This is a genomic window from Streptomyces sp. NRRL F-2664, assembly GCF_000719345.1.
In the GTDB taxonomy this organism is placed as follows: Bacteria; Actinomycetota; Actinomycetes; order Streptomycetales; family Streptomycetaceae; genus Streptomyces.
Genome location: NZ_JOFX01000019.1, coordinates 56931 through 113216, shown reverse-complemented (window position 1 = coordinate 113216; position 56286 = coordinate 56931). Strand labels below are relative to the sequence as shown.

At 72.6% G+C, this 56286-nt stretch carries 56 protein-coding genes (2 of these 56 running past the window's edge); 32 read left to right on the top strand and 24 right to left on the bottom strand.

What is annotated here, in order from left to right; genetic code table 11:
* From IF89_RS0118315 to hypE, 13 genes are all read left to right on the top strand, one after another.
* Positions 1–1738, top strand: the 3' portion of a protein-coding gene (locus IF89_RS0118315; protein ID WP_030768729.1) for a nickel-dependent hydrogenase large subunit. Its footprint begins 47 nt before the window's first position; the window shows 1738 of its 1785 coding nt (coding positions 48–1785); the start codon falls outside the window, past its left edge; its stop codon occupies positions 1736–1738.
* Positions 1735–2262 carry a hypothetical protein gene (locus IF89_RS0118310; protein WP_030768727.1) on the top strand — a complete coding sequence of 176 codons (528 nt, stop codon included), beginning with the start codon at positions 1735–1737 and terminating at the stop codon, positions 2260–2262. The genes IF89_RS0118315 and IF89_RS0118310 overlap by 4 nt, the downstream gene beginning before the upstream one ends.
* Positions 2263–2282: 20 nt before the next feature.
* A complete protein-coding gene (locus IF89_RS0118305; RefSeq protein WP_234327798.1) occupies positions 2283–2957 on the top strand; it encodes a DUF5947 family protein in 675 nt (224 codons plus the stop codon).
* Positions 2954–3655 carry a DUF6084 family protein gene (locus IF89_RS0118300; RefSeq protein WP_030768723.1) on the top strand — a complete coding sequence of 234 codons (702 nt, stop codon included), beginning with the start codon at positions 2954–2956 and terminating at the stop codon, positions 3653–3655. Before IF89_RS0118305 ends, IF89_RS0118300 begins: the two co-directional genes overlap by 4 nt.
* Before the next feature lie 17 nt (positions 3656–3672).
* Positions 3673–5133 carry a hypothetical protein gene (locus tag IF89_RS0118295; protein ID WP_030768721.1) on the top strand — a complete coding sequence of 487 codons (1461 nt, stop codon included), beginning with the start codon at positions 3673–3675 and terminating at the stop codon, positions 5131–5133.
* A complete protein-coding gene (locus tag IF89_RS0118290; protein ID WP_051807227.1) occupies positions 5130–5732 on the top strand; it encodes a hydrogenase maturation protease in 603 nt (200 codons plus the stop codon). Before IF89_RS0118295 ends, IF89_RS0118290 begins: the two co-directional genes overlap by 4 nt.
* Complete coding sequence (locus IF89_RS49630) at positions 5729–5836, top strand: DUF6893 family small protein (RefSeq protein WP_420706932.1); 108 nt, start codon at positions 5729–5731, stop codon at positions 5834–5836. Before IF89_RS0118290 ends, IF89_RS49630 begins: the two co-directional genes overlap by 4 nt.
* Positions 5837–5951: 115 nt before the next feature.
* Entirely contained in the window at positions 5952–6347 is a 396-nt protein-coding gene (locus tag IF89_RS0118280) for a hydrogenase maturation nickel metallochaperone HypA (RefSeq protein ID WP_030768713.1), read from the top strand.
* 2 nt (positions 6348–6349) lie between these two features.
* Complete coding sequence (gene hypB / locus IF89_RS0118275) at positions 6350–7267, top strand: hydrogenase nickel incorporation protein HypB (RefSeq protein ID WP_051807225.1); 918 nt, start codon at positions 6350–6352, stop codon at positions 7265–7267.
* Complete coding sequence (gene hypF / locus IF89_RS0118270; RefSeq protein WP_051807223.1) at positions 7267–9687, top strand: carbamoyltransferase HypF; 2421 nt, start codon at positions 7267–7269, stop codon at positions 9685–9687. Before hypB ends, hypF begins: the two co-directional genes overlap by 1 nt.
* Positions 9656–10009, top strand: coding sequence for a HypC/HybG/HupF family hydrogenase formation chaperone (locus IF89_RS38085; RefSeq protein WP_051807221.1), 354 nt, complete (start codon positions 9656–9658; stop codon positions 10007–10009). The genes hypF and IF89_RS38085 overlap by 32 nt, the downstream gene beginning before the upstream one ends.
* Positions 10006–11148 (top strand): hydrogenase formation protein HypD, encoded by a 1143-nt coding sequence (gene hypD / locus IF89_RS0118260; RefSeq protein WP_030768698.1) that lies wholly within the window; start codon positions 10006–10008, stop codon positions 11146–11148. Before IF89_RS38085 ends, hypD begins: the two co-directional genes overlap by 4 nt.
* Entirely contained in the window at positions 11141–12208 is a 1068-nt protein-coding gene (gene hypE, locus IF89_RS0118255; protein ID WP_030768697.1) for a hydrogenase expression/formation protein HypE, read from the top strand. The genes hypD and hypE overlap by 8 nt, the downstream gene beginning before the upstream one ends.
* Before the next feature lie 67 nt (positions 12209–12275).
* Here the strand turns inward: hypE and IF89_RS47020 are convergent, their stop codons facing one another.
* The gene (locus IF89_RS47020; protein WP_063831318.1) at positions 12276–12881 is read right to left on the bottom strand and encodes a hypothetical protein; all 606 of its coding nucleotides are present in this window, start codon (positions 12879–12881) and stop codon (positions 12276–12278) included.
* A gap of 218 nt (positions 12882–13099) precedes the next feature.
* Between IF89_RS47020 and IF89_RS0118245 the strand changes: the two genes are divergently transcribed.
* Together IF89_RS0118245 and IF89_RS0118240 are read left to right on the top strand one after the other, a co-directional pair.
* Positions 13100–14218 (top strand): winged helix DNA-binding domain-containing protein, encoded by a 1119-nt coding sequence (locus IF89_RS0118245; protein ID WP_051807219.1) that lies wholly within the window; start codon positions 13100–13102, stop codon positions 14216–14218.
* A 135-nt stretch (positions 14219–14353) separates the two neighbouring features.
* The gene (locus IF89_RS0118240) at positions 14354–16066 is read left to right on the top strand and encodes an AMP-binding protein (protein ID WP_030768681.1); all 1713 of its coding nucleotides are present in this window, start codon (positions 14354–14356) and stop codon (positions 16064–16066) included.
* Positions 16067–16190: 124 nt separating this feature from the next.
* Here IF89_RS0118240 and IF89_RS0118235 read toward each other — a convergent pair whose 3' ends face one another.
* Together IF89_RS0118235 and IF89_RS0118230 are read right to left on the bottom strand one after the other, a co-directional pair.
* Entirely contained in the window at positions 16191–16679 is a 489-nt protein-coding gene (locus tag IF89_RS0118235; protein WP_030768679.1) for a glutathione peroxidase, read from the bottom strand.
* Between the two features lie 63 nt (positions 16680–16742).
* The gene (locus tag IF89_RS0118230; RefSeq protein ID WP_043194099.1) at positions 16743–17534 is read right to left on the bottom strand and encodes a hypothetical protein; all 792 of its coding nucleotides are present in this window, start codon (positions 17532–17534) and stop codon (positions 16743–16745) included.
* A 425-nt stretch (positions 17535–17959) separates the two neighbouring features.
* Between IF89_RS0118230 and gcl the strand changes: the two genes are divergently transcribed.
* On the top strand, positions 17960–19747 hold the full coding sequence (gcl, locus tag IF89_RS0118225; RefSeq protein ID WP_030768673.1) for a glyoxylate carboligase: 1788 nt from the start codon (positions 17960–17962) through the stop codon (positions 19745–19747).
* Between the two features lie 1468 nt (positions 19748–21215).
* Here the strand turns inward: gcl and IF89_RS0118220 are convergent.
* The 3 genes from IF89_RS0118220 to IF89_RS0118210 all read right to left on the bottom strand — a co-directional run bounded on the left by IF89_RS0118220 (position 21216) and on the right by IF89_RS0118210 (position 24712).
* Positions 21216–22673 (bottom strand): catalase, encoded by a 1458-nt coding sequence (locus tag IF89_RS0118220; RefSeq protein ID WP_030768670.1) that lies wholly within the window; start codon positions 22671–22673, stop codon positions 21216–21218.
* Between the two features lie 239 nt (positions 22674–22912).
* A complete protein-coding gene (locus tag IF89_RS0118215; protein WP_030768667.1) occupies positions 22913–23803 on the bottom strand; it encodes a 2-hydroxy-3-oxopropionate reductase in 891 nt (296 codons plus the stop codon).
* A gap of 75 nt (positions 23804–23878) precedes the next feature.
* Positions 23879–24712, bottom strand: a complete 834-nt coding sequence (locus IF89_RS0118210; protein ID WP_030768663.1) for a TIM barrel protein — start codon at positions 24710–24712, stop codon at positions 23879–23881.
* Positions 24713–24837: 125 nt separating this feature from the next.
* On the opposite strand from IF89_RS0118210, the gene IF89_RS0118205 reads away from it, so the two are divergent.
* The 7 genes from IF89_RS0118205 (at position 24838) to IF89_RS0118175 (ending at position 30764) form a co-directional block, all read left to right on the top strand.
* Positions 24838–25089, top strand: a complete 252-nt coding sequence (locus IF89_RS0118205; protein WP_076044676.1) for a thiamine-binding protein — start codon at positions 24838–24840, stop codon at positions 25087–25089.
* Positions 25086–25469, top strand: coding sequence for a helix-turn-helix domain-containing protein (locus IF89_RS0118200; protein ID WP_030768657.1), 384 nt, complete (start codon positions 25086–25088; stop codon positions 25467–25469). Before IF89_RS0118205 ends, IF89_RS0118200 begins: the two co-directional genes overlap by 4 nt.
* A 154-nt stretch (positions 25470–25623) precedes the next feature.
* Positions 25624–26130 (top strand): 2-oxo-4-hydroxy-4-carboxy-5-ureidoimidazoline decarboxylase, encoded by a 507-nt coding sequence (gene uraD / locus IF89_RS0118195; RefSeq protein ID WP_030768654.1) that lies wholly within the window; start codon positions 25624–25626, stop codon positions 26128–26130.
* An 8-nt stretch (positions 26131–26138) separates the two neighbouring features.
* Positions 26139–26555 carry a hydroxyisourate hydrolase gene (gene uraH / locus IF89_RS0118190; protein ID WP_030768651.1) on the top strand — a complete coding sequence of 139 codons (417 nt, stop codon included), beginning with the start codon at positions 26139–26141 and terminating at the stop codon, positions 26553–26555.
* A 1-nt stretch (position 26556) separates the two neighbouring features.
* The gene (gene pucL, locus IF89_RS0118185) at positions 26557–27480 is read left to right on the top strand and encodes a factor-independent urate hydroxylase (RefSeq protein ID WP_030768648.1); all 924 of its coding nucleotides are present in this window, start codon (positions 26557–26559) and stop codon (positions 27478–27480) included.
* A 190-nt stretch (positions 27481–27670) separates the two neighbouring features.
* Positions 27671–29071: an 8-oxoguanine deaminase gene (locus IF89_RS0118180; protein WP_030768645.1), complete on the top strand. Its 1401-nt coding sequence runs from the start codon at positions 27671–27673 to the stop codon at positions 29069–29071.
* 301 nt (positions 29072–29372) lie between these two features.
* Positions 29373–30764: a nucleobase:cation symporter-2 family protein gene (locus IF89_RS0118175; protein WP_078628381.1), complete on the top strand. Its 1392-nt coding sequence runs from the start codon at positions 29373–29375 to the stop codon at positions 30762–30764.
* A 120-nt stretch (positions 30765–30884) separates the two neighbouring features.
* Here IF89_RS0118175 and IF89_RS0118170 read toward each other — a convergent pair whose 3' ends face one another.
* The 5 genes from IF89_RS0118170 to IF89_RS0118150 form a co-directional block, all read right to left on the bottom strand.
* The gene (locus IF89_RS0118170) at positions 30885–31472 is read right to left on the bottom strand and encodes a 3'-5' exoribonuclease domain-containing protein (protein WP_030768640.1); all 588 of its coding nucleotides are present in this window, start codon (positions 31470–31472) and stop codon (positions 30885–30887) included.
* A 48-nt stretch (positions 31473–31520) separates the two neighbouring features.
* Positions 31521–32642, bottom strand: coding sequence for a GDSL-type esterase/lipase family protein (locus IF89_RS0118165; RefSeq protein WP_051807228.1), 1122 nt, complete (start codon positions 32640–32642; stop codon positions 31521–31523).
* 387 nt (positions 32643–33029) lie between these two features.
* Complete coding sequence (gene aceB, locus IF89_RS0118160; RefSeq protein ID WP_030768634.1) at positions 33030–34649, bottom strand: malate synthase A; 1620 nt, start codon at positions 34647–34649, stop codon at positions 33030–33032.
* A 251-nt stretch (positions 34650–34900) separates the two neighbouring features.
* A complete protein-coding gene (locus IF89_RS0118155) occupies positions 34901–35512 on the bottom strand; it encodes a nucleotidyltransferase family protein (protein ID WP_030768631.1) in 612 nt (203 codons plus the stop codon).
* The gene (locus tag IF89_RS0118150) at positions 35479–35661 is read right to left on the bottom strand and encodes a hypothetical protein (RefSeq protein ID WP_030768628.1); all 183 of its coding nucleotides are present in this window, start codon (positions 35659–35661) and stop codon (positions 35479–35481) included. Before IF89_RS0118150 ends, IF89_RS0118155 begins: the two co-directional genes overlap by 34 nt.
* Before the next feature lie 115 nt (positions 35662–35776).
* On the opposite strand from IF89_RS0118150, the gene IF89_RS47695 reads away from it, so the two are divergent.
* Together IF89_RS47695 and IF89_RS47690 are read left to right on the top strand one after the other, a co-directional pair.
* Positions 35777–36526, top strand: coding sequence for a GntR family transcriptional regulator (locus IF89_RS47695; RefSeq protein ID WP_234327797.1), 750 nt, complete (start codon positions 35777–35779; stop codon positions 36524–36526).
* On the top strand, positions 36415–37236 hold the full coding sequence (locus IF89_RS47690; protein ID WP_234327800.1) for a PLP-dependent aminotransferase family protein: 822 nt from the start codon (positions 36415–36417) through the stop codon (positions 37234–37236). The genes IF89_RS47695 and IF89_RS47690 overlap by 112 nt, the downstream gene beginning before the upstream one ends.
* Positions 37237–37246: 10 nt before the next feature.
* Here the strand turns inward: IF89_RS47690 and IF89_RS0118140 are convergent, their stop codons facing one another.
* The 3 genes from IF89_RS0118140 to IF89_RS0118130 all read right to left on the bottom strand — a co-directional run bounded on the left by IF89_RS0118140 (position 37247) and on the right by IF89_RS0118130 (position 41011).
* On the bottom strand, positions 37247–38968 hold the full coding sequence (locus IF89_RS0118140) for a PP2C family protein-serine/threonine phosphatase (RefSeq protein ID WP_030768626.1): 1722 nt from the start codon (positions 38966–38968) through the stop codon (positions 37247–37249).
* Positions 38969–39068: 100 nt separating this feature from the next.
* Entirely contained in the window at positions 39069–39698 is a 630-nt protein-coding gene (locus IF89_RS0118135; RefSeq protein WP_030768624.1) for a response regulator, read from the bottom strand.
* On the bottom strand, positions 39695–41011 hold the full coding sequence (locus IF89_RS0118130) for a sensor histidine kinase (RefSeq protein WP_051807216.1): 1317 nt from the start codon (positions 41009–41011) through the stop codon (positions 39695–39697). Before IF89_RS0118130 ends, IF89_RS0118135 begins: the two co-directional genes overlap by 4 nt.
* Before the next feature lie 133 nt (positions 41012–41144).
* Between IF89_RS0118130 and IF89_RS0118125 the strand changes: the two genes are divergently transcribed.
* Positions 41145–42230 (top strand): ABC transporter permease, encoded by a 1086-nt coding sequence (locus IF89_RS0118125; protein WP_030768619.1) that lies wholly within the window; start codon positions 41145–41147, stop codon positions 42228–42230.
* Positions 42227–42997: an ABC transporter ATP-binding protein gene (locus tag IF89_RS0118120; RefSeq protein ID WP_078628379.1), complete on the top strand. Its 771-nt coding sequence runs from the start codon at positions 42227–42229 to the stop codon at positions 42995–42997. Before IF89_RS0118125 ends, IF89_RS0118120 begins: the two co-directional genes overlap by 4 nt.
* Here IF89_RS0118120 and IF89_RS0118115 read toward each other — a convergent pair.
* Together IF89_RS0118115 and IF89_RS0118110 are read right to left on the bottom strand one after the other, a co-directional pair.
* On the bottom strand, positions 42952–44472 hold the full coding sequence (locus tag IF89_RS0118115) for a hypothetical protein (protein ID WP_051807214.1): 1521 nt from the start codon (positions 44470–44472) through the stop codon (positions 42952–42954). The two genes, IF89_RS0118120 and IF89_RS0118115, sit on opposite strands and share 46 nt — an antisense overlap.
* 199 nt (positions 44473–44671) lie before the next feature.
* Positions 44672–45475, bottom strand: coding sequence for an IclR family transcriptional regulator (locus IF89_RS0118110; protein WP_030768612.1), 804 nt, complete (start codon positions 45473–45475; stop codon positions 44672–44674).
* Positions 45476–45811: 336 nt separating this feature from the next.
* On the opposite strand from IF89_RS0118110, the gene allB reads away from it, so the two are divergent.
* Together allB and alc are read left to right on the top strand one after the other, a co-directional pair.
* Positions 45812–47146 (top strand): allantoinase AllB, encoded by a 1335-nt coding sequence (gene allB / locus IF89_RS0118105; RefSeq protein WP_420706933.1) that lies wholly within the window; start codon positions 45812–45814, stop codon positions 47144–47146.
* Positions 47147–47148: 2 nt separating this feature from the next.
* On the top strand, positions 47149–48282 hold the full coding sequence (gene alc, locus IF89_RS0118100) for an allantoicase (RefSeq protein WP_030768609.1): 1134 nt from the start codon (positions 47149–47151) through the stop codon (positions 48280–48282).
* Between the two features lie 170 nt (positions 48283–48452).
* Here the strand turns inward: alc and IF89_RS0118095 are convergent, their stop codons facing one another.
* From IF89_RS0118095 to IF89_RS38075, 4 genes are all read right to left on the bottom strand, one after another.
* On the bottom strand, positions 48453–48932 hold the full coding sequence (locus tag IF89_RS0118095) for a GNAT family N-acetyltransferase (RefSeq protein WP_030768606.1): 480 nt from the start codon (positions 48930–48932) through the stop codon (positions 48453–48455).
* 199 nt (positions 48933–49131) lie between these two features.
* Positions 49132–50352: an MFS transporter gene (locus IF89_RS0118090; RefSeq protein WP_030768603.1), complete on the bottom strand. Its 1221-nt coding sequence runs from the start codon at positions 50350–50352 to the stop codon at positions 49132–49134.
* Positions 50353–50357: 5 nt separating this feature from the next.
* Positions 50358–51719, bottom strand: coding sequence for an NAD(P)-binding domain-containing protein (locus IF89_RS0118085; protein ID WP_030768600.1), 1362 nt, complete (start codon positions 51717–51719; stop codon positions 50358–50360).
* Positions 51720–51787: 68 nt separating this feature from the next.
* On the bottom strand, positions 51788–51967 hold the full coding sequence (locus IF89_RS38075; RefSeq protein WP_043194085.1) for a hypothetical protein: 180 nt from the start codon (positions 51965–51967) through the stop codon (positions 51788–51790).
* Between the two features lie 301 nt (positions 51968–52268).
* On the opposite strand from IF89_RS38075, the gene IF89_RS0118075 reads away from it, so the two are divergent.
* Together IF89_RS0118075 and IF89_RS0118070 are read left to right on the top strand one after the other, a co-directional pair.
* On the top strand, positions 52269–52637 hold the full coding sequence (locus IF89_RS0118075; RefSeq protein ID WP_043194084.1) for an ArsR/SmtB family transcription factor: 369 nt from the start codon (positions 52269–52271) through the stop codon (positions 52635–52637).
* Entirely contained in the window at positions 52634–53131 is a 498-nt protein-coding gene (locus tag IF89_RS0118070; RefSeq protein ID WP_030768594.1) for a GNAT family N-acetyltransferase, read from the top strand. Before IF89_RS0118075 ends, IF89_RS0118070 begins: the two co-directional genes overlap by 4 nt.
* 81 nt (positions 53132–53212) lie before the next feature.
* Here the strand turns inward: IF89_RS0118070 and IF89_RS0118065 are convergent, their stop codons facing one another.
* From IF89_RS0118065 to IF89_RS0118050, 4 genes are read right to left on the bottom strand one after another with little or no spacing between them, the layout of a single operon-like run.
* The gene (locus IF89_RS0118065; RefSeq protein ID WP_030768591.1) at positions 53213–53764 is read right to left on the bottom strand and encodes a DinB family protein; all 552 of its coding nucleotides are present in this window, start codon (positions 53762–53764) and stop codon (positions 53213–53215) included.
* 52 nt (positions 53765–53816) lie between these two features.
* Positions 53817–54872, bottom strand: coding sequence for an ArsO family NAD(P)H-dependent flavin-containing monooxygenase (locus tag IF89_RS0118060; RefSeq protein WP_030768588.1), 1056 nt, complete (start codon positions 54870–54872; stop codon positions 53817–53819).
* A complete protein-coding gene (locus IF89_RS0118055; RefSeq protein ID WP_030768585.1) occupies positions 54869–55651 on the bottom strand; it encodes an aquaporin in 783 nt (260 codons plus the stop codon). Before IF89_RS0118055 ends, IF89_RS0118060 begins: the two co-directional genes overlap by 4 nt.
* A 41-nt stretch (positions 55652–55692) precedes the next feature.
* A complete protein-coding gene (locus IF89_RS0118050; RefSeq protein ID WP_030768582.1) occupies positions 55693–56007 on the bottom strand; it encodes an ArsR/SmtB family transcription factor in 315 nt (104 codons plus the stop codon).
* A gap of 103 nt (positions 56008–56110) precedes the next feature.
* Between IF89_RS0118050 and IF89_RS0118045 the strand changes: the two genes are divergently transcribed.
* Positions 56111–56286, top strand: partial view of an arsenate reductase ArsC gene (locus IF89_RS0118045; RefSeq protein WP_030768579.1) — the 5' portion only. Its footprint extends 244 nt past the window's final position; only the first 176 of its 420 coding nucleotides appear in the window; it begins with the start codon at positions 56111–56113; the stop codon falls past the right edge of the window.

Genomic DNA, 56286 nt, shown 5'->3' with positions numbered 1-56286 from the left:
GATGGCTTGGGATCCGATCACCCGCATCGTCGGCAGTCTCGGTATCCACACGAAGATCGACTTCAAGCAGAAGCGCGTCGCGGAGTGCTACAGCACCTCGTCGGTCTTCCGCGGCTACAGCGTCTTCATGCGCGGCAAGGACCCCCGCGACGCGCACTTCATCACCAGCCGCATCTGCGGGATCTGCGGTGACAACCACGCCACCTGCTCCGTGTACGCGCAGAACATGGCCTACGGCGTCAAGCCGCCGCACCTCGGTGAGTGGATCATCAACCTGGGCGAGTCCGCGGAGTACATGTTCGACCACAACATCTTCCAGGAGAACCTGGTCGGGGTGGACTACTGCGAGAAGATGGTCCGCGAGACCAACCCCGGCGTCCTGGAGCTGGCCGAGCGCACCGAGGCCCCGCACGCCGGCGACCACGGCTACCGCACCATCGCCGACATCATGCGCTCCCTCAACCCCATCGAGGGCGAGTTCTACCGCGAGGCCCTCCAGGTCAGCCGCTACACGCGCGAGATGTTCTGCCTGATGGAGGGGCGCCACGTGCACCCCTCCACGCTCTACCCGGGCGGCGTCGGCACCATCGCCTCCGTCCAGCTGTTCACGGACTACATGAGCCGCCTCATGCGGTACGTCGAGTTCATGAAGCGCGTCGTCCCGCTCCACGACGACCTCTTCGACTTCTTCTACGAGGCCCTGCCCGGGTACGAGGAGGTCGGCCGGCGCCGGGTGCTGCTGGGCTGCTGGGGCGCCCTCAACGACCCCGAGCACTGCGACTTCACCTACGCCAACATGACCGACTGGGGACGGAAGATGTTCGTCACCCCCGGCGTCGTCGTGGACGGCAAGCTCGTCACCAACGACCTCACGCAGATCAACCTCGGCATCCGCATCCTGCTCGGCAGCTCGTACTACGACGACTGGGAGGGCCAGGAGCAGTTCGTCACGCACGACCCGCTCGGCAACCCGGTCGACCCCCGCCACCCGTGGAACCAGCACACCATCCCGGCCCCGCAGAAGCGGAACTTCGAGGACAAGTACAGCTGGGTGATGTCGCCCCGCTGGTTCGACGGCAAGGACCACCTCGCCCTCGACACCGGGGGCGGCCCCATCGCCCGCCTGTGGTCCACGGCCCTCTCCGGCCTCGTCGACGTCGGCTACGTCCAGGCGACCGGGCACAGCGTCGTCATCAACCTGCCCCGCACGATGACCAAGCCCGAGACCCGCTTCGAGTGGAAGATCCCGAAGTGGAGCAACGCACTGGAACGCAACCGCGCCCGCACCTACTTCCAGGCGTACGCGGCCGGCATCGCCCTGCACTGCGCCGAGCAAGGCCTCGCCGAGGTCCGCGCGGGCCGCACCCAGACCTGGGAGAAGTTCGAGGTGCCGGACGAATCCATCGGCGCCGGCTTCACCGAGGCCGTGCGCGGCGTCCTCTCCCACCACATGGTCATCCGCGACGGCAAGATCGCCAACTACCACCCCTACCCGCCGACGCCGTGGAACGCGAGCACCCGCGACACCTTCGGCACACCCGGCCCGTACGAGGACGCCGTGCAGAACACCCCGATCTTCGAGGAGAACACCCCGGAGAACTTCAAGGGCATCGACATCATGCGCGCCGTGCGCAGCTTCGACCCCTGCCTGCCCTGCGGTGTCCACATGTACGTCGGCGGCGGCCGGACCGTGAAGACCATGCACGTCCCCACCGGCCTGAGCGGACTGGGCGGATGAGCGCGGCCGTCGACGCCCGGGAGGCGGGCCGCCGCGTGGAGGAGGTCCTCGACCGGCTGGCCGCCACCGGGAACCGCGAGGCGTGCGCGGCCGCCGAGGAACTGGTGCGGGCGCTCATGGAGTTCTACGGGGCCGGGCTCACCCGGTTCGCGGCGGAGATCGGGGAGGCGCCGCTGGCGGCCGCCGCCGCCGACGAGCTCGTGGCGAGCATGCTCTCCCTGCACGGCCTGCACCCGGAGGACGTGCACACCCGGATCGGCCGCGCCCTCGCCGGAGCGCCCGAACCGGTGGAACTGCTCGGCTTCGACGAGGGCACCGGTGTCCTGCGGCTGCGCCCGGCGGCCGCCCCCGCCGGCTGCGGCTGCGGATCCGGCGGCGCCGACTCCGCCCGGCGGTCCCTGGAGGACGCCCTGGCCTGCTTCGCCCCCGAGGTGACAAGCGTGGAGATGGAGCCCGCCCCGGACCGGCAGCCCCCGCTCCTGCAGATCGGCACCCGGCCGCACAGCCCGGCGCGGGTACCGTGACCGGGCCCGCTGTCCCACCCGTGACGGGGCCCGCCGTCCCCCACCTGACCGAGCCCGGGGCGCGTACGCAGGGCCTGCGGGGGCTGCGCCGGTTCACCGGGCCGCGCCCGCCGCGGCCCGAGACCTGCGAACTGTGCGGGGTGGCGGTGCCCGAGGGGCACCGCCACCTGGTGGAGACCGAGCAGCGGGCGCTGGTGTGCGCCTGCACCGCCTGCTCCCTGCTGTTCGACCGCCCCGGCGCCCGGACCGGCCGCTACCGGGCGGTCCCCGACCGCTATCTGTCCGACCCGGAGCACCAGCTCGACGAGGGTCTGTGGGAACGGCTCCGGATCCCTGTCGGCGTCGCCTTCTTCTTCCGCAACGCCGCCCTGGACCGCCTGGTCGCGCTCTATCCCAGCCCGGCCGGCGCGACGGAGAGCGAACTCGACCCGCAGACGTGGCAGCAGGTCCTGGACGGCGGCCCGCTGGCCGCCCTGCTCGAACCGGACACGGAAGCACTGCTCGTGCACCGCTGGGAGGGCCGCTCCGGCTGCTACCTGGTGCCCATCGACGCCTGCTACGCACTCGTGGGCCGGATGCGGAAGCTGTGGCAGGGCTTCGACGGCGGGGCCGAGGCACGCGCCGCGCTGGGCGCTTTCTTCGACGACGTCGAGCGGCGGGCCAGGCCCGTCGCAGCCATGGGAGACCGGTCATGACGGGCTTCGCCTTCTCCTGCACCGGGGTCCGCGCCGACCCGTACGCCGCCGGGCCCACCCTCGTCTTCCGGTTGCGGATCACCGCCGATCCCGGCACCCGTGTGCACGCCCTGGCACTGCGCTGCCAGATCCGTATCGAACCGGCCCGGCGCGGCTACGGCCCCGCCGAGGCGGACGGCCTCGCCGACCTCTTCGGCGAACGCTCCCGGTGGGGCACCACCCTCCAGCCGGTGCAGTTCGCCCAGGTGGCGGTCATGGTGCCCGGCTTCACCGGAGAGACCGAGACGGACCTGGCCGTGCCCTGCACCTACGACATGGACATCGCCGCGACCCGCTACTTCGAGGCCCTCCGGGACGGCGAAGCACCGCTGCTGCTGTTGTTCTCCGGCACCGCCTTCACCGGCGACGGCGGCTTCAACGTCGAGCCGGTGCCCTGGGACTGCGAAGCCGCCCACCGGATGCCCCTGGCCGTCTGGCGGGAAATGATCGAGCAGCACTTCCCCGGGTGCGGCTGGCTCCGGCTGCCCCGCGACACCATGGCCGAGCTGCTCGCCTACCGCTCCCGCCATGCGCTCGCCTCCTGGGAGGCGACCGTACGCGCCCTGCTGGACACGGCCGACCCGGCGCAGCCGCCCCCGCCCGGGGCACTCCGGCTCGGTGCGCTGCGCCCGCGCCCCACCGAGAGGACGGCCCCGTGACAGCGACCGACGACTCGGTGGCGACGACGGCCGGTGCACGGTCCACGGCCACCGCCGCGGACCCCCGCTTCGACGCGGCCCGGCAGGTGGCCGACGCCGTCCTGTTGGAGGGGTACGTGCTGTACCCCTACCGGGCGTCCGCCGCCAAGAACCGGATGCGCTGGCAGTTCGGGGTCCTCGTACCCCCTGCCTGGGGTCCCGCGCACGGCGAGCCCGCCTTCCAGCAGACCGAGATCCTGATGGAGCCCAGGGGCGACGCGACGCTCACCCTGGAGCTGCGCTTCCTGCACGCGCAGCGACGCACGGTGCAGCGGGCCCTGGAGGGCGGCGGGTTCACCGAGGTCGACGAGCTGCACCTGGCCGACCGGGTCCTCGTCCCCTGGGACGAGGGCACCGAGGAGCACGTCGAGCTGACGGTGCGGGTGGCGGAGTTGGCCGGGGACGGGGTCGTGGTCCCGTTCGCCCGCCCCGCACGCGACGACATCGAGCCCGTCCTCGACACCGACGGCCGGACGGCGGGCCGCCTGCTGCGGCGCACCGAGGAGGTCGAAGGCGTCCTGCGGCTGCGTGCTGTGGAACTGGACGGCGCTTACCGGGTGTTGCGGCTCACGGCCGTCGTGGAGAACACCAGCCCGTGGGCGCCCTCCGCCACCACGGGCGCCGGATCCGACGCCCCGGCCGCCGGGCGGGAGGCGGCCCTGCCCCGCTCGCTGGTCGCCGCCCACCTGCTGCTGGGCCTCGACTCCGGCTCCTTCCTGTCCATGACCGACCCGCCCGAGTGGGCCCGCGAGGCCGTTGCCGCCTGCGACAACCGCCACACCTGGCCGGTGCTCGCCGGCGCGGCGGGCCGCGCCGACGTGGTCCTGTCCTCGCCGATCATCCTGGAGGACCACCCGGCCATCGCCCCCGAGAGCGCCGGCGCCATGTACGACGCCACCGAGATCGACGAGATCCTGGCCCTGCGCACGGCGGCCCTGACCGACCGCGAGAAGCGCGAGGCGCGCGGCACCGACGCCCGGGCGGCCGCCGTCGTCGACCTCGCCGACTCGCTGCCGCCCGAGGTGCTGGAACGCCTCCACGGCGCCGTACGCTCCCTCCGCGAGGTCACCGGCCCCGAGGCTGCGGAGCCGATCGCCGAGATCCCGGACGGGGAAGCCGTGTTCCGGCCCGACACCCCCTGGTGGGACCCGGCCCGGGCGGACACCGCCGGACCGCCGTGCGACCGGGTCACCGTCGACGGCGTCGCGGTCGGCCCGGGCAGCCGAGTCCTGCTCCGGCCCGGACCGCGCCGCACCGACGCGCAGGACCTCTTCCTCCACGGCCGCGCCGCCCTGGTCGAGGCCGTGCTGCACGACGTCGACGGGGGAGTGCACCTCGCCGTCACGGTGGAGGACGACCCGGGCGCGGACATCCGCCGCGAACAGGGCCGCTTCCTCTACTTCCAGCCCGACGAGGTCACCCCGCTGGAGGACGCGTGAACCCCAGGAGCGTCCTGATCGCGGGCATCGGCAACGTCTTCCTCGGCGACGACGGCTTCGGCGTGGAGACCGTGCGGGCGCTGTCCGCGCACGAACTGCCGGACGGCGTCGAAGCGGTGGACTTCGGCGTGCGCGGGGTCCACCTCGCCTACCAGCTCCTCGACGGCTACGACACGCTCGTCCTGGTCGACGCCACCGCCCGCGGCGGCGCACCGGGCACGCTGTACCTCATCGAGGCGCAGGTGCGGGCGGAGGCCGGGGCGCCGTCCCCGGCCGAGGTCGGCACGGACGCCGGGGCCTCGGGCCCGCAGGCCGCAGGCCCCGGTGAAGGGCCCGTGCTCGACGGCCACCACATGTCACCCGACACCGTCCTCGCCCTCCTGGACACCCTGTGCGCCGGGACCGGCGCCACCCCGCCACGGCGGACGCTCGTCCTCGGCTGCGAACCGGCCTGCGTCGAGGAGGGCATCGGACTGAGCGCCCCCGTGGCCGCCGCCGTGCCGGAGGCCGTCCGCATGGCCCTGGATCTGCTGGACCCCCACCGTCCGGCCCCCGACGAGCACGGCGCACCCGGCCGCGAACTGAGGAGAACCCCATGAAGAAGGCCGTCATCGGCGGGGCCGCGGTTGCCGCCGTTCTCGCCGCCGTGGTGTTGCAGGTCCTCCCCGACATCCGGCGCTACCTCCACATCCGCCGGATGTGAACCCGGTGCGCCGCATCCCCCGCCGAACGGCGTACGGGGGGTGCGGCGCACCGGCGTGCCCGCCCGCCGCACCCCCGTCCCGCCGGTGTAATGAGCCCCGGCAGGACGGAGTCCGATGCACGAGATGTCGATCGCCATGGCCGTCGTGGGCCAGGTGGAGGAAGCCGCCGGGGCGGCCGGCGCGCGCGCCGTCACGTCCGTACGGCTGCGGGTGGGCGAGTTGGCGGGAGTGGTGCCCGACGCGCTGGCCTTCTGCTTCGAACTGGCCTGTGCCGGAACGGTGCTGGCCGGCGCGGAGCTCGTCACCGAATCCGTGGCGGCCCGCGCCCGCTGCGCGACCTGCCCCGGCACCTGGGCCGTGGGGATGCCCCCCGAACTGTGCTGCCCCCGCTGCGGGAGGGCCACGGACGTGGACCTGCTGTCCGGCCGCGAGCTGGAGATCCTCAGCGTCCGCTGGGAGGACGGCCCCGCCGGCACCCGTACCCGCGAACCCATTTCCGAGGAGGCCTGAACATGTGCCGAGTGGTCGATCTGCGGCAGGCGGTACTCGCCAAGAATGACGGCGCCGCCCGGGCCCTGCGCGACGGCCTCGCCGCCCGCGGTACGACAGTGGTCAACCTGCTCTCCAGCCCCGGCAGCGGGAAGACGGCGCTCCTGGAGCGCGAACTGCTCCTGGCGCGCGAGCGGTCGGTGCCCGTGGCCGCACTCACCGCGGACCTGGCCACCGAGAACGACGCGCGGCGGCTGGCACGCTCGGGGGTGCCGGTCAAGCAGGTCCTCACGGATGGGCTGTGCCACCTGGAGGCGGGGATGCTCGCACGGCACCTGGACGGCTGGCTGCCCGAGGACACCCGGCTGCTCTTCGTGGAGAACGTGGGCAACCTGGTCTGCCCGGCGAGCTACGACCTGGGGGAGTCCCTGCGGGTGGTGCTCGCCTCGGTGACCGAGGGCGAGGACAAGCCGCTGAAGTACCCGACCGCCTTCGGACTGGCGCAGCTGGTGGTCGTCACCAAGACCGACATCGCACAGGCCGTCGCATTCGACGAGGCGGCCTTCCGCGCCCACGTCGAACGGGTCAATCCCGGTGTCGAGATCGTCATGACGTCGGCCCGCGAGGGGCAGGGCCTGGGCCTCCTGCTGGACCGGGCGCTGGCGGCCGGGGCGGGAAGCGGGACGCACACCCCGGTGATGGCCCGCGGGCAGCAGACCCCCCGCCACGAAGCCGGCCACGCACACGGAGACGGCCACCTGCACGGGCACGGAAACGGCCACCTGCACGGGCACGAGGGCGACCCCGGGTCCGGCCACCACCACCACCAGCACGGGGCGGGCCCTGCCCACACCCATGGCCACACCCACGGCCGCACCCCCGACTCCGACCCCGGCTCCGGCGCCGACCACGAGCACCAGCCCGCCGCGCAGACCCGCTGATGGAGCCGGTGCAGCGCCGCCGGGTCACCGTGCGCGGCGTGGTCCAGGGCGTCGGATTCCGTCCGTACGTCTACACCCGCGCGACCGGACTCGGCCTCGCCGGGCACGTCACCAACACCCCCGAGGGCGTCGTCGCCGAGGTGGAGGGCGCTCCGGCGGCCGTCACACGGTTCTGCGAGCACCTTGCCGCGGACGCGCCGCCGCTGGCCGTCGTCGACGCCGTCGACCACCACGAGGTACCCGTGGCGGGCGGCGCCGGCTTCACCATCATCGCCTCCCGCACCGGCGGCCCCGCCCGCACGCTCGTCTCCCCGGACGTGGCCACCTGCGCCGACTGCCTGGCCGAACTCGCCGACCCCGCCGACCGCCGCCACCGACACCCGTTCATCACCTGCACCCACTGCGGGCCGCGGTTCACCATCGTCACCGGGCTGCCGTACGACCGCGCGCACACCACCATGGCCCGCTTCCCCCTGTGCCCCGACTGTGCCCGCGAGTACACGGATCCCACCGACCGCCGCTTCCACGCCCAGCCGGTCGCCTGCCCCGCCTGCGGCCCCCGGCTGGCCCTGCTCACCGGGCACCCGCCCCGTGAGGCCGCGGAAGGCGACGCCGACCCGATCGCCGGGGCCCGCCGGCTCCTGGCCGCCGGGGCGGTCCTCGCCGTGAAGGGCCTTGGCGGCTACCACCTCGCGTGCGACGCCACCCACCCCGGCGCCGTCGCCGAGCTGCGCCGCCGCAAGGCCCGCGGTGACAAGCCCTTCGCCCTCATGGCCCGCACCGTCGCCGACGCCGAGCGGCTCGCGCACGTCGGGCCCGAGGAACGCGCCCTGCTCCAGGGCGCCGTCCGGCCCATCGTGCTGCTGCGCCGCCGTGCCGCCGAGGACCGCGGGGGCGACCCCGGCCCCGTGCCCGCCGAGGGCGTGGCCCCGCGCTGTCCCGACCTCGGCGTGATGCTCCCGTACACCCCCGTCCACCACCTGCTCCTCGGGCTGCCCGGAGACCCGCCCGGTCCCCGGCTGCTCGTCATGACCAGCGGGAACCTCGCGGGCGAGCCCATCGTCACCGACGACGACGAGGCCCTGGAGCGGCTCGCCGGGCTCGCCGACGCCTGGCTCACCCACGACCGCCCCATCCACGTGCCGTGCGACGACTCCGTGGTGCGGGTCTGCGACGGCGAGACCCTGACCGTACGGCGCGCCCGCGGCTACGCGCCGCTCCCCGTGGCCCTGCCCGTGCCGGTCCCCGCGACCCTCGCGGTGGGCGGCGACCTGAAGAACACCTTCTGTCTCGGCGAGGGCCGCCGGGCCTGGCTGTCCGCCCACATCGGCGACATGGACGACCTCGCCACCCAGTACGCCCTGGAACGGGCCGAACGCCAACTGGAGTCCATCACCGGCGTCACCCCCGGGCTGCTGGCCGCGGACCGCCACCCGGGCTACCGTTCGGCCCAGTGGGCACGGCGCACCGCCGGATCCCGGCCGCTCGTGCGCGTACAGCACCATCACGCCCACATCGCCTCCGCCCTGGCGGAACACGGCCTGGACGGCACGCGCCCGGTCATCGGCGTCGCCTTCGACGGCACCGGCTACGGCGACGACGGCGCGGTGTGGGGCGGCGAGGTCCTCCTCGCCGACTACGCCGGATACACGCGCTTCGCCCACCTCGGCTACGTGCCGCTGCCCGGCGGTGACGCGGCCGTGCACCGCCCGTACCGGATGGCCCTGGCCCACCTGCGGGCGGCCGGCCTGCCCAGGACCCCGGACCTGCCCTGCACCGCCGCCTGCCCGCCGGACGAACTGCGCGTACTGGAAAAGCAGTTGGAGCGCGGACTGAACTGCGTCCCGACCTCCAGCATGGGGCGCCTCTTCGACGCCGTCTCCTCGCTGGCGGGCGTCTGCCACCACGCCGGCTACGAGGCGCAGGCCGCCGTCGAACTGGAGGCGGCGGCCCTCGGAGCGCGCGGCACCGCGCCCGACTACGCCTTCGCCCTGCGCGTACCGCCGTCCCACCCCGGGAGGGGTACGGCCGGCTCCGCCCCGGTGGTCGCCGACCCGGCCCCGCTGCTGGCGGCCGTCGCGGCCGACGTACGCGCGGGCACGGACCCGGCGCTGATCGCCGCCGGCTTCCATGCCGGGGTCACCGCCCTCGTCGCCGACCTCTGCGTCCTGGCACGTGAACGGCACGGCCTGGACACCGTCGCGCTGACCGGCGGCGTGTTCGCCAACACCCTGCTGTCCTCGGGGTGCGCGCGGACGCTGCGCGCGTGCGGGTTCACCGTCCTGCGCCACGGCCGGATCCCCCCGAACGACGGGGGGCTGTCCCTCGGCCAGCTCATGGTGGCGGCCGCCGCCACCCCCGAGCCCCACCCACAGCAAGGAGAAGCCCATGTGTCTGGCGGTACCCGGCAGAGTGCTTGACATCGGGGAGAAGGACGGCACCCGCATGGCTACCGTCGACTTCGGCGGCGTGCAGAAGGAGGTGTGCCTGGAGTACCTGCCCGACCTCCGGGTGGGCGAGTACGCCATCGTCCACGTCGGCTTCGCCCTCCAGCGCCTCGACGAGGAGTCCGCCCGCCAGACCCTGGCGCTCTTCGAGGAACTCGGCATGTTGCAGGAGGAGTTCGGGGACCCCTGGGAGCAGGCCGCCGCCCAGGCCGGGGCCGACGCCCCCTGGCCCTTCGCCGACGGACCGTCCGCGGGGGGCGCCGCCACCGCACCGCTGCGGGAGGGCCCGCAGTGAAGTACATCGACGAGTTCCAGGACCCGGCCCTCGCGCGCCGGCTCCTCGACGACATCCACGCCACCGTGACCCGGCCTTGGGCCCTGATGGAGGTGTGCGGGGGCCAGACCCATACGATCATCCGGCACGGCATCGACCAACTCCTGCCGGACATGGTCGAGTTGATCCACGGGCCGGGCTGTCCGGTGTGCGTCACCCCGCTGGAGGTCATCGACAAGGCACTGGAGATCGCCTCCCGCCCCGATGTGATCTTCTGCTCCTTCGGGGACATGCTCCGGGTGCCCGGCACCGGCCGCGACCTCTTCCAGGTGCGCAGCGAGGGCGGCGACGTACGCGTCGTCTACTCCCCGCTCGACGCCCTGCGCATCGCCCGGGAGAACCCGCAGCGCCAGGTCGTGTTCTTCGGCATCGGCTTCGAGACCACCGCTCCGCCCAACGCCATGACGGTGCACCAGGCGAAGCGGCACGGCATCGGCAATTTCAGCCTGCTCGTCTCCCACGTCCGGGTTCCCCCCGCGATCGAGGCGATCATGCGGTCGCCGAGCTGCCGCGTCCAGGGCTTCCTGGCCGCCGGGCACGTGTGCAGCGTCATGGGCGTGGGCGAGTACCCGGAGCTGGCCGCGCGCCACCGCGTCCCCATCGTCGTCACGGGCTTCGAGCCCCTCGACATCCTGGAGGGCGTACGCCGGGCCGTGCGGCAGCTGGAACGCGGTGAGCACACCGTCGACAACGCGTACGCGCGTGCCGTCCGCCCGGAGGGCAACCCGGCGGCCCTGGCCATGCTGGAGGACGTCTTCGAGGTCACCGACCGGGCCTGGCGCGGCATCGGCGTCATCCCGGGCAGCGGGTGGCGCCTGTCCGACCGCTACCGCGACTTCGACGCGGAACACCGCTTCGAGGTCACCGGCATCACCACCCGCGAGCCGGACCGGTGCCGCAGCGGCGAGGTGCTCCAAGGGCTGCTGAAACCGCACGAGTGCGAGGCCTTCGGCACCCTGTGCACCCCGCGCAGCCCGCTCGGCGCCACGATGGTCTCCAGCGAGGGCGCCTGCGCCGCGTACTACCTCTACCGGCGGCTGGAACTCAAGCCCGTGCCCGCTGCCGCGACCACCCCGCAGGAGGCGAGCCCCGTTGTCTGACACCGGTACCACCCTCGACATCACGGGCTGGACCTGTCCGGCGCCGCTGCGCGACCGCCCGCGGGTGGTGATGGGCCACGGAGGCGGTGGAGCCCTCTCGGCGGAGCTCGTCCAGCACCTCTTCGCACCGGCCTTCGGCGGTGACGTGCTGGCGCAGCTGGGGGACTCGGCCGCCGTCACCCTCGGGGGCGTACGGCTGGCCTTCTCCACGGACTCGTACGTGGTGCGGCCGCTGTTCTTCCCGGGCGGCGGCATCGGTGACCTCGCGGTCAACGGCACCGTCAACGACCTGGCCATGAGCGGGGCGAGCGCGGCGTACCTGTCGTGCGGCTTCATCCTGGAGGAGGGCGTGGAGATGTCCGTGGTGGCGCGGGTCGCCGAGACCATGGGCGCCGCCGCCCGGGCGGCCGGCGTGGAGATCGCGACCGGCGACACCAAGGTCGTCGAAGCGGGCCGCGGCGACGGGGTCTACATCAACACGGCGGGCATCGGGATCGTCCCCGACGGCGTGGACCTGCGCCCGCAGCGGGTCGTGCCCGGCGACGTCGTGATCGTCAGCGGCGAGATCGGCCTCCACGGAGTGGCGATCATGAGCGTCCGCGAGGGCCTGGAGTTCGGCGTGGACGTGCAGAGCGACTGCGCGGCCCTCGGCGGTCTCGTCCGGAGCATGCTCGCCGTCACCCCCGACCTGCACGTCCTGCGCGACCCCACCCGGGGCGGCCTCGCCGCCTCGCTGAACGAGATCGCGGCCGCCTCCGGCACCGGCGTGGTGATCCACGAACGCAGCGTCCCGGTCCCCGCGTCCGTCGCGAACGCGTGCGCCATCCTCGGTCTCGACCCGCTGTACGTCGCGAACGAGGGCAAGCTCGTCGCGTTCGTGCCGCGCGAGCACGCCGACGCCGTACTGGATGCCATGCGCGCCCACCCGCTGGGCCGCGGGGCGGTGGTGATCGGCGAGGCCGTCGACGCCCACCCGGGCCTGGTGGTGGCCCGCACCGCCCTCGGCGGCACGCGCGTGGTCGACCTGCCGGTCGGGGAGCAGCTGCCGCGCATCTGCTGACGCGCCCGCCCGCGCGGTCCGGGTGCCGCGCGGGCGACGGGGGAGACCGTCGTGAAACGGATGCCTGCTACCGCGGGGTGTCGTCGTCAGGACCGACCGGGCGACGGCGGTGCAGGAGCAGGTGCGGGCGCCGCACCCGGTCCGCATTGGCGCGCCGGGCCCGCTCGTCGTCGAGCGGCGGCTGTCCCGCGCCGCTGCCGGTCCGGGAGGAGATCCCCGGCTGTCTTCCGTGCTCGTCGGCCGTACCGCCCTCGTGCTGGAGCCGCGGCCGGTGCGGGGCCGAGCCGGTCGGCTTCGGAGCCCCTTCCTCCACTGCGGGCGCCGGGGGCATCACCGCCCGGACCGCACGCTCGGCGCGCTCCGGATCGGCGACGGAGACGGCCACCCGGCGGAAGGGCGCCCCGTCACCCAGCTCCAGGCAGAGCACGGTGCTCTCGGCCTTCACCGCGACGAAGTCCTCCCCGGCGGGCCGGCTGCGCACCCCCGAGCACCGTCCCGGGGACCACGTGCCGTGGCCGGGCCGGCCGCGCAGCACCCGCCACCAGCTCCTCTCGACACGCACGTCCCGCAGTGCCGCAACCGGTACCCGTACCTGCCGCCGCCGTGCGGCCAGCCCCTCGCGCAGCCCCAGGCGTACGACGACCTCGGCCCCCTCCACGCTCACCCGTGCCATGGCACTCACCGCCTTCCTACGGATGCGGCTCCCCCGGAACGCCGTCCGCATGCAGGTTTCGGCGCGGCGGCAGCGGCGGACGGCACCCGCGGCGGCCGGGATCGCGTCCGTCCGTACACGCGGCCGGCGGCGGGGGTCGTGGGCCCGCCGGCAGAGGGCCGACGTCCGATGTCGGGTTGCGGACAGAAGGTGTCCGCAAGGAGGGCTAGCTTGCTGTCATGGCCTCCAGGACGACACACCCCGTACTCGACACCCGCGCACTGAACCGTGCCACGCTCGCCCGCCAACTGCTGCTGAGCCGCGCCGAGATGTCCGCGCGGGACGCCGTCGCCCACCTCCTCGGGCTGCAGGCGCAGAACGTCAAGCCCCCGTACTTCCAGCTGTACGCCCGGCTCGCCGGATTCGAGCCCGCCGAGCTGGCCGGTCTCATGGAGTCCCGCGAGGTCGTACGCATGGTCACCATGCGGTCGACGATCCACACGCACACCGCGCACGACGCCCTCACCCTGCGCCCCCTCGTCCAGCCCGCCCGCGACCGCGAGGTCACCTACTTCCGCAAGGGTCTCGACGGCGTGGACCTGGACCGGCTGGCGCAGCCGGCCCGCGCCTTCGTCGAGGACACGCCGCGCACCATGGCCGAGATCCGCGAGGACCTGCTCCGGCAGTGGCCCGACGCCGACCCGCAGTCCCTGTCGGTCGCCGCGCGCTGCCTGCTGCCGCTGGTCCAGGTCACGCCCCGCGGGGTGTGGGGACGCAGCGGGCAGGTACGGCTCACCACCGTCGAGAACTGGCTCGGCGAGCCCGCCGGGACGGCGCAGCCCGTGGACGACGTGGTACTGCGTTACCTCGCGGCTTTCGGGCCCGCCTCCGTCAAGGACATGCAGACCTGGGCCGGGGTGACCCGGCTGCGCGAGGCCTTCGAACGGCTGCGGCCGCGGCTGGCCGTCTTCCGCGACGAGAACGGCGTGGAGCTGTTCGACCTGCCCGACGCGCCCCGCCCCGATGCCGGTACCCCCGCGCCGCCCCGCTTCCTTCCGGAGTTCGACAACCTCCTGCTGTCGCACGCCGACCGCACCCGCGTGGTCCCGCCCGAGGTCAAGGGGCGCAGCTGGACGGGGAACCAGGCCCACTGCACCCTGCTGGTGGACGGGTTCCTGGCGGGCCTGTGGAGGCTGGAGGGCGGGGTGCTCACCGTGGAGCTGTTCGACCGGGTGCCGAAGGCGGCGCAGGAGGAGATCGTCGCCGAAGGGGAGAAGCTGATCGCCGACATGGGCGGGCTGCCCGCCGGGAGCGACCGGCCCGCCCCGTCCGTGCGGTTCGCGCCGATCCGCCGCTGAGCCGCCTGCGCGCCGCTGAGCCGGCCGGCGCACCGCCACCCGTGCGGCGCACCCGCTGCGCACCCTCCGCAACGGTCGACTCACGGCTGACGCCGCCCTGGTGATCCCTCCACCGGACGGGGCACGATACCTGCCATGACGACCGAAAGTGCCCGGAACAGCGCCTCCGGCGACGCCGCCGACCCCACCGCCCAGTTCCTCGCCGCACGGGACTTCCTGTTGGAACGGCGAGGTGACTACGAAGCCGCGCACGCGGGATTCACCTGGCCCCGCCCGCACCGCTTCAACTGGGCCCTCGACTGGTTCGACCACATCGCCGCCGGCAACGACGCCGACGCCCTGCGCATCGTCGAGGAGGACGGCACCAGCGAGTCCCTCTCCTTCGCGCAGCTCGCCGTACGGTCCGACGCGACCGCCGGCTGGCTGCGCGGCCAAGGCGTCGAGGCCGGCGACCGCGTCCTCGTGATGCTGGGCAACCAGCGCGAGCTGTGGGAGGTGATGCTCGGGGCGATGAAGCTGCGCGCCGTCGTCATCCCCGCCACCCCCCTCCTCGGCCCGGCCGACCTGCGCGACCGGGTCGAGCGCGGCCACGTCCGGCACGTCGTCACGCGCGCCGAGGACACGGCCAAGTTCGACGAGGTGCCCGGCGACTACACCCGGATCGCCACCGGACAGCGGGTCCCCGCCGGCTGGCTGCGGCTCGCCGACGCCCCGGAAGCCGCCGGCGGCTTCGTCCCCGACGGGGAAACCCTCGCCACCGACCCCCTGATGCTCTACTTCACCTCCGGCACCACCGACCGCCCCAAGCTCGTGGAGCACACCCACGCCTCGTACCCCGTCGGGCACCTCTCCACCATGTACTGGCTCGGCCTGCGCCCCGGGGACGTGCACCTCAACATCGCCTCGCCCGGCTGGGCCAAGCACGCCTGGTCCAACATCTTCGCCCCCTGGAACGCCGGGGCCACCGTCTTCGTCCACAACTACACGCGCTTCGACGCGGAGCGCCTGATGGCCGAGATGGACCGGCACGGCGTGACCACTTTCTGCGCCCCGCCCACCGTGTGGCGGATGCTGATCCAGTCCGACCTCACCCGGCTGGCCAAGCCCCCGCGCGAGGCCGTCGCCGCCGGCGAACCGCTCAACCCCGAGGTCATCGAGAAGGTCCGCGAGGCCTGGGGCATCACCGTGCGCGACGGCTTCGGGCAGACCGAGACCACCCTCCAGGTCGGCAACTTCCCCGGGGTCCCCGTCAAGCCCGGCTCCATGGGCCGCCCCGCGCCCGGCTACGAGATCGTCCTGCTGGACCCGGTCACCGGCAAGGAGTCCCCCGACGAGGGCGAACTCTGCGTCGACCTGCGCGTCCGGCCCGCCGGGGTGATGACCGGCTACCGCGACGACCCGGAGCGCACCGCCGAGGCCATGGCGGACGGGCTCTACCGGACCGGCGACATCGCCGCACGGGACGCCGAGGGATACCTCACCTACGTCGGACGCTCCGACGACGTCTTCAAGGCCTCCGACTACAAGATCAGCCCGTTCGAGCTGGAGAGCGCCCTGCTGGAACACGAGGCGGTCGCCGAGGCCGCCGTCGTCCCCGCCCCGGACGCGCTGCGGCTGGCGGTCCCGAAGGCGTACGTCACCCTCGCCGGCGGGTGGGAGCCCGGTCCGGAGACCGCCCGGGTGCTGTTCGAACACTCCCGCGCCGTGCTGTCGCCGTACAAGCGGATCCGGTGCATCGAGTTCGCCGAGCTGCCGAAGACCGTCTCCGGCAAGATCCGGCGGGTGGAGCTGCGGGAGCTGACGGAGGCCGGCTCGGGCACGGAGTACCGCGAGGCCGACCTGGACTGAGCCGCCCGCCCGCCCGCCGGGCGCGGGAAGGACGGCGGTGCACTGCGTGGGCCGGCGGTGCGGTGCGGCGCCCGCCCGGCCCCGTACGGCCGCCGTGCGTCCGTACGCGCCCGTACCCGCGGTCCTACGCCGGCAGGTGTGCCTCGATCGCCGCGATGACCTCGGGCGCCTCCGGCTCGGTGCGCGGTCGGAAACGGGCCACGACCTCACCGGCGGGGGAGATCAGGAACTTCTCGAAGTTCCACTGGATGTCCCCCGCCTCGCCGTCCGCGTCGGGGGTCTTCACCAGCTCCCGGTACAGCGGGTGCCGGTTCTCGCCGTTCACCTCGGACTTCTCCAGCATCGGGAAGGTGACGCCGAAGCCGGCCGCGCAGAAGGTCTGGATGTCGTCGGCGTTGCCGGGCTCCTGCCCGCCGAACTGGTTGCAGGGCACGCCGATGACCGTGAACCCCTTCTCCTGGTAAGCGAACTGCAGACGCGCCAGTCCCGAGTACTGCGGGGTGAGCCCGCACTGCGACGCGGTGTTCACCACGAGGATCGCCTTGCCCTTGTGCGCCGCCAGACTGGTGGGCTCGTCGGACAGGGTGGTCAGCGGGATGTCGTACAGGCTCATCGAGCTCTCCTCACCAAGGCACGGATAACGCCCCGAGCCTAAGCGGTGTCCTGGCCATAGGGCTCAGGCGCCCGCGTCGACCAGCGCGTCCGCCGGGTCGTTGACCGGCTGGGGCATGCCGGTGAGGTCCAGGACGAACAGCGGTATCCCCAGTTCGTCGGCGCGGCCGCGGGCCTCCTGCGTGTACCCGGCGAGTGAGAAGTAGACGCTGGTCGCGGATGCCGTCAGCCCGTTGAGCCAGACGCACTCCACCGCCCGCAGCCCGGCGGGTGCGGTGGTCGGGTCCACCTGGGCCACCAGCCCCGGAGCCCGCAGGTCCACCGCCGCCGAGGGGATCGGGCGCCCGTCGGGCTGGCGTACGTCCTGGAAGCCGAGCCAGCGCAGATACAGCGCGGCCGTGGCCACGGCGTCCCGGGCCGTACGGATGGTCATCGGCCGGAAGGCGGGCCGGGGCACGGCCGCGGTCGGCGGCAGGGGTATGCCCGCCGGGTGCGCGGCGGCCGTCCCGCCGCCACCCTCGCGTCCGCTCCGCAGCCCGCCCCCGGGCCCGCCATCCTCAGCACCGTCATCGGCAGGGCGGCCGACTTCAGGGTCGGCACGCTCCGTCCCGGCACCCGCAGGCCCGCCACCCGCAGGCCCAGCTCCCGAGGCCCCGCGCGGACCTCGGCCGGCACGCCCGTCCGCCGGGACGCCCGCGCCGCCGCCCGGCCCCGGCACCGGCGCCGGCCCGGACGCGGCCTCCGGCCGCTCCGGCGGGTGCACCGGCAGCAGAACCACCGTCCCGCACGATCCGCACCCCAGCTCCGGGTGCGGCCACTCGCTCTCCCGCCCGCACGTCGTGCACCGCACCGCCACCCAGCTGTCCGACCAGGTGCGGTGGGTCAGGAGCACCGGAGGCGCCGACAGATCGAGCGGGGGACGGACCGGGCTTCCGCAGGCGCAGGGGAACACCGGTGCGGTGTAGCCGTTCTCGCGCAGGCATGCCGGGCAGCGCACCGGTACCGCTTCCGCCATGACCCCTGACCCCCTCCGTCGCTGTGCGTAGGTCCATGCTCCACCACCGGCGACCGCCGGAGCGAGCCTGCGCGCCATTTCCGCCCCGCGGGCACCGCCGGATCGGTGATTTGTACAAGTCGCCGAGCGAGATGCGGCTTTTGGTGGTTTCCGGGGCCCCTCACCGCCTTGACGTCGCAGAAGACGCCGCTTAGCTTGTTCCGTATAGCAGAACAAAACTTCCGGATGACGGAAAAGCCTGACCGCCAGACCCGCAGGAGACCCTGATGCCTCGTATGACAGCCGCCGCTGCTGCAGTTGAGATCCTCAAGCTCGAGGGTGTCGAACAAGCGTTCGGTGTTCCCGGTGCTGCGATCAACCCCTTCTACCGCGAGCTGAAGAACGTGGGCGGCATCAACCACACGCTCGCCCGCCACGTCGAGGGCGCCTCGCACATGGCGGAGGGGTACACGCGCGCCAAGGCGGGCAACATCGGCGTCTGCATCGGCACGTCGGGCCCGGCCGGCACCGACATGATCACCGGCCTGTACTCCGCCATCGCGGACTCCATCCCGATCCTGTGCATCACCGGTCAGGCTCCGGTCTCCAAGCTGCACAAGGAGGACTTCCAGGCCGTCGACATCGCCTCGATCGCGAAGCCGGTCACCAAGGCCGCCACGACGGTCCTGGAGGCGGCGCAGGTCCCCGGCGTCTTCCAGCAGGCCTTCCACCTCATGCGCTCCGGCCGTCCCGGGCCGGTCCTCATCGACCTGCCGATCGACGTCCAGCTGACCGAGATCGAGTTCGACCCGGCGACCTACCAGCCGCTGCCCGTCTACAAGCCGCAGGCCAGCCGCGTCCAGGCCGAGAAGGCCCTGAGCTTCCTGCTGGAGTCCGAGCGCCCGCTGATCGTCGCCGGCGGCGGCATCATCAACGCCGACGCCTCCGACCTGCTGGTCGAGTTCGCCGAGCTGACCAACATTCCCGTCATCTCCACCCTCATGGGCTGGGGCGTCATCCCGGACGACCACGAGCTGGCGGCCGGCATGGTCGGCGTCCAGACCTCGCACCGCTACGGCAACGCGACCTTCCTGGAGTCGGACGTCGTCCTCGGCATCGGCAACCGCTGGGCCAACCGCCACACCGGCTACAACCTGGACGCGTACCTGGGTGACCGCAAGTTCGTCCACGTCGACATCGAGCCCACCCAGATCGGCAAGATCTTCGCCCCGGACTTCGGTATCGCCTCCGACGCCAAGGCCGCGCTGGAGCTCTTCATCGAGGTCGCCAAGGAGCTCAAGGCCGAGGGCAAGCTGCCGGACTTCACCGCCTGGGCCGCCTCCGCGCAGGAGCGCAAGGCCACCCTGCAGCGCCGCACGCACTTCGACAACATCCCCATGAAGCCGCAGCGCGTCTACGAGGAGATGAACAAGGCGTTCGGCCCCGAGACCCGCTACGTCACCACCATCGGCCTCTCCCAGATCGCCGGCGCGCAGATGCTGCACGTCTACCGGCCGCGCCACTGGATCAACTGCGGTCAGGCCGGCCCGCTCGGCTGGACCATCCCGGCCGCCATCGGTGCCGCCACCGCGGACCCGGAGACCCCGATCGTCGCCCTGTCCGGCGACTACGACTTCCAGTTCATGATCGAAGAGCTGGCGGTCGCCGCCCAGCACAAGGTCCCCTACGTCCACGTCCTCGTGAACAACGCCTACCTCGGACTGATCCGCCAGGCGCAGGGCGGCCTCGGCATCAACTTCGAGGTCAACCTCGAGTTCGAGAACATCAACACCCCGGAGATCGGTGCCTACGGCGTCGACCACGTCAAGGTCGCCGAGGGCCTGGGCGTCAAGGCCATCCGCGTCACCGACCCGAACGAGCTGGGCGCCGCCTTCGAGCAGGCCAAGAAGCTGGCCCAGGAGTTCCAGGTCCCGGTCGTCGTCGAGGCCATCCTGGAGCGCATCACCAACATCTCGATGAGCAAGACCGTCGACATGAGCGACGTCACCGAGTTCGAGGAGCTGGCCACCGAGCCCGGTCACGCCCCGACCGCGATCAAGGCCCTGCAGGTCTGATCCCGGCCCCGGCCCTACGCAGCGACCCCCGTCCCTCCGCGAGGAGGGCGGGGGTCGCTGCACGTCCGGCCCCTGCACGTGCGCCACCCGGGCTCGGTGCTGCCGGGGCAACCGCGCAAGGGTGTTTCTTTCAGATCATCCGACCGTTGGTCTGGGGGTGTCGCTGACTGATGCCCAGCGGGGGCGGATCGAGCCGCTGTTGCCCGATCGGACGCCTCGTCGCCGACAAGGCGTGCCCCTCCCGGGCCGTCCGAGAGCACCTGCGGCGCCAAGGTGTGTGTACTGCCATCCCGCAGCCTTCCGTTCGGATCGCCGGCCGAAAGCGCCGCAGGAGTGCTGGAGGCAGACCGCCTGCCGTCGACCGCGACGCCTACAAGCAGCGCAACACGGGTCGAGCGGTGCATCAACCGCCTCAGCAAGGGCGTGGCCTCGCCACCCGATACGACAAGACCGCCACCCACCACCTCGCCGCACTCCACACCGCTGGAACCTTCATCTGGTCCACGAGGTGACTCAACGCCTCAGGCAACCGCTCGAACAACCGCCGCGGTCAGGGTGATACCGGCCGATGCACCCCGACGAGGAGCAACGCGCCGGCGTACACCGCGCCGAACAGCATCGGCACGGCGAAGTCGATACGCCTCGCTCTCGCGGAGTCGATGCCGTCACCTCGGCCCCCACCGCCCGTTTGGCCGGCCGGCCCGGCGCAGGCCACCGACCGGGCCGCTGCCGCTGCCGCGGGGCCGGCGGAGAGCGAGGTGGCCGGGTGGCGCAGGCTCAGCCGGGCGGACGGGCGGACAGGGTGCTGCCGGTCCAGGCCGCCCCGCCCCGCCTCGCCTCGCCCCGGCGCGGCCGCCCACGGGGCCGGTTGCTTCGCCGTCGGCGGGAGGCATGCTCGCGGTCGGCCCACGCCATGTCGCGGGACATGCGCTCGCCCGGGCACCGGCTGATGCGGGTCGATCGCGTACGCGGCGCTCGGCTTCGCTCTGCCGGCCTCCCTGCCCGGGGCGGCACTGCCGGAGCCGATCCCGGCGTCGACGACCCTGCCGGCCCTCGTTTCCTGGCGGTCGGCGGTGCCGGAACGGCAAAGCGCCGAGTCACGGGACCGTCCGTGACTCGGCGCTCTGGCTGTTACCGCCCGACGGTGCGAGGCTGGCGCGACAGGACGTTCGCACCGCCGGGCGGGGTGTGTGGGGAGGAGGTCTCCACCGGCCGCAGGGGCTCTGTGCGTAGCCCCTGGGGGAAGCGGAGTGGCTGGGACCGTGGCGGGCGGGCGACGAGAACTCCGGCACCGTCTCCCTCAGGTCAAGAGACGGGCCTCGGAACCCATTACCACCGCACTGGCTCGCTCGCCCGCCACGGTCCTCGTCCTGCCCTCGCCGCGTACCACCCCTCATCCGGGTCCACGGGTCGGGCTCAGCACCCGGGGCCTGACCTCCCGTCAGGCCCCCGGTACATCCATAGCGGCTCAGGCGTCGCGCAGCGCGCGCACGGCCTCCTCGACGCGACGGCCGTAGTCGGCGTCGGCGGCGTGGAAGTGAGCCAGGTTCTTCTCGATGACGTCCTCCAGGGTGACCTGCGACAGACCGCCGGCGATGTTCGCCACCAGACGCTGCTTCTCGGCCTCCGACATCAGCCGGTAGAGCTCACCGGCCTGGAAGAAGTCGTCGTCCTTGGTGTGGGCCGGGGCCTCGTGGGTGCCCGTGTAGCCGGAGACGGCCTTCGGGGCGCCCAGCGCCAGACCGGTCTCGGCCGGGCCCTGGTAGGAGTTGGGCTCGTAGTTCTTGTCGTGGCGCGAGCCGTTGCGCAGCGCCATGACCCCGTCGCGGCCGTAGTTGTCGGCCGTGGTCGCCTTCGGGGCGTTGACCGGCAGCTGGGTGTGGTTCACACCGAGGCGGTAGCGCTGGGCGTCGGCGTAGGCGAACAGGCGGCCCTGGAGCATCTTGTCCGGCGAGGCGGTGATGCCCGGGACGAAGTTGTTCGGGGAGAACGCGGACTGCTCGACCTCGGCGAAGACGTTGTCCGGGTTGCGGTCGAGGACCAGGCGGCCCACGCGCTGCAGCGGGTAGTCGGCGTGCGGCCACACCTTGGTGAGGTCGAACGGGTTGAAGCGGTAGTCCGCGGCCTCGGCGGCCGGCATGATCTGGACGTAGAGGGTCCAGCTCGGGTTCACACCGCGCTCGATCGCCTGGAGCAGGTCGGTCTGGTGCGAGTTCGCGTCCTGGCCGACGAGCTCGGCGGCCTGCTCGGAGGAGAGGCAGCGGATGCCCTGGTTGGTCTTGAAGTGGTACTTGACGAAGAAGGCCTCGCCCTGCTCGTTCGTCCACTGGTAGGTGTGGGAGCCGTAGCCGTTCATGTGGCGGTACGAGGCGGGGATGCCGCGGTCACCCATCAGCCAGGTGATCTGGTGCGTCGCCTCGGGGGCGTGCGCCCAGAAGTCCCAGACGTTGTCCGGCTCCTGCTTGCCCGTGAAGGGGTCGCGCTTCTGGGAGTGGATGAAGTCGGGGAACTTGATCGGGTCCTTGATGAAGAACACCGGGGTGTTGTTGCCGACGAGGTCGTAGTTGCCCTCTTCGGTGTAGAACTTCAGGGCGAAACCACGGGGGTCGCGCACCGCGTCCGCGCCGCCGAGGGAGTCGGCGACGGTGGAGAACCGCAGGAAGGTCTCGGTCTTCTTACCGACCCTGTTCAGGAAGGCGGCGCTGGTGTACGCGGTGACGTCGTCGGTCACCTCGAAGTACCCGTACGCGGCCGAGCCGCGGGCGTGCACCACGCGCTCCGGGATGCGCTCACGGTTGAAGCGGGCGAGCTTCTCCAGGAGCTGCTGGTCCTGGATCAGGAGCGGGCCACCGACGCCGGCGGTGGCGGAGTTCTGGTTGTCGGCGACCGGGGCGCCGGACTCGGTCGTCAGCGTGCGCTTCGACATGGTGACCTTCCGTACGGGTAACTGCTGACGGAAAGCGTCTTCCGTCATGCGGAACAGCCTAAATTCGGCGAGAACTAAACGTCAACAGTTTGTTGAACGAAGTTGTGGGGGAGAGGTGACCCGGACGGTGCCGGCGCTTGGGCGCGACAGGACAGGTGTCAGCACCGGCACCGCCCGGAGACTCGGTGCCCCCTCCGACGAGGGGGCGGGCCGGGCCCGATCGGGCCCGGCGGGGGACCTCAGACCTGGGCGCCGGAGAGGCGCTCGACGGCGCGCAGCAGGGCCGAGTGGTCCAGGCCGCCGTCGCCCTGGGCACGCAGCGAGGCGACCAGCTGGGCGACGACCGCGCCGACGGGGAGGGCCGCACCGACGTTGCGGGCGGCGTCGGTGACGATGCCCATGTCCTTGTGGTGCAGGTCGATCCGGAAGCCGGGCTTGAAGTCGCGGTTCAGGAAGTTGTCCTTCTTCCGGGTCAGGACCGTGGAGCCGGCCAGACCGCCGTTGAGGACGTCCAGGGCGGCCTGGAGGTTCACGCCGGACTTCTCGAGGAAGACGACGGCCTCGGCGCACGCCTGGATGTTCACCGCGACGATGAGCTGGTTGGCGGCCTTCACCGTCTGGCCCGAGCCGTGCGGGCCGCACAGCACGATGACCTTGCCGAGGGCCTCCAGGATCGGCAGGGCCGCGTCGAAGTCGGCCTGCTCGCCACCCACCATGATCGACAGTACGGCCTCGATGGCGCCGGCCTCGCCGCCGGACACCGGGGCGTCGATGACGCGGATGCCCTTGTCGGCGGCGTTCTTCGCCAGGTCGATCGAGGTCTGCGGGGTGATCGACGACATGTCGATGATCAGCGCACCGGACCGGGCGTTCTCGAGGATGCCCTCGGGGCCGTAGTTGATGGCCTCGACCTGCGGGGAGGCGGGCACCATCGTGATGATGACGTCGGCGTCCTTGACGGCCTCGGCGATCGAGCCGGCCGCGGTGCCGCCGGCGGCGGCGAGGCGGTCCAGCTTGTCCTGCTCCAGGGTGAAGCCGGTGACCGAGTAGCCGGCCTTCAGCAGGTTCTCGGCCATGGGGGAGCCCATGATTCCGAGGCCGATCCATGCGATCTTGGGGAGGTTGCTCATGATGAGGGTCCTTCTCTTAATGCTTCGTACGAAAAGTGCGTGCGGTGCCTGGCGGATCGCCCGGACTTCGTCCTCCTACGCGGCGGCGCGGGCCTCGGCCGGCAGCCAGGCGAAGGAGGCGGCAGCGTCGGCGGCCTTGTACTCGAGGCCTACGTAGCCCTGGTATCCGGCCTTCTTGAGCTGGTCGAGCAGCTCCTCCAGGGGCAGCTCGCCGGTGCCCGGAGCGCCTCGTCCCGGCTTGTCCGCGATCTGGACGTGTCCGGTCTTGGCGGCGTACTTTTCGATGACCTCCGAGAGGTCCTCATCGTTCATCGCCAGGTGGTACAGGTCGAGCAGGAACTTGGCGTTGCCGAGGCCGGTGGCCTCGTTCACCTTGTCCACCACCTCGATGCCGGCCGGGGCGCTCACCAGGGGGTAGAGCGGCGACTCGGGCTTGTTGAGGGTCTCGATCAGGAGGATCGCACCCACGCGGTCCGCGGCCTGCGCCGCGACGACCAGGTTCTTCAGGGCCAGCTCGTCCTGGACGGCCGGGTCCACGCCTTCGACGCGGTTGCCGTACAGGGCGTTGAGCGCCTTGCATCCGACCGAGGCGGCGAAGTCCGCGGCCACGTTGATGTTGGCGTTGAAGCGGTCCGACTCCTCACCGGGTACCGAGACCGCGCCGCGGTCCGGGCCCGGCAGTTGGCCGGCGTAGAAGTTCAGGCCCACCAGCTGGGTGCCCGCGTCCTCAAGAGCCTTCTTGAGGGCGTCGAGCTCCTCCTGAGCGGGGGTGGGGGTCTCGATCCAGGGCCACCACAGCTCGACCGCGGTGAAGCCCGCCGCGGCGGCGGCCGCGGGGCGCTCCAGGAGCGGGAGTTCCGTGAAGAGGATCGACAGGTTCACATCGAAGCGCTGGTCCGTGTATCCCATGAGGGGTGTGCGCTCCTTCCGTATTGCGGAAGTTATTTTCTGTCTGATGGAAGATTGCATGGGCCTCCGCGCGGATGTCAAGTGCGGACTGCCGAAAGAACGAGACCGCGCGGTAGCTTGACGGCGTGCGATTGAGAGTGGAGTTCACGACCGAGCCCTTCGACCTCGAAGAGGCCCCCGACCATGCCGTGGCGGCCCGCGAGGTCATCCAGAAGGCCCAGCTGGAGGCGGTGGACGTCGGTCCGTTCGGCAACACCGCGGAAGGCGAGGCCGACCGGGTGCTGTCCGCCGTGGGCGCCCTGCTGCGCGACTCCCTGGAGGCCGGGGCCACGCGCGTCACCCTCCAGGTCAACGTGATCGGCGAGGAGACGCCATGACCGAGCCCCGCGACCACCCGTTCGTCACGGCGGTCAAGCCGCTCGTGGACGCCATGGGCGGCGAGCTGATGGACCCGGCCCAGGCCTCGCCCGACGACGTCGTGCTCACCTGGGAGGGCCAGGACCTGCTCGCGGTGCGCCTGCCCCAGCTCTCGGAGTCGCTGGACCACATCCTGGCCGCGCTGGAGCGCCGGCACGGCGTACCGCTGTCCCAGCTCGACCGGAAGTCCAAGCAGGACGTGGTGCGGATACTGGAGGCGCGGGGCGCCTTCTCCGTGCGGCACGGTGTGGAGACGGTCGCGGGCGCGCTGGGCGTGAGCCGCTTCACGGTCTACAACTACTTGAACAGGGAAAACCCCAGCAAAGGCAGCCAAGCGTGAGCGGATTCTGACCCACAGTGACCGGCCGCCGCCCGAATCACCCGGGCGGCGGCTTTTGTGTACGGGAAGTTTCAACAAAGTGTTGACGCGGTGTTGTGGAGGGCGTTAGCTATGCGCAGCCCGTCAAAGCAACAACAGGCCACGGAGGCCTACCGTGACTTCGAGTCCGACCCCGGGTCTCACCCGGATCAACACCTTGGACGACAGGGCGGCCGCGGCCGAGCTGCACGAGGTGTGCGCCAGCTCGGCGTGGGGGAGCAAGATGCTCGCCCAGCGCCCCTTCGCCACCGCCGACTCCCTGTTCGCCGCGAACGAGGCCGCCATGGCGGAGCTCACCGCGGAGGACCTGGCCGAAGCGATGGCAGGCCACGCGCCGATCGGCCGGCCGAAGCCGGGAGACCCGACCTCCGCCCGCGAGCAGCGCGGTATGGCCGGTGCCTCGGAGGAGCTCAGGAACGAGCTGCTCGAACTGAACCTGGCCTACCAGGAGAAGTTCGGCCACGTCTTCCTCATCTGCGCCACCGGTGCGACCGGTGAGTTCATGCGGGACTCGGTCAAGGTACGGATCGGCAACTCGCCGGAGCAGGAGCGGGAAATCGCCCGCGGCGAGCTCGTCAAGATCAACCGGATCCGCCTGACCCGCCTCGTAGAAGGAGAGTGAGACCGACCATGAGCACCGAGACCGCGGCATCGCCGAGTAGTTCAGTGTCCACCCACATCCTGGACACCAGCATCGGCAGGCCCGCCGAGGGCGTCGCCATCTCCCTGTCGGCCCGTACGGGACTCGACGGGGAGTGGGCCGCCCTGGGCGGATCCGCCACCGATGCGGACGGGCGCTGCAAGGACCTGCCGGCGCTGCCGGAGGGCACCACCCACGTACGCCTCGACTTCGAGACCGAGACGTACTTTTCGAACAAGCACAGCGCAGAGAAGCAAGCCGAGGCGCAGCAGGACGCCCCCCGCGTAAGGGACAGCGCTACGTTCTTCCCCGAGGTCGCCATCACGTTCGCGGTGAACCCGGGCGAGCACTACCACGTACCGCTGCTGCTCAACCCGTTCGGCTACTCCGTTTACCGAGGGAGCTAGCATGGCCACGATTCTGGGCCAGAACCAGTACGGCAAGGCAGAGAACCGCGTCGTCAAGATCACGCGGGACGGCGACACCCACCACATCAAGGACCTCAACGTCTCGGTCGCCCTCTCCGGCGACATGGACGACGTCCACTACTCCGGCTCGAACGCCAACGTCCTGCCGACGGACACCACCAAGAACACGGTGTACGCCTTCGCCAAGGAGTACGGCATCGAGTCCGCCGAGCAGTTCGGCATCCACCTGGCGCGCTGGTTCGTGAACAGCCAGGAGCCGATCCAGCGTGCGCGCATCCGGATCGAGGAGTACGCCTGGGACCGGATCGCCACGTCCGACGCCAACTCGAAGTTCATCGGCGCCGACGAGGTGAAGCACTCCTTCGTCCGCCAGGGCCAGGAGACCCGCGTCACCCAGATCACCTACGACGGCCAGAACTGGGAGGTCGTCTCCGGCCTCAAGGACCTGGTCGTCATGAACTCCACGAACTCCGAGTTCTGGGGCTACGTGAAGGACAAGTACACGACCCTGCAGGAGGCGTACGACCGCATCCTGGCCACGCAGGTGTCGGGCCGCTGGCGCTTCAACTGGTCGGACGACGAGCAGCGGATGCCCAACTGGGAGAAGTCCTACGCCGAGACCCGCAAGCACATGCTGCAGGCCTTCGCCGAGACCTACTCCCTGTCGCTGCAGCAGACCCTCTACCAGATGGGTTCGCGCATCATCAACCACCGTTCGGAGATCGACGAGGTCCGCTTCTCGCTCCCGAACAAGCACCACTTCCTCGTCGACCTGGAGCCCTTCGGCCTCAAGAACGACAACGAGGTGTACTTCGCCGCGGACCGTCCCTACGGTCTGATCGAGGCCACGATCCTGCGGGACGGCGCCGACGCGCGCATCCCGGTGGACATGACCAACCTCTAGCCGCGGCGCGCGCGTCCCGGGGCTCCGCAGTGGCCCCGGGACCGCGCGACACGACCCCGCTTCCTGAATCGGCACCCGGACGCACCCCACGGGGCGGCAGTACTGTCAGCTGCCAAGGCCCCGGCTCCGGCACTCAAATCCCCTGGGTCCTGCCGTGCCCGCACCGCCACTGAAAGCACGAGGAAGTCCCATGGCAGCACCGGCAGCCCATGACAGCGCCGCCCCGCGCACCGTCATCGAGAACTGTGCGATCGCGACCGTAGACGCCCACGACACCGAGTACGCCTCGGGCCACATCGTCGTCGCGGGCAACAGGATCGAGTTCATCGGTGCGGGCAAGGCCCCCGAGAACCTCAACAACGTCGTCCGCCGGATCGACGCCACCGGGCACCTCGTGACCCCCGGCCTGGTCAACACGCACCACCACTTCTACCAGTGGATCACGCGCGGCCTGGCCACCGACCACAACCTCTTCAACTGGCTGGTCGCGCTCTACCCGACGTGGGCGCGCATCGACGAGCAGATGACGTACTCGGCCGCGCAGGGCTCCCTCGCCGCGATGGCCAAGGGCGGTGTGACCACCGCGATGGACCACCACTACGTCTTCCCCAAGGGCTCCGGCGACCTGTCCGGCTCGATCATCCGGGCCGCGTCCGAGATGGGCGTCCGCTTCACCCTCGCCCGCGGCTCCATGGACCGCAGCGAGAAGGACGGCGGCCTGCCCCCGGACCACGCCGTCGAGACCCTCGAAGGTGCGCTGGCCGACACCGAGGCGACCGTCAAGAAGTTCCACGACGCCTCCTTCGACTCGATGACCCAGGTCGCCGTCGCCCCCTGCTCCCCCTTCTCCGTCTCCACCGAGCTGCTCAAGCAGGGCGCCGAGCTGGCCCGCCGCCTCGGCGTGCGCATGCACACGCACGGCAGCGAGACCGTCGAGGAGGAGAAGTTCTGCCACGAGCTCTTCGGCATGGGCCCCACCGACTACTTCGAGTCGACCGGCTGGCTCGGCGAGGACGTGTGGATGGCGCACAGCGTCCACATGAACGATTCCGACATCGCCGCGTTCGCCCGTACGAAGACCGGTGTCGCGCACTGCCCGTCCTCCAACGCCCGGCTGGCCGCCGGCATCGCCCGCGTCCCGGACATGCTGGCCGCCGGCGTCCCGGTCGGCCTCGGCGTGGACGGCACCGCCTCCAACGAGTCCGGCGAGCTGCACACCGAACTGCGCAACGCGCTGCTGATCAACCGACTGAACCCGGTCCACCGCGAGGCCGCGCTGAACGCCCGCCAGGCCCTGCGCCTGGGGACCTACGGCGGCGCGCAGGTACTCGGCCGCGCCGACAACATCGGTTCGCTGGAGGTCGGCAAGTGCGCCGACCTGGTCCTGTGGAACCTCAGCACCTTCCTGCACTCCTCGATCGCCGACCCGGTCACCGCCCTGGTGTTCGGTGCCGCGGCCCCGGTGACGGCCTCGTTCGTCAACGGCAAGCAGATCGTCGAGAACAACCGCCTGCTGACCGCCGACGAGGACGCCATCGCGGTCTCCACGCGGGCAGAGGCGCAGCGCCTCGCGCGGATCGCGCAGGCCTGATCCCCCGGAGTCCGGCCGGGGGGGACGGCCCCCGGCCGGTCGCCGCGGACCCGAGCGGGGTCCGCGGGCAGCCGTTCCCGGGTGGCGCCCGAGGCGATCCGAAGGCGCCCCCGGGAGCGGTGACTCGTACCACCAGCGCCACGGCGCACCGCGGAAGCGGCGATCGGGCGAATCGTTTCTGCACCCCTTGGGACCAGAAGTTGCTCCACCACAACTCCACAAGCGCTCGACTCGCACCGCTTTCGCACCACCTCCATGACACCCACGTCCCCGCCGACGTGTTACCCGACCGGAGGAAGCCGTGGCCCAGCCGCCCAGGTTTCGCAAAGACGCAGTCGCAGTACCGGAGGGGAAGCACCCGGTCGACGAGACCCTGCCTCCTCTGAAGATGTTCACCAGCGGCCTTCAGCACGTGGCCGCCATGTACGCGGGTGTCGTGGCCCCGCCCATGATCGTCGGCCCCGCGGTCGGACTCTCCGCTACCGAGACCGCCTTCCTGATGGGCGCCTCGCTCTTCACCGCCGGCCTCGCCACCCTCCTGCAGACCCTCGGCTTCTGGAAGGTCGGCGCCAGACTCCCCTTCGTCAACGGCGTCTCCTTCGCCGGTGTCACCCCGATGATCGCGATAGGCAAGGGGGAGGGAGCGGACGCCCTCCCCGTCATCTTCGGCGCGATCATCGTGGCGGGAGCCATCGGCTTCGTCGCCGCCCCCTACTTCGGCAAGCTCGTCCGCTTCTTCCCGCCCGTCGTCACGGGCACGGTCATCACCCTGATCGGCGTCTCGCTCCTGCCCGTCGCCTTCAACTGGTCGCAGGGCGGCAACAGCACGGCGACCGACTACGGCTCGATGCAGAACATCGGCATGGGGGCCGTCACCCTCGTCATCGTCCTGCTCCTGCGCAAGTTCCTGCGCGGCTTCCTGCAGCAGATCTCCATCCTGCTCGGCCTGGTCGCGGGCACGCTGATCGCCCTTCCGCTGGGAATGACCAGCTTCGACGCCGTGCGCAACGCCTCGGTCGTCGGCTTCCCGACCCCCTTCCACTTCGGTGCCCCGCAGTTCCAGGTCGCCGCCATCGTCTCGATGTGCATCGTCATGCTCGTCTGCATGACCGAGTCCACCGCCGACATCCTGGCCCTGGGCAGGATCGTGGGCCGCCCCGCGGACGAGAAGGCCATCGCGGCCGGGCTGCGCGCCGACACCCTCGGCAGCGCGATCAGCCCGCTCTTCAACGGCTTCATGTGCAGCGCCTTCGCCCAGAACATCGGCCTGGTCGCCATGACCAAGGTGCGCAGCCGCTTCGTCGTCGCCGCGGGCGGCGGCATCCTGGTCCTGCTGGGCCTGTGCCCGATGGCGGCCTCCGTCATCGGAGTGGTCCCGCTGCCCGTCCTGGGTGGCGCCGGCATCGTGCTGTTCGGGTCGGTGGCCGCCAGCGGTATCCAGACCCTCGCCGGCGCGGCCATGGAGAAGGGCGAGAACGCCCTGATCGTCGCCGCCTCCGTCGGCATCGGCCTGATCCCGATCGCCGCGCCGGGCTTCTACCACGCCTTCCCGAAGGACCTGCTGGTCGTCCTCGACTCCGGCATCAGCACCGGCTGCGTGGTGGCCATCGTGCTGAACCTGGCCTTCAACCACCTCGGCGCCAGGAAGGGCGCGGCCTCGGGGGCCGCACCCGAACCGGTGCCCGTCCACTGAGTGGGCCGGGGGGAAGCACGGCGGTGCGCTCGCCACCCACTGCGGGTGTGGCGAGCGCACCGCCGTGTCCGGTACGGGCGAACCGCCGTGCGCCCGTACGTCTGCTGACGCCGCGTCGGATCAGGGCTGCCAGAGCATCAGGTTGCTCATCAGCTCGGCCTGCTCGATCGCGTCGTCGAGTGCGTGGTGCGTGTGGCGCCGCCCGGACAGCAGTTCACGGGGCATCCGCCCCTTGACCGCGGCCCGCAGCGGCACCCGTGCCTTCGTCGCGTACAAGGTCTTCATGTCGAGGCAGCCGGAGTGGCCGAAGGGACTGTCCCCGCCGAACCGGATCAGGTACCAGTAGAGGAAGGTCCAGTCGAAGGACGCCGGGTAGCCGCACATCACCGGCTGGGCGTCCCCCGACACCTTCCGCACCCAGGAGCGGAACTCGGCCATCGCGGCCGCCGGATGGGCGCCCTCCCGGACCAGCCGGTCGCGGTCGAGCCCGCTGACGGCGAGCGCCTCGGGCACCCACGTGTCGCTGATCGGCCGCAGTTCCCGGTAGAAGGTCCGCCGCTCCGGATCCGCGGCCGTGTACGCATCGCCGTCCTGCCGGCCGGCGACCGCCGCCCCGAAGCTGATCATCGAATACGGTCCTGGAATGGGTCCGTCGGCCTCGATGTCGACGGAGATGTAGAGACTGGGTCGTGCGGTGCGGACTGCCATGCGTGCGAGCATGCCAGTCCTGTCCGCTGTCGATCATCCGGTTTTCAGCTAGGGAGCAGGCGTCAGGAACATCCCCGTGTGGTCCCCGCCCGCCGTGTTCTTGCAGCTGGTGGCGGAGCCCGCGGGCTGCGCCACGGCCAGGGCGAGGCACCGGCCGGCGGCCAGCTGGCCGTAGTGGTTGGGGTGCATGGACTCCTGGACCAGGCCCTGGGTCTCGTTGTTGTCGATCCAGCGCGCCCACTCGCTCGTCCTCGCCGACGCCGGGACCGTGGAACTCACCGGCTTGCTCGCCTTCGCGCACACCTCCCGGCCCTGGAGCATGTCCCGCAGGTCCAGGAACTGCACGCCCTTGGCCGCGGCGACGCCCTTGATGCGGTGCGCGATCTGCGGAACGAGGGAGTCGCGCGCCCAGTCGGAGTCCCGGTTCCAGAAGGGGCAGCCGCCCGTGTTGAGCCGGCTCCAGTCGCTCTGCGGGTGGCGGTTCTCGACGCCGCGCGGGATCGGTGACGGGTAGGACTGGAGCACGATCCGGTACGAGGAGTCGCTGTACCCGGCCGTGCGCATCACCGCCCGGATCTCGTCGACCGACTTGCCGACGTCGGCCATGACCGCGTCGATCTTCTGGTCGACGCCGTACTGCTGGTCGTCGTAGCAGTACGAGTTCCAGATGACGAAGTCGAGGGCGCAGTCCTTGATGATGTCCGCGAAGCCCAGGTCGTTGCCGCCGATGGACAGTGCGATGACCTTCACGTTGTTGCGCGCGGCCACCGCGGCCAGCTGATCGGCCTGCGGGGCCTCGCCCTTGTAGGACACACCGCCGTTGGAGGCGCGGAACACGTTCTGCGAGACCGCCCCCGAACAGGCGAGGTTCACGGCGACGTCGGCGAGGGCCCCGGCGCTGTGCACCTCGGCCGAGTCGGACCGGTGGCAGCCGCCGGCGGTGGTCCCGTACACCTTGGCGGGATCGTAGGTGCTGCCGCTGACCCAGCCCCGGTCGGTGCCGTTGCGGCTGCCGGTGTTGGTCAGGCTGTTGCCCATCCAGCGCCCGCCCTCGCCGGAGATGTAGCTGTCGCCCATGGACACCACGGCGGTGGGCCCCGTGCCGGGAGCGCCGACGGCGGTCCCGGGACCGCCGGCCAGCAGGGCGCCGGCGGCGAGTGGCACGGTCACGGCGGCACGGGCCAGTCGTCGCACACGACTGCGGTCCCGGGCTTCGCCGGCGTTGCGGAATCCGATCACAGCGGAACTCCTGCGTTCGGCCACGCCGAAGGCGGCAACGCCTGGGTCGAGCGCGTTGCCGTGGCTGTGGCTGGGAAGTGGGGGTACCGCCGGCCGGTGGCATCGGAAAGGTGACACGGGGCCGCTTGTTACCGCTAGGTACACGCAGGTTACGAACCAGTAACAACCGATCGGTCGTTCGGGCGCGCCGCCCTGGTGGGACGTCAGTTTCCTTGCGTGCAGCCGGGATCGTGTACACGGCTCCGCCCCCGTGCCGTGGGCAGCGGGGGCGGAGCCGGCCGGGTCGGGCCGCTGTGCGTGACGGTCGGACCCGGGGTGTCAGCCGACGAGCTGGTCGTACGCGGGGAGCGTGAGGAAGTCGGCGTAGTCGGCGTCCAGGGAGACCTTGAGGAAGAGGTCGTGGGCCTGCTGCCACTTGCCGGCGGCGAAGGCCTCCTCGCCGACCTCGGTGCGCAGCGCGGCCAGTTCCTCGGCCGCGAGCTCGCGGGTCAGCTCGGCGGTGGCCCGCTCGCCGTTCTCGAAGACCACGCCGGCGTTGATCCACTGCCAGATCTGCGAGCGGGAGATCTCGGCGGTGGCCGCGTCCTCCATCAGGCCGAAGATGCCGACTGCGCCGAGGCCGCGCAGCCAGGCCTCGATGTAGCGGATGCCGACCTGGACCGCGTTGCGCAGGCCTTCGTACGTCGGCTTCGCGTCGAGGGAGTCGATCGCGATGAGCTCGCCCGGCGCCACCGAGACGTCCTCGCGCAGCCGGTCCTTCTGGTTCGGCTTGTCGCCGAGGACGGCGTCGAAGGAGGCCATGGCGATCGGGACCAGGTCGGGGTGGGCGACCCAGGAGCCGTCGAAGCCGTCACCCGCCTCGCGGTCCTTGTCGGCCTTGACCTTCGCAAAGGCGATCTTGTTGGCCTCGGCGTCCTTGCGCGACGGGATGAAGGCCGCCATGCCCCCGATGGCGTGCGCGCCGCGCTTGTGGCAGGTGCGCACGAGCAGTTCGGTGTAGGCGCGCATGAACGGGGCGGTCATCGTCACCGCGTTGCGGTCCGGCAGCACGAACTTCTCACCGCCGTCGCGGAAGTTCTTCACGATGGAGAAGAGGTAGTCCCAGCGGCCCGCGTTCAGCCCCGCCGCGTGGTCGCGCAGCTCGTAGAGGATCTCGTCCATCTCGTACGCGGCGGTGATCGTCTCGATCAGGACGGTCGCCCGGACGGTGCCCTGCGGGATGCCGACGTAGTCCTGGGCGAAGACGAAGATGTCGTTCCAGAGGCGCGCCTCCAGGTGCGACTCCGTCTTCGGCAGGTAGAAGTAGGGGCCCTTGCCGAGGTCGATCAGACGCTGGGCGTTGTGGAAGAAGTACAGGCCGAAGTCCACGAGCGAACCCGAGGCCGGGCCGCCCTCGAACTGCAGGTGGCGCTCCTGCAGGTGCCAGCCGCGCGGCCGCATGACGACGGTCGCGAGCTCCTCGGCGGGCCGCAGGGCGTACGACTTGCCGGTGCGGGGGTCGGTGAAGTCGATGCGGCGCTCGTAGGCGTCGATCAGGTTGAGCTGGCCGAGGACGACGTTCTCCCAGGTAGGGGCCGAGGCGTCCTCGAAGTCGGCGAGCCAGACCTTGGCGCCCGAGTTCAGGGCGTTGACGGTCATCTTGCGGTCCGTCGGACCGGTGATCTCCACGCGGCGGTCGTTCAGCGCGGCCGGGGCCGGCGCCACCTTCCAGTCGCCCTCGCGGACCTGTGCGGTGTCCGGGAGGAAGTCGAGGGTGGAGGTCCGGGCGATCTCGGCACGGCGCTCGGCGCGGCGGACGAGGAGCTCGGCGCGGCGGGGGGCGAACCGCCGGTGGAGCTCGGCCAGGAAGGTGAGGGCCGCTTCGGTGAGGACCTCGTCCTGCCGCGGCAGGGGCTCGGCGTCGACGATGGCCAGCGGGGACGGCGCTGGTGCGGACATAACTGTCACTCCTTCAGCGGCGGTGCCTGGCGGCCGCGGGGAATGCTCGCGCGAGACGGCACGCAGTGCCGTCGGGTGTGGAGAGTTCCGAAGTACGGTCGCGGGCGCCGTCTGTGGGTTCAGGGCGCTTCTGACCAGTGGATAGTAATTTCCTCATGGTGGAAGTTCAATGGTTTGTTGATGTCGAGATTCTCTGAGTCGACACATTCCACTTCCCCGTGGCCCTGAGTGCCACTGTCGTCACGCGATGCTCAGGCGAGTCGTGCCAGGTCGGGCGGCGTGTCGATGTCGAAGGCCTCCGCCACGTCCGCGCACTCCACCAGCACCAGCTCCCCGGCGTGGCGCGCCAGATGGGCCCGCGCGCCCCGGTCACCCGTCGCCGTCGCCGCGATGTCCGCCCAGCGGTCCGCCCCGAACAGCACCGGATGCCCCCGCTCCCCGCCGTAGGCGGCCGCCGCCAGGCTCGCGGGGGAGCGGTAGGCCTCCCGGACCCGGGCCACCGCCGCCGGACCGATGCCCGGCTGGTCGACCAGTGAGACCAGGGCCGCGCCGGCGCCCGTATCCGCCAGCGAGGCGAGGCCGACCCGCAGGGAGGAACCCATGCCCTCCGCCCAGTCCGGGTTGTCCACGACCACGCAGCCGGTCAGCTCCGCCCGCTCGCGCACCTCGGCCGCCGACGCGCCGAGCACCACGTGCACCGGGCCGCAGCCACCCTCCCGCAGGACCCGCACCGCGTTCTCCACCAGGGGCCGCCCCCGGTACGCCAGCAGCGCCTTGGGCCGGCCACCGAGGCGGCGACCGCCGCCGGCGGCGAGGAGGAGTCCCGCGATCACGGGTGCATCGGAGTGCGTGTGCGCTGACATGCCACCGATTCTCGCCCCTGCGCCCGGGCCCGCGGGCGCCACACGAGGAAGTGCCGCACTGCGGCCCACGCGGTCCCGGTACGCAGCGGACGGGAGATCCGGTCCTCGGTGGCGGCCAGCAGGGCCCGTTCGTCACGGTCGGTCAGCATTGCGGCGTCTCCTTGCCAACAGGGGGCCAATACGGCGAGTCTGGTCCCTGATTGGCCTGGCCGTCAGAGCCAATCGGGGGAGGTTGGCGTGGTGAACGGGCGAGTGGTCCAGACAGTGGACAGAACCATCGGCAGCCGCCAGCTGGCCGCCCTGCTCCCGGCCGAGGTACGGGCCCGCCCCGGCTATCGGTCCCTCGCCGACGCCGTCCGCACGCTGATCCTCGACGGCCGCATCGCCCTGCACGTGCGCCTGCCCGCCGAACGCGAGCTCGCCGAAGCCGTCGGCGCCGGCCGGGCCACCGTCACCGGCGCCTACGCCCTGCTGCGCGAGAGCGGCTATGTCCGCAGCCGGCGCGGCTCCGGCACCTGGACCGAGCTGCCCGACGGCCACCGCCCGGTCGGAGCCCACGCCCTCCTCGGCACCGGCGGACACAGCGCCGACGGCGCTCCGGCCATCGACCTCGCCATCGCCGCCATGAGCGCCCCCGACGGCATCCTCGCCGACGCCCTCGCCCGGGCGGCGCAGCGGCTGCCCGAAGCCGCCCGGACCCCCGGCTACCACCCCTTCGGCCTGCCCGACCTGCGCTCCGCCGTAGCCGACCGCTTCACCCGCCGCGGCCTGCCCACCCGTCCCGAGCAGATCCTGGTCACCTCGGGCGCCCAGCAGGCCCTCACCCTGGTCGTCAGCCTGCTGTGCCGCGCCGGGACCGCGTCGTCACCGAGAACCCCACCTACGCCAACGCCCTCGACGCGCTGCGCCACGCCCGCCTGCGCACCGCTTCCATCGCCGTCTCCGACACCGGCTGGGACATGGAGATCGCCGAGTCCACGCTGCGCCAGACCGTGCCCAGGCTGGCCTACGTGATCCCCGACTTCCACAACCCGACGGGCGCGCTCATGCCCGAGGAGGAGCGGCTGCGGCTGCTCACGGCGACCCGGCGCACCGGCACCTGGCTGGTCGTCGACGAGACCGTCGCCGACATGGCCCTGGACGTGCCGGCCCCCGCGCCCCTGGCCTCGCTCGGCCCGCGCGGCGGCGCCGACCACGTGGTGACCATCGGCTCGCTCAGCAAGACCCACTGGGGCGGCCTGCGCGTCGGCTGGGTCCGGGCCACCGAGAAGATGATCACAGAGCTGACCGCCGTACGGGTGGGCGCCGACATGACCGGCTCCGTCCTGGACCAGCTCGTCGCGCTGCCGCTCCTGGAGGGCATGGACCGCACCCTGCCGGGACGCCTGGCCGAGCTGCGCGGCCGGCGCGCGGCCCTGGTGGACTCCCTCCAGCGGTACACCCCCGAATGGTCCTGGCAGGTACCGCCCGGCGGCCTCTCGCTCTGGGTCGACCTCGGCGAGCCGGTCAGCTCCGCCCTGGCCGAACGGGCCGCCGCCGCCGGCGTGCACATCGGCCGCGGCGCCCGCTTCGGCGTGGACCCCGGCACCTTCGAACACCGCCTGCGCATTCCCTACACCCTGCCCGCCGACCGCCTGGACGAGGGGGTACGCCGCCTCGCGGCCGCCTTCCACGACGGCGTCCCCCTGCCCCCGGCGGTGCGCCGGCCGTACTGGGTGGCGTAGGCAGGGCCCGTCAGCCGACTCCCAGGGCCACCAGACAGGTGTCGTCCTCGTGCTCGTCGCCGGCGTACGCGTCCAGGATGCGGTCGAGGGCGTCCTGGGGGCCGAGCCCGGAGCACCCGGCCAGCACCTTGCCCAGGGTGGCCACGCTGTCGGCGATGTCCTCGCCCCGCCGCTCCACCATGCCGTCCGTGTAGAGCAGCAGCAGATCACCCGGCCGGAGGTCCGCGGTCGCCGTCCCGTACTCGTGCCCGGGCAGCAGCCCGAAGAGCGGCCCGCGGTGCTCCGTGTCCATCACCGACGCGGTGCCGTCCCGCAGCAGCAGCGGCGCCGGGTGCCCCGCGCACGCCCAGCGGAACCGCCGCTGCGGATCGATGTGCCCGATGATGCCGGTCGCCGTCTCGGCGGACGGGTCGGCGCACAGCAGCTCGTTCAGCCAGGTGGTCAACTGCCCCGCATGGGTCCCCGGGGCGTGCGCCAGACCCGCGAGTGCGTGCCGCTGCTGCGCCATCCGGGCCACCGCGCCCAAACCGTGGCCGCAGGCGTCTCCGATGGCCAGCAGGATCCGGCCGTCCGGCAGCAGCCGGCACTTGTACCAGTCACCGCCGACCGCGGCGTCCGTCTCCGCCGGCACGTAAGCGGCCGCGACCGACAGGCCCGCCTCGGCCAGTTCGGCGGAGACCGTCGGCAGCAGCGCCTCCCGCAGGGCGGAGGCGACCCGCCGCTCCGCCGCCGCCTCCTCCCGCAGCCGGTCGGACTGCCGGCGCGTCGCGGCGAGCCGCTGCCGGCTGCGCACCTGCGCCGTCAGGTCGCGGGCGATGACGTGCACCGACCAGGGCAGCCCGTCGGTCGCGATGACGGGATGCCCCACCAGGTGCAGGGTGCGCACTTCCCCGAGCACCCTGAAGCGGATCTCGGTCCCCGACGGCTCCTCCCCGTCGACCAGCGACACCAGGAACCTCGCGAAGCGCGGTACGTCCTCCAGCAGGACCGTGTCGCACAGTTCGGCGAGGGCCAGGGGCCGGGCCGGATCGGTGCGGAAGATCGCCGACAGCCCCTCCGACCACACGACCTCCCCGGACAGCAGGTCCCAGGTGCCCCAGCCCATCGACGCGATGTACTGAGCGTCGAGCGAGAGCAGCTCGCCGCGGCTGTGGGCCGCCCGCCACGTCGCGAGCACCTTGCCGCCGCAGGCCGAGGCGTCGTACAGGAGCTTCGTGCGGTGCAGGCCGTCGCTGCGCTGCTCGGTGTAGTCGAGGGCGTACGCCTTCAGGGCCCGACCGGTCTCCAGTACGGACGCCAGCGCGCCGACGAGGCCGCCGACCGCCGCACCGGGCTGGACGTCGAGCAGCCGGCGGCCGATCTGGCGGTCGGGTGCCTCCAGCCACTCGGCAGCGCGCACGTGGTTGCCCGCCTTCACCGTGAAGTCGACCGTCACGCCGTCCTCGTCGCGCACCGGCGTGAACACCGCGGCCGACAGCGGGATGGCCGGCAGGGTCGCGCAGACGCACGCCCAGGGGTCGTGGCCCTCGCCCTCGTCGCAGCAGCCGTGCCCCGGCCCCCCGGTCCCGCACGCGCAGCGTCTCCCGTCCTCGTCCGGCCCGGGCGCCCCGGCCGGTGCGGGGTCCTCGATCCGGACCCCCGCCCCGTGCCGGGCGGCGTCCCGCAGGGCCCGGACCTCGCGGGCGAGGTGCTGCTTCAGCGTGTCGGGGTCCTGCGGGATCAGCGGACTCATGCTCCTCACCCTCCGTGCGTCGGTGCGGGCTGCCGAGGAGGCGCCTGCCCACCCCGCCCGCCGTCCACGCCCGCCGGGCCACCGCAGGACCGGGGCGCTCCTACGGCGTACGGATCAGGCGGCGGGTGGCGGCCGCCGCCACCGCCGCCGTACGGGACTCGACGCCGAGCTTGGCGTAGACGTGGACCAGGTGCGACTTGACCGTGGCCTGGCTGAGGAACAGCTGCTTCGAGATCTGCTGGTTCGACAGGCCGTCCGCCACCAACTGGAGCACTTCCAGCTCCCGCTTCGTCAGGGCCTCCGCCGGAGTCCGCATCCGGTCCATCAGGCGCAGCGCCACCGCCGGGGCGAGCGCCGACCGGCCCGCGGCGGCCGTGCGCACGGCCGCCGCCAGCTCCTCCGGCGGGGCGTCCTTCAGCAGATAGCCCGAGGCGCCCGCCTCCACCGCCGCCAGGATGTCCCCGTCCGTGTCGTACGTGGTCAGGACCAGCACCCGCGGCGCACCGGGCCGGGCTGTGATCAGGGCCGTCGCCTCGGAGCCGTGCAGGCCCGGCCCGAACTGCAGGTCCATCAGCACCACGTCCACCGCCTCGGGGACGGCCAGCTCCACCGCCCGCTCGGCGGTGGCCGCCTCGGCCACCACCGCGAAGTCCGCCTCGGTGTCCAGCACCGCGCGCAGCCCCGCCCGGACCACGGGGTGGTCGTCGGCGAGCAGGAGACGAATGGTCACGATGCCTCCGCGGGTCGCGCAGTTCGGGTGGCTTCCAAGGCCTCCAGGTCCGCCAGGGACTCCAGGGGCAGCGGCAGCGTCACGGCCACGGCAGTGCCCTGGCCCGGGTCGGACTCGACGGTGAACAGCCCGCCCAGGCTCTCCGCGCGCGAGCGCATCGCCGGCAGTCCGAAGCCCCCGTCGCCGAGGGCCGCGCCGCCGGAGCCCGCCCCCGCGCCGGGCGCGGCCGCGGAGGGGTCGAAGCCGTCCCCGTCGTCGACGATGTCGAGCGTCACCGACGCGTCCATGAAGGTCAGCGTGATCTCGGCGCGCCCGGCCCGGGCGTGCCGCACCACGTTGGCCAGCGCCGACTGGGCGATCCGCAGCAGCGCCACCTCGTACGGGGTGGGCAGCACCCGCGGCCGGCCGCTCAGCGAGAACCGCACCCGCGGCCCCGGCACCCCGGCGCACAGCCGTTCCAGCGCCGCGGCGAGCGAGCCGTGCTCCAGGTCCGGCGGGGTGAGCGCGCGGACGAAGCGCCGCGCCTCGGCGAGGTTGTCCTGCGCGGCCTCCCGGGCCCGCGCGATGTGCGGCAGGGCCGGAGCCCCCTGCGGCAGCGCCCGCTCCGCCGCCCGCAGCAGCAGCTGGATGGAGGACAGGCCCTGCGCCAGGGTGTCGTGGATCTCCCGGGCCAGGCGCTCCCGCTCGGCCAGGATCCCGGCGCCGCGCTCGGCCGCGGCCAGCTCGGCGCGCGTCGTGATCAGCTCCTCGATCAGCTCCCGGCGCCGCTCGCTCTCCCGGTACAGGGCCTGGTAGCCCAGGACGGTCGCCACCGCCACGGCCGCGCCCAGCAGCGGCCCGAGGAAGGCCCCGGGCGTCGGCGCGCTGCTGTGCGCGAGGAAACCGCCGATGGCGGCGCAGGCGGTCGCCGCGACGGCCGCGACCCCCCAGCGCAGCCGCAGCAGGTGCAGTTCCAGGAAGTACAGCGGGAAGGCGATCCACAGCCCGTCGGGCGAGAGCGCCAGCAGGCCGGCCCAGACCGAGCCGAGCCCGGCCAGCCAGAGCGCGCCCGCCCGCGGCGAACGGTGCACGGCGGGCGTCCGCACGCCGGCCGCGTACACGGCGGCGAACAGCGCGCACACCGCGACCACCCACCCCGCCCCGGGCGCGGAGTCGGCGACGGCCCGGGCGGCAGCCAGCCCGAGCAGCCCCAGCAGCAGGGCGTGCAGGCACAGCGTGAGCACCTTCGACACCGGCGTCAGGGGCCGGGCGGCGGCGGGTGCGGCCGGGGGCGCGCAGGCGCCGGGCGGGGCAGGGGGAGTGGCAGCAGTCATGACCCGACCAGCGTAGAGGGGTCCCGGGCGGCGCAGGTCAATCGAAAGTTCGATGCCGGGATGCACCCTTCGATACGAACATCTCCCCCGGCGCGCGATGCCGTGTGCCCACGCCGAGGACGAGGGTGGGGACATGTTCGTCGCATGGAGAGATCTACGGTTCGCCAAGGGCCGCTTCGCCCTGATGGGCTCGGTCGTGCTGCTGATCACGCTGCTGGTCGGCCTGCTGTCGGGACTGACCGCCGGCCTGGCCCGGGAGAACATCTCGGCGATCACCGGCCTGCCGGCCTCGCACCTGGCCTTCGCCGCACCCGCCGGGGACCAGAAGGTGCCCTTCACCAACTCGCAGGTGCCCGAGTCCGCCTGGCTCGCCTGGCGGGCGCAGCCCGGCGTGAAGACGGCCCAGCCCCTCGGCATCCGCACCGCCAACGCCGTCTCGGGCGAGCGCACCGCCGCGGTCTCGGTGTTCGGCGTGGACCCCGCGGCGGGGCTCGCGCCGCGGGACGCCGGCCTCACGCAGGGCCGGGTGGTCCTCGCCGAGAAGGCGGCGAAGGAACTCGGCGGGCTCACCGCCGGCGCCCGGCTCCGGATCGGACCGCTGGAGCTGACGGTGGCCTCGGTCTCCGGCACCGCCGCCCACAGCCACACCCCGGTCGTCTGGATGGACCTCAACGACTGGCAGCGCATCGGCAACCCGGGCACCTCCATCGACACCCTCGCCACCGTCGTCGCCGTCTCCGGCAGCGGAGTGGATCTCGCCGCCGCCGACCGGGCCGCGGGCACCAGGGCGCTGACCGTCGACGAGGCGCTGGGCGCCATCGGCTCCTACCAGGCCGAGAACGGCTCGCTCCAGCTGATGCGGGGCTTCCTCTTCGCCATCTCGGCCCTCGTCGTCGGGGCCTTCTTCACCGTGTGGACCATCCAGCGCAGCGGTGACATCGCCGTCCTGAAGGCGCTGGGCGCCTCCACCCCGTACCTGCTGCGCGACGCCCTCGGCCAGGCCGTGGTGATGCTGGCCGCCGGCACCGGACTGGGCACCGCGCTCGCCGCCGGCTTCGGCGTGCTGATCGGCGGGGGCGACGTGCCCTTCGTCCTCGACGCCGCCACCGTGCTCGTACCCGCCGCGGTCATGATCGCGCTCGGTGCGCTGGGCGCGGCACTGTCCATCCGGCGGATCACCGCCGTCGACCCGCTGACCGCGCTCGGGAGTGCCCGATGACCCTCCTCGTCCACGACGTCACGCTCACCTATCCCGACGGGGAGGGCCGGCTCACCGCTCTCGACGCGGTCGGCCTGGAGGTGCCCGCCGGGACCCTGACGGCGGTGATCGGGCCGTCCGGATCCGGCAAGTCCTCCCTGCTCGCGGTCGCCGCCACCCTCGTCACCCCGGACCGGGGCCGGGTCGTCGTCGCGGGCGAGGACACCACGCGGCTCCGTCCCGCCGAGAAGTCGGTCCTGCGCCGGGAGAAGATCGGCATCGTCTTCCAGCAGCCGAACCTGCCGGCCTCGCTGACCGCTGCCGAACAGCTCCAGGTCATGGCGCACCTGGCGGGCCGGCCCGCGAAAGGGGCGCGCCGGCGGGCGCTGGAGCTGCTGGACGCGGTGGGCCTGGCCGACCAGGCCGACCGGCGCCCCCACCAGCTCTCCGGCGGCCAGCGCCAGCGCGTCAACATCGCCCGCGCCCTGATGAACGAACCCGCGGTCCTGCTGGTCGACGAGCCGACCAGCGCCCTGGACCACGAGCGCGGCGCGGCCGTGCTGGACCTGCTGGTGACCCTGACGCGCGAGCGCTCCACCGCCACCGTGCTCGTCACGCACGACCACGCCCACCTGGACCGGGTGGACCGCACGGTGACGATGTCCGACGGCCGGCTCACCGGGGGCCGGGCGGGCGCCCCGGCGGGTGCGGTGCCCGGCACCCGGGGCGGTGCGGGCGGTGCTCAGCGAGGTGGCGGGGCTGCCGCCCGGGCGGAGGGTGCCAGGTAGGCGCGGAAGGCGGGCAGACCCGGGAGCGGAGGCAGGTCGTGCGGGCGCCACCGGGCGGCCCACGGCGGGGGAGGGGCGCCGCCCGCGACGAGGACGGCCGCCGGCGTGCTGCGGGCGAGGCGAACGAGTCCGGCGGCGCTGATGCTGCCGTCGTGCCCGCCGTGGACCTGGCGCGAGGCGCAGCCCGTGCGGAAGCCGGTCCGGACGGCCTCCTCGCCGCTCACCAGGCACGGCGGCCGCAGTCCCTGTCGGCGCAGTTCCGCGGCCACGGCGGCGAAGGCGGCCGCGGTGACCCGGCTGCGGGCGGCCAGGGTGGCGGAGATCGCCGCCTGGAGCGCGAAGTGCGCGGCCAGCGCCAGACAGAGCCCGGTCAGGACGAGCGGGCGGCCGCGGGCCGCGGCGAACAGCCGGACCAGGCCGTAGGACACCGGGAGGGAGAGCAGCGCGTAGGCGGGCAGCAGGAAGCGGGGCGCTGCGTAGCCGACGAACAGCAGGTACGGCGCCGCCACCGACAGCGCGGCGGCGGTGGCGAGGAGGAGCGTGCGCCACGGACCGGGACCGGCGCGGTGTGCGACGGCCAGGCCGCCCACGACGAGCACCGGAAGGGCGAACCACCACAGGCCCGTCACCGGCTGGCTCCAGGGCACGTCGCAGGGACGGCAGAGGGTACGGCCGCCGAGGGCGCGCAGGTGGTCCCAGAGGGCCGGGTGCCAGCCCAGACCGCCCTGGATCTCGCCGGCGCGGTGCAGGCGGGTGAGGAGGCCGCCGTGGTGCAGCTCGGCCTCGACCGCCCAGGACGCCCCGCCGAGGACGGCGCCGGCCGCGACGGTCGCCGGGAGGGCGGGGCGCCGCCACTGCGGGACGACGGCCGCGGCGCAGACCAGGGGCAGCGCCAACCACAGCGCGTCGGCGGGGCGCATGACCGCCGCCAGGGCGGTCGCGGCGCACAGCCCGACGAGCGCACGCCGGTCACCGGGCGCGCGGGCGGCCCGCAGGAAGCAGCCGACGGCCATCAGCGACCCGAAGGCGACCCAGAGGTTGGGCATGGCCTGCGGCCCGTACGTCAGGGCCGTCCACAGGCCGGCGAACAGGGCTCCGGCGAGGGCGAGCACGGGGGTGGGGAGCAGCGGCCGCCACAGCCGGAGCGACACCAGCAGGGCGCCGGAGGACAGCAGCGCCAGGTGGATCCGCAGGGCCGTGACGGACGGCGTGAAGGCGGCGACCGGCGCGACGAGGTAGCTGATGCCGCGGGCGCGCGGGGCGCTGAAGAACGCGGCGGGGGCGTGGCCGGAGACCTGGCTGACGTACACGGTCTCGTCCCAGCCGAGCCCGGTGCCCGGTACGGCCAGGAGCAGTTGCGCGGCGGCGTACGCGGCGGCGACCGGCCCGAGCAGCCACAGATCGCTGCGGCGGCGGCTGCGGGCGACGGCGGGCCGCGTGCGCACGGCCGGCTCCGTCAGGGGGTCGGAAGCCATGGGCGGCCCTCCGGGGACGGGACGGGAGGCGGACGGGGATCCACGCTGCCCGGCCCGGCGCCGCCCCGCCAGCGGAGAGCGGCGGTCGGACGTACACGGCGCGAGCCCCGCCGGCGCGGGGCGGCGGTCGGCCGTACACGGCGCGAGCCCCGCCGGATGGGTCCGGCGGGGCTCGGTGTCGAGCGAACGGCGGTACGCCCTACGCCGGGCTCTGGCTGGCCAGGGCCACGGACAGCTCATCGGCGACGTGCTGCAGGATCGGCACGAAGGACTCGGCCACCGCCTCCGTGACGCGGCCGGCCGGACCGGAGATGGAGATCGCGGCGGCGGTCGGCGAGTTCGGCACCGACACGGCGAGGCAGCGGACTCCTATCTCCTGCTCGTTGTCGTCGACCGCGTAGCCCACCCTGCGGACGTGCTCCAGCGCCTCCAGGAAGCCCTCGGGCGTGGTGATGGTCTTCTCGGTCGCCGCCGGCATCCCGGTGCGTGCGAGGAGGGCCCGTACCTCGTCGGCCGGGGTGTGGGCGAGGAGGGCCTTGCCCACCCCGGTGGAGTGGGGCAGCACCCGGCGGCCGACCTCGGTGAACATGCGCATCGAGTGCTTGGACGGCACCTGGGCGACGTAGACGATCTCGTCCCCGTCGAGCAGGGCCATGTTCGCCGTCTCGCCGGTCTCCTCCACCAGACGGGCCAGGTAGGGGCGGGCCCAGGTCCCCAGGAGGCGCGATGCGGACTCGCCCAGGCGGATGAGGCGGGGACCGAGGGAGTACCGTCGGTTGGGCTGCTGGCGCACGTACCCGCACGCCACCAGCGTGCGCATCAGGCGGTGGATCGTGGGCAGGGGCAGACCGCTGGCGGCGGACAGTTCGCTCAGGCCGACCTCGCCCCCGGCGTCGGCCATGCGTTCGAGCAGATCGAAGGCGCGCTCAAGGGACTGGACGCCACCGCTGGCGGCAGGGGTCTTTGAGGAAGCGTCGGTGGTGCTGGCGCTGGACGTCGGCACGGCGCGGTCCTTTCGGTGCTGGCAGGCAAGGGAGCAGCCTACCCGGCGGCCGGCGTCGGCCCCAGTCCTGGGGTGGGGCCGTCGCCGCCGGTCAGAGGTGGTTTGTCCTGGTGGCGGACGTCCTCGTGAAGTTGTCCGCCCGACTCCCGGTGGTGGTAGGTACATTCTGTATGGCGAAATCTTAATTCCATCCCGTGGAAACCTCCAATTGCGGTCGCGGTGCGTCAGTGGTCCGTCCGGGCGCTCTTGACGGCTCCGGGATCGCCGGGAAGACTCCGTCAACAGAACGTTGAATTTCGCTCTGTGGAAGTAGATGGGGAGGTTCCGGTGGCCGACGTGGCTGTGGAACTGGTACTGCGCTCGACGCGCGTCATCACCCCCGAGGGGACGCGCGCCGCCTCGGTCGCCGTCGCCGACGGGAAGATCACGGCCGTTCTGGCACACGACGCCGAGGTACCGGCCGGCGCCCGGCTGGAGGACTTCGGCGACGACGTCCTGCTCCCCGGCCTGGTCGACACCCACGTCCACGTGAACGACCCCGGCCGCACCGAGTGGGAGGGCTTCTGGACGGCCACCCGCGCCGCCGCGGCCGGCGGCATCACCACGATCCTCGACATGCCGCTCAACTCCCTCCCGCCGACCACCACCGTCGACCACCTGCGCACCAAGCAGGAGGTCGCCCGCGCCAAGGCGCACGTGGACGTCGGCTTCTGGGGCGGCGCCCTCCCCGACAACGTCAAGGACCTGCGCCCCCTGCACGACGCCGGCGTCTACGGCTTCAAGTGCTTCCTGTCGCCCTCGGGCGTGGAGGAGTTCCCCGAGCTCGACCAGGAGCAGCTCGCGACCTCCCTCGCCGAGATCACCGGCTTCGGCGGCCTGCTGATCGTGCACGCCGAGGACCCCCACCACCTCGACGCAGCCCCCGTCGTCCCCGGCCCCAAGTACGCCGACTTCCTCGCCTCCCGGCCGCGCGACGCCGAGAACACCGCCATCGGCAACCTGATCGCCCAGGCCAGGCGGCTGAACGCGCGCGTCCACGTCCTGCACCTGTCCTCCTCCGACGCGCTGCCGCTGATCGCCGCGGCCAAGGCCGAGGGCGTGCAGATCACCGTCGAGTCCTGCCCGCACTACCTCACCCTCACCGCCGAGGAAGTGCCGGACGGAGCCAGCGAGTTCAAGTGCTGCCCGCCCATCCGCGAGGCGGCCAACCAGGACCTGCTGTGGGACGCGCTCGCCGACGGCACCATCGACTGCATCGTCTCCGACCACTCGCCCTCCACCGCGGACCTCAAGACCAGCGACTTCTCCACCGCGTGGGGCGGCATCTCCTCCCTCCAGCTCGGCCTGCCCGCCATCTGGACCGAGGCGCGCCGGCGCGGACGCTCCCTGGAGGACGTCGTCCGCTGGATGTCCGCCGCACCGGCCGCCCTCGCCGGGCTGGGCCAGAAGGGCGCGATCGAGGCCGGCCGCGACGCCGACTTCGCCGTGCTCGCCCCCGAAGAAACGTTCACTGTGGACCCGGCCGCACTCCACCACCGCAACCAGGTCACGGCCTACGCGGGCAGGACCCTGCACGGCGTCGTGAAGTCCACCTGGCTGCGCGGCACGCAGATCGCCGACCACGGAACCCCGACCGAGCCCACGGGCCTCCTCCTCGAAAGGCAGAACTGACAGTGGCACAGCGTTCGACTGGCCTGGCCTCCTTCACCGGCAACGCGAACCCGTACGGAGGCGGCGACCCGTACGCGGACTACCGCACCGCGGACTTCCCCTTCACCCAGTACGCGAACCTCGCCGCACGTGAGCTGGGCGCCGGTGTCATCGCCGCCAACGACGAGTTCTTCGCCCAGCGCGAGAACCTGCTGATCTCCGAGGCCGCGCACTTCGACCCCGAGGACTTCGGCCACAAGGGCAAGGTCATGGACGGCTGGGAGACCCGCCGCCGCCGCGGCGTCAGCGCCACCGAGCCGTGGCCGACCGCCGAGGACCACGACTGGGCCCTCGTACGCCTGGGCGCTCCCGGCGTCATCCGCGGCATCGTCGTCGACACCGCCCACTTCCGCGGCAACATGCCGCAGGCCGTCTCCATCGAGGCGACCAACTGGGAGGGCGCCCTCGCGCCGACCCCGGAGGAGCTCCAGGGCGACGACGTGAAGTGGACGACGATCGTGCCCCGTACGGCGGTCGGCGGGCACGCCGCCAACGGCTTCGAGGTCGACGCCGAGCAGCGCTTCACGCACCTGCGCGTCAACCAGCACCCCGACGGCGGCATCGCCCGCCTGCGCGTCCACGGCGAGGTCCTGCCGGACCCCAAGTGGCTCGCCGCGCTCGGTTCCTTCGACGTGGTCGCCCTGGAGAACGGCGGCTCCGTCCAGGACGCCTCCAACCGCTTCTACTCCCCGCCCACCAACACCATCAACCCGGGCCGCTCCCGCAAGATGGACGACGGCTGGGAGACCGCCCGCCGCCGCGACAACGGCAACGACTGGATCCGCTACCAGCTGGTCGCCGAGTCCGAGATCCGCGCCGTGGAGATCGACACCGCCTACCTCAAGGGCAACTCGGCCGGCTGGGCCTCGCTGTCGGTGAAGACGGGCGAGGAGGGCGAGTGGACGGAGTTCCTGCCGCGCACCCGCCTGCAGCCCGACACCAACCACCGCTTCGTCCTGGACACCCCCGCGGTGGGCACCCACGTACGGATCGACATCTTCCCGGACGGCGGCTTCTCCCGCCTGCGCCTCTTCGGCTCGCTGACGGAGGCCGGCGCGGCGGCGCTGACCGCCCGCCACCAGGAACTGGGCGGCTGACCCCTACCGCTGACCTCCCGGGGGCCGACACCCCCGGGGCCCGCCGTATGCGCCTCAGGGCCGCACCCGGATTCCGGTGCGGCCCTGAGGCGCGAGTGCACGGCGGTGCCGCAGGAGCCGGCGCGGGGCGCCGGGCAGCTCACGGCCCGGCGGCGCCACGCTCAGACCGGTCAGCCGGAGACCGGGCCGGCGGCCAGGGCGGCCACGACCTCGTCGTCCTCGACGTCGCCGGTGGGGGTGAAGCCGAGCTCGGCGTAGAGGCGTGCGGCGGGGGCGTTCTCCGGGTGGTACGAGAGCCGGATCTCCCGGCAGGCCGGCAGCGCGGCGAGGCGCCCGATCAGGGCGCGCACCGCGGCCCGGCCCACGCCCCTGCCCTGCTCGGCCGCATCGACGATCATGCCGCCGATCCAGTGGGCGCCGCCCTCCTCGTCGTACGCCCACATCACGTGCCCGACGACCACGTCGCCGGCCCGGATGGCGAGCGAGTTCCACACCCCGCCGCGCATCGAGAGCAACAGGTACCGGGCGCCGAGCGCTGCGACGAAACGCCGCTGGTGGTCGGCGGGCGCGACGTCGGCGACGTCCCGCCAGTTCGTGTCGCTGATCTCGTCCAGCACCACGCACCGGCCGTGCCGATCGGTGAAGTCCACTGTTCCTTCCCCTTCCCCTTCCCGTTCGCGGTTTCCGACCCCTCGGTCCGTCCCGCGGTCCGGCGTCGGTCGCAGAGCGGATTCTCCGGGGGAGCGGGTGTGGCGCGAGGCAGAAGACGGTGAGTCTGTGCAGCTTGGCGCGCGGAGTGTTCACCGTAGTTGCTGCAACAGGTGTGGTGCCAGCGCCGGTTCCGGTGAGTCATTCCTCCCGGCTGAGGGGGCGGGCCCCGAAGGCTGTCACAGCGGCAGCGATCGACAGTGCGGCGAGCAGTGCGAAGAGTGCGGGGTAGCCGCCGAGGGGCTTGGCGAGGAGGGCGCCGGCGAAGGGGGCGAGGGCGGCGGCTGCGTGGGCCGGTGCGCCGAGGAGTCCGGAGAGTCGGCCGTAGTGGGTGGTGCCCCAGCGGTCGGTGACGGCGGTGGCCTGGAGGAGGGTGAGGTTGCCGCGGATCACCCCGGCGAGGACGGATACCGCGATGAGGAGGGCGTAGGGGCCGGCCAGGGTGGCGAAGGCTGCGGTGGTGAGGGCGCCGAGGGCGATCAGGGTGACGGTGCGGGCCGTGACGCCGAGGTGGCGGGCGAGGCCGGCGTAGAGGGTGCGGCCGAGGGTCTGTCCGGCGCCTCCGAGGCCGAGGGCCCATGCGGCTTGGGTGGTGGTGTAGCCGCGTTCCAGCAGGAGGGGGACGAGGCCGATGACGACGGCGTACATCGCGAACGCGGAGAGGGTGAAGGTGACGGCCAACATCCGGAAGGGCCGGCTGCGTACGACGTGTTCGTGGCCACCGGTGATGTTCGGCAGGTGGGGAGGGGCTGTGGGCCAGGGCGCCTTGAGGGCGAGGGCGTGGGCCGGAACCGTTATGGCGGCGAGGATGCCCGCGAGGACGGCGTAGGTGCCGCGCCAGGACAGGTGGTCGGCGAGGACCGCGGTCAGGGGTGCGAAGAGGGTGGAGGCGAGGCCACCGGCGAGGGTGACGATCGTGAGTGCGCGGATGTGGTCGGGGGCCCACCAGCGGGTGAGGGCGGCGAAGGCGGGCTGGTAGAACGTGGCGGCCATCGACGCCCCGGCGAGCAGCCACCCGGCCGTGAAGACGGCGAGGTGGGGGGCGGCGGCCACGACGAGGAGGCTGAGGGGCCCGAGGACGGAGCCGGCGGTCATGACGGCATGCGGGCCGCGGCGATCCACAACGCGGCCGACGTAGATGCCGACGATGGCGGAGACGATGAGGGCTGCGGAGAAGGCGGCGGTTGTCGCGCCCGCGGGCCAGCCGGTGGTCTCGGTGATGGTGGGGTTGAGGACCGGGAAGGCGTAGTAGAGGACGCCCCAGCTGGTGATCTGCGTGGCGCACAGGGCGGGCAGGGCGGCGCGTGGCCGCGACCGGACTCCCGTCCCGGTCGCGGCCACGCCGGCCTTGGTGTTGGTCATTCGGGTCAGCAGCCGCCGGAGGTGGCGGGCGCGCCGATGGTGAGGGTGGCCGGGGCCGCGCAGCAGCCGCCACCGCTCTGCTCGGTGGTCTCGGGCTGGTCGAAGAGGCCCGCGCCGCCGCATACGCCGGTCTCGGGCAGGGTGAGTTCGACGCGTTCGGCGGCTTCCTGGTCGCCGGCGAGGTGGGCGGCGATGGAGCGGACCTGCTCGTAGCCGGTCATGGCGAGGAAGGTGGGGGCGCGGCCGTAGGACTTCATGCCGACGAGGTAGACGTCCTTCTCGGGGTGGGAGAGTTCGGCCTGGCCGTGGGGGTAGACGGTGCCGCAGGAGTGCTGGTTGGGGTCGATCAGCGGGGCCAGGGCGAGGGGAGCCTGGAGGCGCTCGTCGAGGCCCAGGCGCAGCTCGTCCAGGAAGGACAGGTCGGGGCGGAAGCCGGTGAGGACGATGACCTCGTCCACCGGGTCGAGGCGGCGGCCGTCCTCGCCGATGAGGACCAGGCGGCCGTCGGCGTCGCGTTCGATGGCGTCGGTGCGGAAGCCGGTGACAGCGTCGGCATAGCCGCCATCCACCGCGGCCTTGGCCGCGAGGCCGAGTGCGCCACGGGCGGGGAGTTGATCGGCTTCGCCGCCGCCGAAGGTGGAGCCGGAGATCCCGCGGCGCAGGATCCAGGTGGCGTGGGTGCCGGTGCCGTCGTCGGTCCTGGCGAGGTCGGCGAGGTGGGCGAGGGCGGTGAAGGCGGAGGCGCCGGAGCCGATGATGGCGGTGCGCTTGCCGGCGTACCGGGCGCGGACGGCCGGGTCCTTGAGGTCGGGGACGCGGTAGGCGATCCGGTCGGCGGCGGCCTTCTCGCCGAGTGCGTGCAGTCCGCCGGCGCCTGCCGGGCTCGGGGTGGACCAGGTTCCGGAGGCGTCGATCACCGCGCGGGCGAAGACGCGCTCCTCAAGGCCGTCGGCGTGCTCGACGTGGATGACGAAGGGCTGGGCGTCGCGGTCGGCGTCGACGATGCGGTCGCGGCCGGTGCGGGAGACCCCGGTGACGCGGGCGCCGAAGCGGACGCGGTCGCCCAGGATGTCGGCGAGGGGCTGGAGGTAGAGCTCGGCCCAGTCCCCGCCCGTGGGGTAGGAGGCGGCGTCGGGCTTGACCCAGCCGGTCGGGGCCAGGAGCTTCTCGGCGGCCGGGTCGACGACCTCATCCCAACGCGAGAACAGCCGTACGTGGGCCCAGTCGCGGGGCGCGGCCCCGGCGTGCGGGCCGGCCTCCAGGACGAGGAAGTCCAGGCTGCGGTCTTCGAGGTGGGCGGCGGCGGCCAGTCCGGCGGGGCCGGCCCCGATGACGACGACGGGCAGGTTCGTGGTGGTCTGGCTCATGGCGTGTCTCCGGGGTCTTGTGCAGCAGGTGGGTGGGCTTGTCAGGTAGGCGGGGCGGGCTGGGGTGGTCAGCAGCAGCCCGCCCCGGTGGTGACGGCTTCGCGCTTGGCCTGCGGGTCGCAGCAGGCTCCGGCTTCGTCCGCCCGCTCGCTGGTGCCGCAGCATGGGGAGGACGCGGCGGCGGGCTGTGCGGGGGCCGTGCCGCAACAGGAGGCGGCTTCGGTGACGGGGGTGACGGGCTCGGTCATGACGACTCCCTCGGTGTTTCGATGACTGTCGATATCCTGCGCTCCCAGCATGGCACCTGCTTCGATGAGCGTCAACATAGACATTCATCAAATTCGAGGGTTGTTCATGAGCGTGTCGACGCGGCGCGGGCGGTGGACGCGGTGATCCGGAGTGGCAGCGAAGCCTGTCCTCGACCTCTCTGCGTGGTGTCGGCCCGGGACGCCCGGCGGGCCGCCCGCCGCCTGGCTCGCCACCTCTTGCACAGGTGGGACGATGGCGGCGCCCTTCCCCTTCTAGTTCGACATGTGTCAACATAGACGTATGTCGAATGCGAAGGTGTTGCCGCTGCTGGAGCCCGAGGCCGTCGCGCCGTGCTGCCCGCCCCTGAACGAGCGCCCGATGTCGGCGGACGAGGCCGAGGTCGCAGCGAAGATGTTCAAGGCGCTCGGCGACCCCGTGCGTCTGCGGCTGTTCTCCGCCGTCGCCTCCCACGAGGGCGGCGAGGCGTGCGTGTGCGACATCTCCGACGTGGGTGTCTCGCAGCCGACGGTCTCCCACCACCTGAAGAAGCTGAAGGAGGCCGGCCTGCTGTCCTCCGAGCGGCGCGGTACATGGGTGTACTACCGGGTCGAGCCCTCCGTGCTCGCCGCGATGGGTGCGCTGCTGGCCGGCGCCGCGAAGACGGCATGACCACAGTGCACATCACCCCACCGCTGCCCGAGCACGCCGACCAGATCCTCGCGATCTACCAGGCCGGGATCGACGAGGGCAACGCCACCTTCGAGACAACGGCACCCGAGTGGGCCGTGTTCGACGCCGCGAAGCTCGCCGAGCACCGCTTCGTCGCCCTGGACGAGGACAAGACCGTCCTCGGCTGGGTGGCGGCGAGCGCGGTCTCCGACCGGTGCGCCTATGCCGGTGTCGTCGAGCACTCCGTCTACGTCCACCCCGACGCCCGCGGCCGCGGTGTCGCCCGTGCCCTGCTGGAGGCACTGGTCGCCTCGACGGAGGCAGCCGGGATCTGGACGATCCAGTCCGGGATCTTCCCTGAGAACACCGCCAGCCTGTCCCTGCACGAGCGGGCCGGGTTCCGGGTCATCGGCACCCGCGAGCGGATCGGCCGCCATTGCGGCGTCTGGCGCGACGTCGTGCTCCTGGAACGCCGCAGCCCTCTGATCGTCTGAGCCGGTCAGTCAGGGGTCTTGCCGCCGGGGCCGCCACGGCCGATCCCGCCGCCTGCAGCGCCGATGTCCTCTGCACGATCCTCACCCCTGGCCAGGCGCAGGGAGAGTGAGCTGTCGCCGGTGGAAGTCGAAATGCCGGGCCGGGTAGCGGTAGAGGTCGGCCACGGTCATGACGTCCATGAAGAGGGGATCCCACCGGGTGGGGTAGTACATGCGCAGGGCCAGGTGGACCGGAGACTCGGCGTCGATGCGTCGGTGGAGGTCGGCGATGACGCGGTCGAACAGCTGCAGCATGCGCCGCCGGCCGCACACGCCGGCCCCGCCCACCGGACCCAGGTAGTTGACGAGGTCGAACGCAGTGGTCACGGCATTCAGCAACCGGGCGAAGGCACCGCTCGCACCCAACGGCAGTCGTCCGAAGAGGGCGAAGACGACCAGGAGCGGCCGGATGAGCGCGTAGCCGAACAGCATGTGGAACAGCAGCTGCTCGTTGGTCCACCGTGTCCCCGCGCTCGGCCGGGCCAGCTCGGCCCGCGTCGCGGACCCCAGGAGCTGATGGAACTCCGCCCGCACACGCTCCAGCTCGGCGTGCGCCGCCTGGCCGTCGAAGGCCGGGCCCGCTGGTCCGTCCATGCCTGCTCGCTCCCTGCCCGTACAGGGTCGGTCCGGCTCCAGCGTAGGCCCGTCAGGCCAGCAGCTCCCGGATCCGGCGAGCGGCTTCCCGCGCCGGGCGGCCGACGCCGATCAGGGTGGCCGAGGCGGGCCCCGTCCAGTCGCCGTAGCCGAGCAGGTGCAGGCGCGGCTCGTCGACGGCTCTGGTGCCGTCGGTGGCGATGTGGCCGCGGGCGCCCCGCAGGCGCAGGCCGGCGAAGTGGGCCAGCGCCGGGCGGAAGCCCGTGCACCAGATGACCGCGTCGACATCGGCGGCGGTGCCGTCGGCCCATTGCACACCGGTGGCGGTGAGCCGGCTGAACATCGGCCTCGCTGTCAGGAGTCCGGCGTCTCGGGCCGCACGGACCGGGGGCACGGCGACGATGTCGCCGAGCGAGGCAACGCCGCCGGTGTCGGTGCGGCCTTCGTCCAGGGCGCGACGGCGGGCGGTCGCCGCGTCGAAGAGGGCGCGGCCGTCGATGTCGTCGGCCAGGTAGCGCGGCGGGCGCTGGGTCACCCACGTGAGGTCGGCCGTACCGGCGAGGTCGGCGGCGATCTGCGCGCCGGAGTTCCCGCCGCCCACCACGATCACGCACTGCCCGGCGAACTCGGCAGGGCTGTGGTACTCGACCGTGTGCAGCTGGCGACCTGCGAAGTCCCGGCGGCCCGGGACGGCCGGCAGGAACGGGCGGGTCCACGTCCCGGTGGCGCTGACGACAGCACGGGCCTGCCAGTCGCCGCAGTCGGTCTCGACCCGCAGGAACGCACCGTCGCGGTGGACCGCGTCCACCCACACGCCGCGCTCGACCGGGAGCTGATGCCGCTTCTCGTAGTCCGCGAGGTACGACATCACGTGCGCGGCATCGGGGTAGAGCTGCCCTTGCTGCACCGGCATCAGCCGGCCGGGCAGCGAGGAGTACGCGGCCGGGGAGAACAGACGGAGCGAGTCCCAGGTGTGCTGCCAGGCGCCGCCGGGCGCGGCCTGGGCGTCGAGGACGACGTGCTCGATGCCCAGGCGGCGCAGGTGGTAGCCGGCGGCGAGCCCGGCCTGGCCGCCGCCGATCACCACCACGTCCGTACGTCGGCTCATGCCGCAGGCGCTCCGGTGCCGGTCTTGCCCCGCATAAAGATGACCGCGACCAGCGCCAGGCCGACGACGACACCCACCAGCTGCATGCCGATGAAGCCGGCCACCGAGGACGGGGCGATACCGGCGAAGGTGTCGGTGAAGGCGCGGCCGATGGTGACGGCCGGGTTGGCGAAGGAGGTGGAGGAGGTGAACCAGTACGCGGCGCCGATGTACGAGGCCACCGCGACCGGGGCGAAACGGAGGCGGTCGGTGCGGGCCAGGCCGAAGATCAGGAGGATCAGGCCGGCGGTGGCGACGACCTCGCCGAGGAGGAGGTTGCCGGCGGAGCGGTCGTGGGTGGACCACTTCACCAGCGGTTCACCGAACATCGCGTCCGCCAGGATCGCGCCCACGATGGCGCCGACGATCTGGGAAGGCACGTACACGGCGAGCTCGCGGGCGGTCACGCCCGCGCCGCCGCGGCGGGCGGTCCACCACTCGGCGAGCGTGACCGCCGGGTTGAAGTGCGCGCCCGATACGGGCCCGAGGAGCGCGATCAGGACGCCGAGGCCGAAGACGGTGGCGGTGGAGTTGGCCAGCAGCTGGAGCGCGACGTCGTCGGTGAGCTTCGTGGCCTGGATGCCCGAGCCGACGACGATCGCGACGAGGGCGGCGGTGCCGACCAGCTCGGCGGCGGCGCGGGCGATCAGCGGGGTGCGGGGCGGCGTCGCGCCGGGGGCGGGCTGCGGCGACGCGCCGGCGGCCATGGCGTCGCTCGCGGCGGGCTCGGTGGCGGTCAAGACGGGTTCTCCTCGGGCAGGTGAGGCAAGGCGCAAGATGGCTAGGGGCAGGACCGCTTGAGGTTCGCTTCGGCGGTGGCCCGCGCGGTCGCCGCGAGGTCGGCGAACTGACCGGCGATGCCTTCGATGACCTCCGGGCGCAGGCGGTAGTAGATGTACCTCCCGCAGGGTTCCGTCTCGACCACTCCGGCCTCGCGCAGCACCTTCAGGTGGTTGGAGAGATTCGTCTGCTTGGCACCGGTCTCTTCTACGAGGTGGGTGGTGCAGAGCGTCTCGCGGGCGAGGAGGGTCACGATCTGGAGCCTGAGCGGGTCGGCCAGAACCCGGATCAGATCAGTGTCGACTGACGTCATCATGGACTGATATTGTCACATCAACAAGGGCTGACACCAGTCCGGGCTGAATCATGCCGCAGGTCCGCGGTATGCACCGGCCGCGCCTGCCATGAAGGAAAAGCCGATGTCCGCGAACCCGCTCGCGTCCGTCCTGTTCGTCTGCATCCACAACGCCGGCCGCTCCCAGATGGCGGCCGGGTTCCTGCGCCACCTCGCCGGCGACCGCGTCGAGGTCCGCTCCGCCGGCTCCATGCCCGGCGACCAGATCAACCCCTCCGCCGTCGCCGCGATGGCCGAGCT

Excerpts from the sequence above, each read along its gene's own strand:
- IF89_RS0118085 (WP_030768600.1), bottom strand. The coding sequence starts at position 51,719 with ATGAGCCAGACCACCACGAACCTGCCCGTCGTCGTCATCGGGGCCGGC.
- IF89_RS0118125 (WP_030768619.1), top strand. The coding sequence starts at position 41,145 with ATGTTCGTCGCATGGAGAGATCTACGGTTCGCCAAGGGCCGCTTCGCC.
- IF89_RS0118245 (WP_051807219.1), top strand. The coding sequence starts at position 13,100 with ATGGCCTCCAGGACGACACACCCCGTACTCGACACCCGCGCACTGAAC.
- uraH (WP_030768651.1), top strand. The coding sequence starts at position 26,139 with ATGAGCACCGAGACCGCGGCATCGCCGAGTAGTTCAGTGTCCACCCAC.
- IF89_RS0118150 (WP_030768628.1), bottom strand. The coding sequence starts at position 35,661 with ATGCTGACCGACCGTGACGAACGGGCCCTGCTGGCCGCCACCGAGGAC.
- IF89_RS0118070 (WP_030768594.1), top strand. The coding sequence starts at position 52,634 with ATGACCACAGTGCACATCACCCCACCGCTGCCCGAGCACGCCGACCAG.
- IF89_RS0118200 (WP_030768657.1), top strand. The coding sequence starts at position 25,086 with ATGACCGAGCCCCGCGACCACCCGTTCGTCACGGCGGTCAAGCCGCTC.
- IF89_RS0118075 (WP_043194084.1), top strand. The coding sequence starts at position 52,269 with ATGTCGAATGCGAAGGTGTTGCCGCTGCTGGAGCCCGAGGCCGTCGCG.
- IF89_RS38075 (WP_043194085.1), bottom strand. The coding sequence starts at position 51,967 with ATGACCGAGCCCGTCACCCCCGTCACCGAAGCCGCCTCCTGTTGCGGC.
- IF89_RS0118180 (WP_030768645.1), top strand. The coding sequence starts at position 27,671 with ATGGCAGCACCGGCAGCCCATGACAGCGCCGCCCCGCGCACCGTCATC.
- IF89_RS47020 (WP_063831318.1), bottom strand. The coding sequence starts at position 12,881 with ATGGCACGGGTGAGCGTGGAGGGGGCCGAGGTCGTCGTACGCCTGGGG.
- IF89_RS0118280 (WP_030768713.1), top strand. The coding sequence starts at position 5,952 with ATGCACGAGATGTCGATCGCCATGGCCGTCGTGGGCCAGGTGGAGGAA.
- pucL (WP_030768648.1), top strand. The coding sequence starts at position 26,557 with ATGGCCACGATTCTGGGCCAGAACCAGTACGGCAAGGCAGAGAACCGC.
- IF89_RS0118310 (WP_030768727.1), top strand. The coding sequence starts at position 1,735 with ATGAGCGCGGCCGTCGACGCCCGGGAGGCGGGCCGCCGCGTGGAGGAG.
- IF89_RS0118090 (WP_030768603.1), bottom strand. The coding sequence starts at position 50,352 with ATGACCAACACCAAGGCCGGCGTGGCCGCGACCGGGACGGGAGTCCGG.
- gcl (WP_030768673.1), top strand. The coding sequence starts at position 17,960 with ATGCCTCGTATGACAGCCGCCGCTGCTGCAGTTGAGATCCTCAAGCTC.
- IF89_RS38085 (WP_051807221.1), top strand. The coding sequence starts at position 9,656 with ATGTGTCTGGCGGTACCCGGCAGAGTGCTTGACATCGGGGAGAAGGAC.
- IF89_RS0118240 (WP_030768681.1), top strand. The coding sequence starts at position 14,354 with ATGACGACCGAAAGTGCCCGGAACAGCGCCTCCGGCGACGCCGCCGAC.
- IF89_RS0118130 (WP_051807216.1), bottom strand. The coding sequence starts at position 41,011 with ATGACTGCTGCCACTCCCCCTGCCCCGCCCGGCGCCTGCGCGCCCCCG.
- IF89_RS0118215 (WP_030768667.1), bottom strand. The coding sequence starts at position 23,803 with ATGAGCAACCTCCCCAAGATCGCATGGATCGGCCTCGGAATCATGGGC.
- IF89_RS0118220 (WP_030768670.1), bottom strand. The coding sequence starts at position 22,673 with ATGTCGAAGCGCACGCTGACGACCGAGTCCGGCGCCCCGGTCGCCGAC.
- IF89_RS0118065 (WP_030768591.1), bottom strand. The coding sequence starts at position 53,764 with ATGGACGGACCAGCGGGCCCGGCCTTCGACGGCCAGGCGGCGCACGCC.
- IF89_RS0118120 (WP_078628379.1), top strand. The coding sequence starts at position 42,227 with ATGACCCTCCTCGTCCACGACGTCACGCTCACCTATCCCGACGGGGAG.
- aceB (WP_030768634.1), bottom strand. The coding sequence starts at position 34,649 with ATGTCCGCACCAGCGCCGTCCCCGCTGGCCATCGTCGACGCCGAGCCC.
- hypB (WP_051807225.1), top strand. The coding sequence starts at position 6,350 with ATGTGCCGAGTGGTCGATCTGCGGCAGGCGGTACTCGCCAAGAATGAC.
- hypF (WP_051807223.1), top strand. The coding sequence starts at position 7,267 with ATGGAGCCGGTGCAGCGCCGCCGGGTCACCGTGCGCGGCGTGGTCCAG.
- IF89_RS0118140 (WP_030768626.1), bottom strand. The coding sequence starts at position 38,968 with ATGAGTCCGCTGATCCCGCAGGACCCCGACACGCTGAAGCAGCACCTC.
- IF89_RS49630 (WP_420706932.1), top strand. The coding sequence starts at position 5,729 with ATGAAGAAGGCCGTCATCGGCGGGGCCGCGGTTGCCGCCGTTCTCGCC.
- IF89_RS0118060 (WP_030768588.1), bottom strand. The coding sequence starts at position 54,872 with ATGAGCCGACGTACGGACGTGGTGGTGATCGGCGGCGGCCAGGCCGGG.
- IF89_RS0118210 (WP_030768663.1), bottom strand. The coding sequence starts at position 24,712 with ATGGGATACACGGACCAGCGCTTCGATGTGAACCTGTCGATCCTCTTC.
- IF89_RS0118155 (WP_030768631.1), bottom strand. The coding sequence starts at position 35,512 with ATGTCAGCGCACACGCACTCCGATGCACCCGTGATCGCGGGACTCCTC.
- IF89_RS0118170 (WP_030768640.1), bottom strand. The coding sequence starts at position 31,472 with ATGGCAGTCCGCACCGCACGACCCAGTCTCTACATCTCCGTCGACATC.
- IF89_RS0118235 (WP_030768679.1), bottom strand. The coding sequence starts at position 16,679 with ATGAGCCTGTACGACATCCCGCTGACCACCCTGTCCGACGAGCCCACC.
- IF89_RS0118115 (WP_051807214.1), bottom strand. The coding sequence starts at position 44,472 with ATGGCTTCCGACCCCCTGACGGAGCCGGCCGTGCGCACGCGGCCCGCC.
- IF89_RS0118050 (WP_030768582.1), bottom strand. The coding sequence starts at position 56,007 with ATGATGACGTCAGTCGACACTGATCTGATCCGGGTTCTGGCCGACCCG.
- IF89_RS0118300 (WP_030768723.1), top strand. The coding sequence starts at position 2,954 with ATGACGGGCTTCGCCTTCTCCTGCACCGGGGTCCGCGCCGACCCGTAC.